This window comes from Streptomyces corchorusii (genome assembly GCF_001514055.1).
GTDB classification, from domain to species: Bacteria; Actinomycetota; Actinomycetes; order Streptomycetales; family Streptomycetaceae; genus Streptomyces; species Streptomyces olivaceoviridis.
Genome location: NZ_KQ948366.1, coordinates 170914 through 214711 on the forward strand (window position 1 = coordinate 170914; position 43798 = coordinate 214711).

Below are 43798 nucleotides of genomic sequence, written 5' to 3' on the forward strand. Positions count from 1 at the left end.
CGACGGTGACGCCGAAGCTGGTGGCGGCGGCCGTCTGGCGGATGCCGAGGATGTTCACCACGGTGGTGACCACCAGCAGCAGGCAGCCCAGCAGGACCGCGTTCCGCGCGCCGGTCGGGGAGCCGAGCGAGGGATCGGCGCCCGGCCCGCCGACGAGCTGGAAGCCGGACCAGATGCCCGGCAGCACCGCCTGCGCCGCGATCGCTGCCGCCGCGACCGTCAGGATCTGCCCGATGATCATGATCCAACCGGTGAACCAGCCCGCCGTGGTGCCGGCGAGCCGGCTCGACCACTGGTAGATCGCCCCGGATATGGGCCAGCGCGCCGCCAGTTCGGCGAAGCAGAGCGCGACCAGCAACTGGCCCGCGAAGACCAGCGGCCAGGTCCAGAAGAAGGCCGCGCCGCCGAGGCCGTAGCCGAGGCCGAAGAGCTGGAAGACGGTGGTGAGGATGGACACGAAGGAGAAGCCCGCGGCGAAGGACGCGAAGCCGCCGACTCCGCGGCGAAGTTCCTGCTGGTAGCCGACGTCGGCGGCACTGGTCGTGACGTCACCGTCAGGGCGCTGCCGAGAGACGAATTCGGGCCGGCTCATCGCCGCACCTCCGATCGGTCGCGGATACCTGTCGATTGACAGGTATGGCGATGCTCGACCGCACCGGTCTCGCGCCCGAGTCCCGGGCGTTAACTTCGTGTATCCGGTGCCGGGTGCGGTGTGACCCGGCCGGCCCGCCGCGAACGCGGCGCACATGCCACTGCGCGTGCGTGGTAGGGGCTACGGCCTTCCGACCGGCCTCGTCCTCGGGGCCAGCATCCCCCTGGTGAGTCCACGCCTCACTCCGCCGAGTGGCACGGGCAGCGCGAGCGGAGGTCGCTTGAGGCCGCAGGGTCCGTCTCAGGGGGGGGAGGCAGGGCCGTCTCAGGAGGGCAGGCAGGCCGTCTCATGGGGGGAGCCAGGGCCGTCTCGGGGGAGCGGCGTGGGCCCTCGCGGGTGCAGCGGCGGGGCGCCGCCGACCGTACCCGGCCTCCTGGCCCTCCGGTGTGACGCACCCGCGTGAGGGCAGTTGATACGGAGGTGGCGGGTCCGGCCGCGAGGCGATCAGCCTCACCAGGGTGTTCCGGCTGACCGGCACCTTGAAGGCCCCCGTCATCCGGGCGCCGGCCCGGACCGCGAGCGCAAGACCGACCGACACCGGCGTCGACCGCAGCCGCTCGGTCCATCGCCCTGACCCCGCGGGTGAGACCGGGTACTTGCTCGGCAAAGGTCATGCGCTCGCAGAATTCCTCCCCGCAGACGAACCTCCGCAGACGAACCCCCGCAGACGAACCTCCGCACCCGCAACGACACCACGACGAACGTGCCCGCTGTCGGCAGGTCACGAGGAAATCGCCGTCAGCAGCCACGTGTTCGCCCCGACCAGCGCCCGCACCCTGGACAGGCTCACGGCGAAGGGCTGTCGACCACACCGCCATCCAGCCAGGCGATTTCCGGGCGGACTTCAGTGTCGTAGGCGGTCAGTGCGCGTTTGAACCCGCCTCCACTCATCAGGCCCCTTTGGAATCGATCATCCGGGGAACCGGGAGGCGCTCTACCGGCGGACCGCCGCGATCAGTCCGCCGGGCCGCTCCTCGCGCTGCGGCGGGGTGCTGATCGGGCGGCCGTAGGCGGCAGCGAGCTCGCGCAGGGTGTGGCTGTCGGCCTCCCAGCCGTGCCCGGCAAGCCAGCCCACCGGGTCGTCGGGCATCTCCGAGATCCACATGGACGCCGCCGATCCTGGCACGGCGTCCGCGCCGAAGCGCTCGATCACGCCGCGCGAGCCCAACGTCAGCCCCATCCAACTGCCCGCCGCCGACTGCGCGCTGATCCGGGCCAGCAGCAGTTCCACCGCGTCCTCGGGCAGATAGATCAGCAGTCCTTCGGCGATCCACACGGTCGGCACCGCCGGGTCGTGCCCTGCGGCGGCCAGCGCGCCTGGCCAGTCCTCGCGCAGATCCACCGCGACGGTGATCCGCTCGCAGCGTGCGACGGCCCGCTCCTGGCGCAGCACCGAAGCCTTGAAGTCCAGTGGGGCGGCGGTGTCGACCTCGAAGAGCCGGGTGCCCTCGGGCCAGTCCATCCGGAAGGCCCGGCTGTCCATGCCGGCGCCGAGCAGCACGACTTGCCGGACCCCGGACGCGGAGGCCTGCTGCAACAGGTCGTCGAGGAACTTCGTCCGGATGACGATGGAGAACGACACGGCCAGCCGGCGGCGGCGCGCGGCCTCGTCATCGGGCAGCGGCGGCGAGGAGGGCCATAGGCCGCCGGCGGTTGCGAAGGCCTGTGCCAGCGGGTCGCGGAACAGCGCGTTCTCCCGCTCGGTCTCCAGCGCCCGCACCCTGGCCACCCCCACCGCCGTGGCCCACACTCCCGACGGCTGCACCCGCTCCTGCTCATCAGTCACCGCGCCAGCCTAGATGACCAATTCCGAGGGGAGCTGATGAGTGGAGCTCCATATCACCCAGCTCATCAATGCAGAGAAGATCGACTCGGCCATAGCGGGCGATGGTCTTGGTCAGATCTTCTCGTCCGCGGCCTCGACCAGCTCGTTGACGAGTTCGGTGGCGCGTGTGGAGAGGACCCGGTAGCCGGCCATCGCGGCTTCGGTGCCCAGCGCGATCAGCAGGTGCGACTTGCCGGTGCCGAAGTCGCCGATCAGGCAGAGCGGCAGGCCCTTCTTGACCCACTCGCAGGTCGCCAGGGTGTGGATGACCGCCGGGTCCACGCTGGGGTTCGCCTCGAAGTCTAAGGCCCGCAGTGATTTCTCGCGTGGGAGCTGGGCGGCCTTGATGCGCCGTTCGGGGCGGCGGCGGGCTCGGTCGTCGCAGGTCGGGGAACTGGGCAGACAGCCTGTACTTGCTTGACCTCAGGTGGATGAACGGCGCGCCGTTCATCCACCGCGGCGGCTATTCCAATCACCGATCGTCGCCTGACCTGGTCGAACTGTTCGAGTATGTGGCCGCGGTAGCCCCTGGTTCCTACGGGCTCCTCCACGTTCACGATGACGAGGAACCGGGACACGAGAACGATGTGCGCGTGCTAACAAGATGTCTCGATTGGCCGGGCCACGAGGAGTCGGGCACCGCGCTTGATCAGGGACCTGCTCGCGGACAGACTGCTCTCCATGAGATCAGTAGGCATGGCCACCAGGGTGCAGATCGGGAACCGGCGATGAGTGCCAGCCTGCCCTTCTTTCGCTATCACCCAGACCCCCTCGCAAGTGGGTCCATCCGGGCGGCCTCCGAGACGTGTGCCTGCTGCAAGGGCAACAGAGGCTGGATCTACACGGCCACCTTCTACACGGCCCAGGACGTCAGCGGACGACTCTGCCCATGGTGCATCGCAGACGGGAGCGCGGCTGAACGCTTCGCGGGTGAATTCACCGACGCGTACGGGCTCGACGGTGTCAGCGAGGAGGTCTTGCATGAGGTCACCCGCCGCACCCCTGGCTTTCACGCCTGGCAGGATCCGCACTGGCTTGTCCACTGCCAGGACGCGGCCGCCTTCGTGGGCGAAGTCGGGTACGCCGAGCTTGCGGCGCATCCCGAAGCCCTCGACCAGCTGCGGGCCGACATGCGCACGGCCGGTTGGCACGACGAAAGCCAGCTTGAGCACTTCCTCGTCAACCTGGGCGAGGGGGCAACCGCAATGCTCTTCCGTTGCACCGTCTGCGGCACCTATCTCGCCTATGCCGACGCCTCCTAGCTAGGAGTCGTCCGCTTGGGTGACTCGTCGATAGCAGATAAGGGTGCAGGCGATGCTGGTGGAGGCCAGGAAGTGGCTGGCCTTGCGTTCGTAGCGGCGATGGAGGCGTCGACGTCCGACGAGCCAGGCCAGGGTGCGTTCGACGGTCCAGCGGTACTGTCCCAGCAGTTGGCTGGAGTCTGTGCCCTTGCATGCGATCCGAGGCGTGAATTCACGGCTGCGTAACCATCGTCGCAAGTGGTTGCAGTCGTAGCCCTCTTGAAGGGAGGCTCCTCCGCGATGTCTGCTTCATGCAAGGGACCTGTTGAGGTCCTGAAGCATGGTGTGTATCCGGTCTAGTTCGGTGTCGTGGCGACCGGCGTCGGTGAGGATGGCGATGGCCCGTTGCCAGGCGTCCTGTGCCGCGTCGAGGGCACCGGTGGCACGGTGTAGTTAGTTCCCCCAAGTGCACGAGCGTCTCTGCCTCGTTGTAGCGATGGCCCAGTTTCCGGTTGAACTCCAGGCTGTGCCGGTAGCAGTCGATGGCGTTGCGGTAGTCGCCAATCTGTTGGTACGCGTAGCCGAGGGTGTCCCATGTGCCGGCTTGACCGCGTTCGTCCTCAAGTTCTTGTTGCAGGGCCAGCGCTTCTCGGCAGTGGGAGATAGCCTGCATGTGGTCATCGAGCTGGATGTGGTCCCAGCCGACCGCGTTGAGCGCTCTGGCGCGTCCGGACCGGTGACCGAGCGAGGTGAAGAGCTCCAAAGCATTGAGATCGTGGCGGAAAGCCGTCTGCTGGTCGCCTTGGTACTCGTGCAGCCAGCCCAACGCGATGTGGGTGTGGGCCTGCCCCAAAACATCGTTGACCTCCGTGGACAGTTCAAGTGCCCGTGCAAGTGCACTGCGGGCCTTGAGGCCACGGCCCGTCAGGGCATAGGCGTAGGCGAGCTCTCGATGGCGCTGAGCCTGTGCCGAGCGGTCACCGAGCCGCGTGGCGGCTGCCAGGGCCGTTCGCTCGACCGTCTCCACGTCGTACCACCGGCCGCCCCGGGTGAGGAAGGTGATGGTTGTCCACGCCAGATGCCAAGCGCACGCGTCGCTACCGGCTAGCGCCGCATGTTCAACAGCCGCGATCAGAGTCGCTCGTTCGCGGGTGAACCACTCCAGGGCCTGGCGATGGGTGGTGAGCCGTTCGGGAGAGACGCCGTCCGCCCCAGGTGACAGGCTGACGGGGTACCTGTGCGGTGACAGCAGTCTGTCAGCGGTGTGGGCGGTGTGAACATAGTGGTCGAGTATCCGGCCCACGGCCGCGCTTCGCTCCGTGTCGGAATCGAGGGTTTCGGCGAGTTCGGTGGCGTACGCGCGCAGCAGGTCGTGGAAGCTGTAGCGGCCGGGTGTGTGTTCCTGGAGCAGGTGTGCGGCTTGTAATTCGCGCAGGTGCGTGCGGAGGCGGGGGAGGGGAAGGGCGGTGAGGCTGGCGGCGGCGGGCAGAGCGATGTCCGGTCCCAGTGCCAGGGCGAGCTGCCGGAACACGTCGGCTGTCTGAGGGGCGAGGGCGCGGTAAGAGGCGGCGAAGACCGCGCGTAGGTTGGCAGTCGCTTCGCCGGCGTCCAGGGCATCGAGCCGGGCGAGCGTGGTCTCCTGTAGTTCCGCGGCCAGTGCTTTCAGAGTGAGGGCGGGATTCATGGTGGCGCGGGCCGCCAGGATGCTGATCGCCAGTGGCAGGCCCGCGCAGTGCTTCAAGAGGGAACTGCTGGCCTCGGGTTCGTAGGCGATCCTCTGGGGGCCGAGGTGGCGGGTGAGTAACTCGTGTGCCTCGGCGTCGGTCAGCACATCCAGGGTGAGAGGGGTCCCGCCGTGGGTGGTGATCAGGCCGACGAGTTGGTGACGGCTGGTGACCAGGACGGTGCAATGTTGACTTCCGGGGAGCAGAGGCAGCACTTGGGCGGTGTCACGGGCGTTGTCAAGAACGATGAGAAGGCGCCTGTCTGCGACCAGGCTGCGGTAGAGCGCTGCCTGGGCGTCCAAGTCTGCGGGGATCTGAGCGGGGGCTACGCCGAGGGAGTCAAGGAACATGCGCAGCGCCGCTTCTGGCGGTACCGGTTCGCCGGTGGGGGAGAAGCCGCGCAGGTCGGCGTACAACTGGCCGTCGGGATAACGCTCCTGCTGCTGGTGGGCCCAGCGCAGAGCGAGCCAGGTCTTACCGATGCCGCCAGTACCCCCGATCGCGGAAATCACCACCGTGCCGCCCCGCTCAGCCTGTGACTCCAGCAGGCGATCCAGACTGGCCAGCTCGCGGTCCCGGCCGACGAAGAACGGCGGCGGCGCAGGAAGCTGCCGGGGCACCGGAGCGGACTCCGGTCCGGTCCCGGCCGCGGACTTGGGGACAGGTGTGGTGAGCGCCGGGTCTGCTGCGAGAACCTGCTGGTGGAGCTGCCGCAGCGCCGCGCCGGGGTCGGTGCCCAGCTCTTCCGCCAATCGCCGCCGGATCTCCTGGTAATGCGCCAGGGCGTCCGCGGACCGGCCGCCGCGGTAGAGCGCCAGCATGAGCTGACCGGCCATCCGCTCATCCAGCGGATGAGCCTCAGCCCGCGCGAACAGTTCGGCCAGTACCCGGTCGTGCTGTCCCAGACGCAGCCGGATGTCGGCCAGGTCCAGCTGCGCGGCCAGCCGCTCCCGTGCGAGGAAGTCGCGCTGGGCGTTGAACCACGGGGTGTCCACCCCGGCGTACGCCTCCCCGCGCCACAGCCCCAGAGCCTCTTCCCATAACGACGCCGCCCGCTCGTCATCGCACACCGCGCGGGCCTGGCCGGCCAGGCCCCGGAATCGGTGGACATCCACCGATCCGGCCGGCACCTTCAGCCGATAGCCGCCCTGGTCCCGCACGATGTCCACCCCGACCCCGGACAGCACCTGCCGCAGCCGGGACACATACCCGTACAGCGCTTCCCGGCCCCGACCTGGTGCGTCCGCGCCCCACACCCGGTCCACCAGGACATCCGCCGGCACCACACCCTCAGCGTCGGCGATCAACGCCCCCAACACCCAACGCTGCCGCGCATGGCCCACATCCACCGGCACCCCGCCTCGCCACACCGCGATGGCGCCAAGGACCCCGAAGCGCACCGCCACCTCTACGCCCTTCATGGTCACGTCACTCTGCTTACCCGCCGCTGACCACCGGGTACAGCCCGATTCCAGACGTCCCGAAGGTTTCCCGAAGACGGCCCCGGCACGGTGAAGACACCACTCCCGCTCGATTCCCAACAGCTCCGCAACGGGCTGAGCTCGGTCAGCTGTTGGGTGAACGCCGGGGCTGGGCGTGGGCCGGCGATGCGCTCGCCGCCTGCCCGGCTGTTCGCGATGCAGGCCAGCGGCTACCGGCCCGGTACACCGGTAACCGCCTTCGACACCTGGGGAGGTGCTCCCATGCGGCCATCCGGCCGACGGCTGTTCCCGTTCGCCTTTGTGGCAGTCGGGACGACCCTGCTGGGCGTACTGCTGGCACGGCGCCGCTTCGCGGTGATCACTGTCGCCGGTGCCAGCATGGAACCGGCCTATCGAAGCGGCGACCGGGTGCTGGTCCGACGGCTCAGCCAGAGCGGGCGCACCGGCATCGAGAAGGGAGGGGTCGTCGTCGCAACGTGGCGACTGCCCTCCGGTGACCCGCCGGGAGAGCCCGCGCAGCCGCGCGGCGCGTCCGGCCAGCCGACGGGCGAGCCACTCGATGCCCGACGCTGGATGATCAAGCGCGTCGTGGCAGGCCCTGGCGACCTGATTCCCGGAGGTCTGGGACCCGCCCTTATCGCTGAGACCGGTAAGCCCGTACCGCGGGACCGGTTCGTGGTCATGGGCGACAACGCTGCTCATAGCCACGACTCTCGCCACACCGGCTACGTCGAAGGCGGCGACATCCTCGGAGTGGTGATCCACAGGCTCGAACGCCGCCGGTGAGGCAGGCAGACCGGCACGGGCAGGGACAGCGGCAGGGCCGCAGCCGGGCGAAGGCACGGCCACGGATGCGCCGGTTGGTGTCACACTCGTCGCGCTCCACCGCCCCGCGCCGGCATCTGGCAGCCACATCACAAGGTGCGCCGCCCGGGGTGCCTCGCGTACGCCCTGGCGTGACAACGGAGCGCGAGACGGCTCTCAGACTGCACCCCGCTCGGCTGCCGCCGCGCGCTCGTCGCCGGCCAGGAGGCGGCGGCGTCGCCCCCGGGTGGACCCGGCCGCGCAAAGGCGATGGAGCGGTGGACCACCGCGATGTCCCAACTCAGCCGCCGATGTCCCTGAGCTGGAACGGCGGGAACCGGCGACCGGTCGGCCGCGATCGAGCAGGCCCGCACCGAGTGCCACTGCCAGGCCGATGCTCCCCACGCCGCAGCCCAGCACAGGGCTCGGATGACCGGGACTTGGGCGCACATGCCTGCATATCGCAGAGAAAGAACACTGTCCTGTGTCATCACACTTTGACCGATTGCCACCGAAGTTCGAGTGGCTGGGGTGTCGAGGGTCATGAGCGACCGTCCTCGGTGACGAGCTGCACCAAGCCGACCCATGGGAACTCGCCGCTCTTATGGACCGCGCGCACCCTCCACTGGCCGGCTGGGAGCTGCACTGGAGCCTGGTCCGGCCGGCCCCCGTCGGGATGGTCCACTCCCAGATCGGCGCCCGCTTCGGCCGAATCCATCAATACCGCCGGGCCATCGGTGACCCACAGTCCGCCATCCTCCCAAGCGGTGTCCGGATCGGCCAGGACCGCCTCGGCTGCCGTGAACAACTCGGCCTCGGAGTCCGCAGCCAGCCACCGCACGAACAGCAGCTTCTCCGGCAGGAAGCACGTCTTTGCAGGTTCATCGGCCAGGACAAGCGCAGTGACGGCGCCCGCACCCACGGCGATCACACCGGCCCAGTCCTCCACCTCGCAGGCGCGGTCGTAGTCATCACGGCCATCGGCATCACCGAGGACGGAACCGTCCTCCGTGCATCCACCCCAGGCGCTTACCGAGGACTCCGGAACGACGACCAAGGGGCCGCCCATCGACCGCACCCACACCAGCCCAGCACGGCCACAGCGATCGGTGTCGTGAGAAGCATCCATGCGCGCAGTCTGCCGCCGACCACCGACACCGCTCGGAGGCTGGAGCCGGGTCGGTCAACGTGGTCACTTGAGGCGGCGTGGCAGGTGTCCTCGTGCATGGCCGACCGCGGCACGACTCGGCGGTGATCATGCGGGCGGTCGCGGCGGGCGGGACGATGACGTAGAGGACCGGGATGCGGTCGGCGACTTCAGGGTGCCGGGTCTGGTCCAGGAGCTCGTGGGCGCGTCCCAGCTGGGTGAGGGCGATGGTCTTGCCGGTGTCGGCGGGGCCGGAGACGATCAGACCCCGCCGAGCGCTGATCGCATGCTTGTTCAGCAGGACCAGGCGCCGACCGCAGGTGACGGTGTGCCGGTCCGTGGACGTGGCGACCACCCGTAGCCGGGCATGGTGGTCGAGCCGTTCCTCGTCGTGGAGCTCCCGCTGGAGCGGCTGGAGCTGTGCGTACTCGTCCTCGCTCAACAGCTCGGCGAGGCGGGAGGTGCGGTGGTGAAACGGCGTCATCCTTGCAGGGCCCAGCTCGAACGCGGCCAGGTCCGGATCTGCGTACGCCTCCGCGAGCTGCCCCGACCACCCGCACTCCGTAACTCATCAGACTTCGATGGCACAGGTGACCTCTCGCAGCGAAGCTTGAGCATGCTCAGCGAAGGCTGTATTCGATCTTCTTTTCCCGTATCAGCTTCTCCAGCTCTGTGCCCGACAGTGGATGCAGAGTGTCCAGGAGGAGGCGTAGCCCGGCTTCGTCCAAGGTCTGGCTGGTGACCTCGACCTCCGCGTTCTGGTGGCGGCGTATGAGGGTGACGGCGCGGCCGCTGCCGGGGAAGTCGCGGACCGTGAGCATCTCGCCGTGCGCGTCTACTGTGCAGGTCACGCCCTTCTCCGCAGGCTCTGGGCATCGGAGTGCCGGCGTGAGCGGCCCGCGCACCATGAGGTCCACATACCCCAACTCGTGATGGACGGGGCGGTATTCGACGTGGAAGTAGGCGGGGCCGACCTCGGCACGGGACAGCTGCATTCCGGGCGGCGCAGTGCCCAGGAACAGCAGCTCCGGATGCTCCCGGTACCGCGCGACCTCTGCCTCGTCCTGGCGCTGCTGTGCCTGCGCCGGGCCGACGAAGCCCCCATAGGCCACCCCGCCCGCCAGTACGGCCAGCGCCCCCAGCCGCACCCACCGGCTCGGCACGAAGAAGGCCGCTGCCACGGCATATGGCACCCCTGTCAGCGCGATGCGGGTACTGGCGCTCCCCAGGTCAACCTTTTCGGCGTAGGCGGCCACACCTGCCAGGACGCCGAGCGTGCCGAGGGCGAAGACCAGTACCGCCCAGCCGAGCCGCTTGGGCATGGAGCCGCACAGGGGCACCACGGTCCGCACCGGTATGCCTGCCGTGGCCAGCAGTCCCACCATCAGCGGCACACCCACCGCGAAGACCGGCGTCGTCGAACCCACCGCGAAGACCGGATCCGTCGCATCGGCCGCACCACCCCAGGCCGCCATCACCAGTTCGAAGCCGAACGCCGGCACCGCGGTCGCCATCGCCGCCCAGACCAGGAAGAGATGCAGGGCCGTCAACGCCCCCCTGCCACTTTTCATATCGCGGAGCCTGCCAGCCGGCGTCCTTGCGAACATGAGTACGCGTACTCAGCGCGGAGCACCGCCGTCCGGGTGCCGTGCGACGTTGTGCAGGTGTAGGACGGCTACCGCGGCCAGGGCATGCGTGCTCAACCATCAGTGAAGAAGGCGAGCGTGAACAGGTGGCACTTGACGGCCTCGCCCGCCAGCCGGACCCACACGTCAGCGAAGTCCACCTCGGTGCAGGAGAAGATACAGCGGCAGGCACGGGCTTCGTGATCATTGGGCTTCAGACACCACAATGACCACGAAGCCCGTGCCTGCCTTCTCTTCACCCCAACCGGCCACTCCCCAACCAGCCGCACAACGCTGGAACTTGCAACCGCCCCGGCGAATGCAAGCCGCCGGCCGAACACCTCACGAAAACGTGCGCACACTGAACGGCTGACCGGGCATTTCGGCTGGCCGAAACAGTACTCACCCATGGCGTTGCCCGATTTCGTCCTGTCCGTCAGAGACAGCGATGGGTACGTGTGTAAGCGTTGTCCAGAGAAGCCAGAGGGAGGATTATGGAACGGGTTTTCGACAGCGAGGACTTCCTTGGACTAGAGGCTCTGGACGCCTGGACGGAAATGGCACACAGGGACATCATGCCGAAGGCCTTCCGTGTTGTTGACGGTGAGGTGTTCCGCGGTTGGTTCGACGAAATGGCTCTGGGGCCGGTGCAGGTCTCCTCGGTGGCCTACTCGTTGATCACCACGTCACGGACGCCCAGGTCGATCCGCGTGTCCGACCCCGAGAGCCTGCAGATCGTCATGCCCCGCCGCGGCCCGCACTTCATCGAGCAGAACGGACGCAGCACTCTCGTCGAACCCGGGGAAATGGTGCTGTTGAGCAGTTCCCGGCCGTTCCAGTCGTACGCCATAGGCGAAGCGACGCTCATGCAGTTCCCGATCGCCCTGTTACCGGCGGGCGCTCGTCATATTGACCGACTGGTCGCCTGCCGCTTGCCCGGCGACAAAGGGATCGGCCAATTATTGGCCGACTATTTGGCCCGCGTGACGGTCGATCACACGTCCTACACGCCCCCGGACATGCTCCGGCTCGGCACGATCGGCCTCGACCTCGCGGCCGCCGTTCTCGCCCATCATCTGGAGCGTGAGAACGAGGTCCCGGCCGACAGCCGGCAACGCGTGCTGTACGCCCGTGTCACGTCGTTCATCGAGAAGCACCTGGGCGACCCCGCGCTCACCGTCGACCAGGTCGCGGCGGCCCACCACATCTCCACCCGCTCACTGCACCGACTCTTCCAGGCCCACGGCGCGAGCGTCCGCGCTTCGATACGCGAACAACGCCTGGAACGCTGCCGCCGCGAACTCAGCGATCCGGCGCAACGGCACGTTCCCATCAGAGCCATCGCCGCTCGCTGGGGATATCCCCGCCCCGCCGACTTCACCCGTGCCTTCCGTGCCGCCTACGGTGCCGCGCCCGCCGACTATCGGCGCCAAGCCCTCTCTCGCCCGGGTGCCGGGGCGACTTGGGGCGAATGACCCTCACGGGGCCCCACCAGCTGAGGACGCTTCCTCGTCCCCTGGCGCTCCGTGCCAACGGTCTGGCGCCTCGCGCTAACGCGAAGCGCGGCGCCCGTTCCCAGACTGGACGGGTCGGTGCCACGTCAGAAGCGCACCGGAGAACCTCTGGGAGGCAGAGAGAGCGATGAGGCACACAGCCAGGCTCACGACGAGCCGCCACCAGATCCGTCGCACCGCCCTCGTGGCGGCCGCCCTGCTCGCCATGGCCTCGGCCGCCGGGACCGCCGAGGCCGCCACCTCGGCTGCCGGACCGCACGGGACGGCCGCGACAGCGGGACCGGCCCCGGCATCCGGCAGCGCCCCCGCGCGGGCCTGCACGGTCGACGCACCGCGTTTCACCAGCTACGCGGGTACCGGGTCCAACGACCCCGCCTACTGGCCCGCCCGGGGCACCTACGCCACCACCACCAGCCGATGCGGCGACATCAACCTGAAGCTGGACACGACGCGCTCGGTGCGCACGTGCTTCAAGTCGGGGTCCAGCTGGACGTGCAACGGCTGGCGGACCCTGAGCTCCGGCAGCTGGGGCCTGGCAGCCAAGGACGTGCTGGACGGCACCAAGTTCTTCCTGCAGTTCAGCGGGACCGCTCGCGCGTCGGGCCTGATCGACTACTGACGACCGCTCCCGGCACGTCGGACCCCACCGTCCCGCCCGCCGCCCGGCGGGCGGGACGGTGTCACACACCCACGCACGGCACGGAGAACTGCGTGGCCCGTACGACGTGACCGGCCCCCGGCGCCCACCGTCGAGCCCACGCGCACACCCTCCGGTAGGGCACCTCGGCCAGGAAGTCCGCCCATGCCGTCCGGGAGAGGCCGCCGCCGGCCCGTGCGCACACCGCCGCCGCGACGGAGGCCGGCGCCAGCGCATAGGCGTGCGAGGGCACGTCCTGGTTCGCCACGTACAGGCTGTCACCCCTACCGTCGCCCCGGAACACCAGGCTCAGCACCTGGTCGGCCGACGCGGGGAGCGTCGTACCGAGCGCCTGATTCGAGCTGACGTCCCACAGCCGTACGGTGCCGTCGAGTCCGCCGACCGCCAGGACGGCTCCGTCCGCGGAGAAGGCGAGCGTGGTGACCGGGGCCGCTGCGTCCTGCTGGTGACTGGTGAACAGACCGGGGAGCGCACCGCGCCAGCGCGTCAGCGTGCCGTCCAGCAGGGTGACCCGCCCCGACCCGTCACCGACGGCCACGTAGCGGCCGTCACGGCTGAGCGCGAACTGCGAGACGTCGCCGCCGGCCCCCGGATCCGCCTGCCCGCCGTCGCCGGTCGGGCCGCCGTGCGAGTCCGGGTCCAGGGGCATCCGTCCCACCCGCCCGGTGGACAGGTCCGCGTAGCTGCCGTCGCCGGCCGCGACCCGGCGTCCGTCGGCGGTCACCGTCAGACTGCCGCCGCCGATGCCGCGGATCGTCCTGTGCCTGGCTCCCGTCCGCGCGTCCCACACCACCAGCCGTCCGTTCGCCCCGCCCGCCTTCGAGGAGGTCACCAGCCAGCGCCCCTCCGGAGTGAGCGCCAGGCCCCGGACGCCCACCAGCATGCCGGCCTCGGGTCGCTCGGTCCTTCGCCCGGTGAGGTCCGGCAACTCCGCGGTGTACGCCGACTCGGGTCACGATGTCGGCATGCCGCTGCCGCTGCCGGTGCCGTGAACGGCTTGCAGCGCGGTGACCAGCCGACCGAGGGCGGGCAGCGCTTGGTCCAGGGCCGCCCGGTCGGAGTCGGGCAATTCCTCGACGACCTGGGTGAGCGCTGCGGTACTGGCACGGTCGTAGCGCTCCAGCAGGTTCAGGGCCTCCTGAGACGCGGTGAGTACCACGGTTCGCTGGTCGTGTTCAGGGCGGACTCGTTCCACCAGCCGTGCGCCGGACATCGTTCGGACGAGGTTGCTCACGGTGGAGGGAGCCACTCGCAACCGTTCTGCCACCGCGCCGGGGCTGAGGCCCTCGGGTGACGAGGACAGGGCCCGTAGCAGCTCGATCTGTGCCTCCGGCAGGTCGGGCAGCCCCTCGGCGTTCCGGGTGGCGCGCAGCACGGCGCGTCGCAGCGGACCCAGCAGCCCGCCCAGTGCGACAGCCACCCGGGCTGATCCCGGCACCGTGGGCGCACCTTCGCCGTGCCTCCAGGCCCCTACTCCATCTGTGTCGCGCATGCCGTCATTGTGACCTGCGACCGCACAGTTTTGCATCGCATACATTTTTGTAGCAAAATAATTTCTGGGTTGTTGGGATCGGCCCAGTGCCGCATGCCGAACGCCCCCACCTGAAGCACTGCAAGGAGCACCACCCATGACCGTCGACTACGACACTCCGACCACCGTCGAGAACCCCGTCCCGCCGCAGGACCTGTCCGGCATCGTCGGGCACCGGTTCATCTACACGTACGCCAACGGCTGGCAGTACGAGATGTACGTGAAGAACGCAACGACCATCGACTACCGCATCCACTCGGGCATGGTCGGCGGCCGCTGGGTGAAGGACCAGGAGGTCGATCTGGTGCAGCTCGCCGACGACGTGTACAAGGTGTCGTGGAACGAGCCGACCGGCACCTCGGTCGTCGTCAATGTGCTGCCCCGTCGGCGGGTCCTGCACGGCACCATCTTCTTCCCCCAGTGGATCGAACAGGACGGCAGCAAGACGGTGCTCTTCCAGAACGAGCACCTGGACGACATGCGCGCCTACCGGGACGCTGGACCCACCTACCCGATCTACGTCGTCCCCGAATTCGCCCGCATCACCCTCTTCGAGCACGTGGGCGAGGATGATGAGGGTGTCGTCGCGGTGGGTCCGAAGGACCTGCCCGAGGGTTTCGCCGACCGCACCAACTGATCGGTACCCGCCCGCACGGATCGTGGCTCGCTACCCCGGCCACACGGTTCACCTGGACGTCATTTCAGCCCGTCGGAGTCCATGAAGGACCCTCCTGACACGTCCGGGTACAGCGGCTTGCCGCCCCAGAGGGATGAAGGCCGCGGCGCGCCCGGCTACGTGGGATTGCCTGCACCCGGACAAGAGCCCGAACCTCTGACCCCCTGATGCCGCAGGCCTGACGACTCGCCGGTCCGGATCCGGCGGTCCGGATCCGCCGGGGCGGCGGATCCGGTGGGGCGGCGGATCCGGTGGGGGGCGACCGTAACGCGCGGCCCATGCCCACGCCCTCACCGACCGGGGCGCCCTCCACCGACACGACCACCGCGCCGGCCTCGAAGCCCCCCTACGACCAGCTCACGAACACCGTGCGCCGGTCCAGAAAGGGGGCGGCGACGTGGGTCGACGTCCCTCCCCCCAGCAGTCGGCACCGACCTGAAGCCGGGGTCCTCGCACCCGTAGTCGCTGTCGTTCTGCCGGGCGTGGGGCGGGTGGGCGCAGACGATGAACCGGTTGCCGTCCGCTGACACCAGCATCCCCTCCCCGACCGTCCCGTCCTGCGGCCCGACCACGCCGACGGGGGGCCGACGGCACGGCCGGTACGGGCGTCCATGGCCCGGAAGACGCCGGGGGAGACGCGGCTCAGCACCCGGTCGTCGCCGAGCCGGCCGACGACGCCGACGCATCCGCTGAGCAGCGCCGCGCCGAAGCCCTGGTGAGCGGTCCTGAGGAGTCCCGGGTGTCGAAGACGGTTCCGAAGTCCTCGGGCGCGGTGGCCGTGAGCCGACGGCCGTTCGGCGCGCGGTGGACCAGGTACGCCCGGACGGCGCAGGCCGGCTTGTCGGTGACGGTCAGCGGCAGACTGTGACCGGCGGACACGCCCTCGTCCGTCAGGTGGTGATCACCATCGGCGGACCGGGAACCGATGCGCTGCCCGCCGTCGGGGCGGTGTACGTGAATGGCAAGCCGCCGCTGCCCCCCGGCCGCGAGCCGGCGCCAAGCTGCTCAGCGTCTCTTCTCGTACCTGGTCAGGACCACGCCGCCGGGAAACGTCCGCGTCTCCACCAGGTGCAGGTTCGCCCAGCTGTCCAGAGCGGTGAAGAAGGGCGTGCCGCCGCCCACCAGGACCGGATGTGCGGCGATCACGTACTCGTCGATCAGCCCGGCGCGCATGGCCGCCCCGGCGAGCGTCGCGCCGCCGATGTTCATCGGGCCGCCGTCCTCGGCCTTGAGCCGACTGATCTCGGCGATCGCGTCATCCGTGACCAGGCGGGTGTTCCAGTCGACCTTGGCGATCGTCGAGGAGAACACCACCTTCGGCGTGTCCCGCCAGTTCCGCGCGAACTCGATCTGCGCCGGGGTGGCGTCGGGCTTCTGATCGCCGGTCGGCCAGTAGGAACTCATCGTCTCCCACAGCTTGCGCCCGTACAGCGACAGGCCGCTCGCCCGCTCGTGGTCGAGCCACCACTGGAACAGCTCGTCGCTCGGTGGTCCGCCCCAGCTGATGTCGTCGCCGGCCGCGGCGATGTAGCCGTCCAGGGTCAGGTTCATGCCGTAGATCAGTTTCCGCACGGCCCAGCCTTTCCGTCTATCGGTGTCCGGTGTATGGACCAGCGCGGCGCAGGAAACTCATCGGTGCGCGATCTGATTGCGGGACCTGGTCAGCGCGCTGGTCGCCGCGGAACGCGGCGCCGGCTACGTGCCGCGCGCCGCAAGGCCGGAACCGCAGATGCTGTTCGCCGGGTTCACCGGTGGCCCGCCTCGCCCGCCCCGCCCGTTGCGCGAGCCGACGTGCATGCCGGCCGTGGTGCCCTGGTGACGCCGCCTGCTGCGTCAGGCGCTGTCGTGCCGCAGCGGTGCCCGGTCGTGTTGCTGGTACGACGGCGGCGACTGGCACCGGGTCAACGCGATGGCGATCGAGGCCCTCGGACGGGCCCGGACGCAAGACGTGGACCCCGACGGCCTGGAGGAGTTCGCCACCGCCCACGCGACTACGGCCGAGGCCACCGCTTGGGAGACCGGGGCGCCGGCCGCCCCGTTCAACGTCGCGAATCGCCCTCCCGCGGCACCGGCTACACCAACGGCCGGCACCGCGCGCAGGCCACACCGGAGTGCGGCGCACGCCACACCGTCGTCCTGCACCGCGCTGACGAGACGCAGCCCGCGACGCCCATGCCAGGTGATGCGGTTGGCCATGACGCCTCACGTCCTCGATCGGCCAGTGCCCCACACGCGCAGGCCGTCTGGGAAGGGAGGGCATGACGAAGTCGCTCGCGCGAGTCGCGGACTTCTGCGGTCCCCTCCGGCGGTGTGGGCGTCGGGGTTGTGGACCGGGCGCGGCGCGGTTGCCCGATGGTGCTCCTGGCATCGTAGCGGCCGCCTCGGACAACCGCGGGGCCGTACCGGTCCGGGTTGAAGGCGTCCAGCGCGCGCCATCTGGTGGGGTCTGTTCACGGACCTGCGCCCCGTCTGCCGGTTGGCAGACGGGGTGGTGTGGTGAGCGGTGCGGGTGTTGGGGGGGATGGGGGTCGCACCGACGCTGCGTCGGCGGTGCAGTGGCTGGAGCCCGCCCGGCGCCGGGCGGCATCAGGGGCTGTTCGGTGGCCGCGGCCCGGGCGCACGAGGTGGGCGTCCTGCGCTCGGCCCGCAGGGTCCTGTCGGCCGCAGTGCTGAGGCGGCGTCGGCCTGGGTGCCGGACGAGGAGGAAGGAGACGGGGTATGGGGTGACGCGGTTCCGGCGGCGGTGTGGGCGGCCCCGGCGCCGCGGTCGTCCGCCGGTGACGTCGCTGCGGCGCGCCGGCCGTCTACCCGGCTACCAAGCGGCGGGCCCGCTACGGGAGTTGGTGTGCAGCGCTCATCCCGCGGCGGGAAGCAGTTTTGCTGGGACCGGCCGGTTCGGCTCGCCCTGGCGGGTCTGGTCCGCCGCGACGTGGAGGAGACCGCACCCGACGCGCGGCGCCTGGTCCTTGGCGTCGACCTGGACGACATCCGCTTAACGCGATCATGCCTCCTTGCCTCAGACCGTCGGGTCCCACAGTCCGCCGGCCTCGCCGCGGGCCAGGTGTTCGGCGTAGACGCCGACCTTCCAGGCGATGACCGAGCGACACTCCTCCAGCGCCTGGATCTGTGCCTCGACACGCTGCTGATGCGCGTCGAGGAGCTGTAGTCGTTCTGCCTCGTTGCCCGGGCCATGCCGTACCAGCTCGGCGAACCGCTTGAGGTCGGCCAGCGGCATGCCGGACTCGCGTAGTTTCACGCAGATCAGCAGCCAGTCGACATCGGCGGTGGTGTACCGCCGCCGACCGCCCGCACTGCGCTGGACCGGCCCGACCAGCAGGCCCTCGCGCTCGTAGAAGCGCAGGGCATGCACACTGAGTCCGGTCCGCTCGGCCACCTCGCCGATACTCAGTTGCTCCGCACGGGTCTCGACACTCGCCATGCCGCCCAGCCTAGGACTTGATCTAGACCTCGCTCTAGTTTCTAGCGTCGTCGGCATGACCATCACTGATCAGCAGCCGCTCGGCTCGCCCTTCTCCGCCACCAGCACCACCGAGGACGTCATCGCAGGCACCGACCTCTCCGGCGCAACCGCCATCGTGACCGGGGGCTACTCGGGACTCGGTCTGGAAACCACCCGGGGCCTGGTGGCCGCCGGGGCCCGCGTCATCGTTCCCGCACGCCGGCCCGCTATCGCCCGCGCCGCTCTCGCAGACGTGGAAGGCTGTGACGTCATCCCCATGGACCTGGCCGACCTCGACAGCGTGCGCGCCGCCACCGCACACATCAACGACTCCCTCGGCAGGCTCGAACTCCTCATGGCCGTCGCCGGCGTCATGGCCACCCCGGAGCGCCGCGTCGGACCCGGCTGGGAAAGCCAGCTCGCCGTCAACCACTTCGGACACTTCACCCTCGCCTGCGAGCTCTACCCGCTCCTGGCCGCCGCCGGCGGTGCGCGCGTCGTCGTCAACAGCTCCGCCGGGCACACCTTGACCGACATCCGCTGGCACGACCCGCACTTCCGCACCGGCTACGACAAGTGGCTGGCCTACGGCCAGGCCAAGACCGCCAACGCCCTGTTCGCCGTGCACCTCGACGCCCTCGGGCGCGACGACGGCGTCCGGACGTTCGCTCTGCACCCGGGCAAGATCATCACCGGCCTCCAGCGAGAGATGACTCTCCAGGAGCAGATCGACCGCGGCTGGGTGGACGAGCACGGCACCGTGATCGGCGCCGACTTCAAGACACCCTCCCAAGGCGCCGCCACCGGCCTGTGGGCCGCCACCTCCCCGCTCCTCGACGACCGCGGCGGGCTCTACCTTGAGGACTGCGACGTCGCACGCGTCTCCGCCCCCACCGCGCCCATGGACGACGGTGGCGTCCGTGCCTACGCCATCGACCCCGACGCGGCTGCACGGCTGTGGGACCTGTCCGTCGCGGCGACCGGCGCCACCCCTCTCCCGCGATGAGCCCCGATGCTCTGCTCCTGGCCGGGCAGGAGCTGTTCACCGACGTGATGAACCAGTTCGGCCTCGATCCGCGGCTCTGCGATCGCCGCGTGCGCGGAGGCACGCAGTGCCGGCAGCGCGGCTCGGGTGACGCGCACCATCCCTACGACGTTCATGTCCAGCACCCGGTGCCACTCTTCGTCGGAGTTGTCCTCGACATCGTCCTGGGCGCCGATCCCGGCGTTGTCGACCAGGACGTCCAGACCGCCGAGAGCCCTGACCGCGTCGCGGACGGCTGCCACGACCGATGCGTCATCGCTGATGCCGCCGTTGAGGTGGGCGGCGAACTCCCCCGGTGCTTGCGCCGCGACGTCGAGCACGGCCACGCGTGCGCCCTCGTCGGTGAGCAGCCGGGCGGTGGCCGGACCGATGCCGGAGGCGCCGCCGGTGACCAGGGCGGCGAGCGACTGCGAACGCACCCATGTCAGACCTCCTGGAACGTCTGTTGCCGACGGCCGAGACCGTCGATCTCCACGTCCACGACGTCTCCCGCGCGCAGATAGGGGGTGCCGGGCAGACCGAGAGCGACGCCTGCGGGGTCCCGGTATGGATCACGTCTCCGGAGCGTCGGCACCATGAAGTGACTGAGGTCGCGGACCAGTTCGAAGAAGCAGAAGATCATGTCGGAGGTGCTGCCGTCCTGGCGGACTTCGACCGTTGACACTCAGCCGTAGGGCGCGTGCCTGAGGGTCGGGCACCTCGTCCGCTGTGAGCAGCCACGGTCTCAGCGGGTTGAACGTCTCGCGGTTCTTGCCCTTGTCCCACTGGCCACCGCGCTCCAGTTGGAACTCCCGCTCGGACACGTCGTTGCTGATCGCGCAACCGGCGACGCATGCGGCCGCGGCGGCTTCGTCGGTCAGGTAGCGGGCCTCGCGGCACCAGGGGTCAGGCCGTCGACGACGCGACGCAGGTCCCTCCCTACGCCGTCGGCTGCGGACAGCAACGGGGTCTCGGCTCCCGGCGCGCCGTGCCGGGCCAGTCTCATCGCGGTCCCACGCGTGTGTATGGGACAAGGCTGCCGCATGGCGCTGACGGTGCCCCGTGCGGGCCCGAGTTGCAGTTGCGGCTCACGTAGCCGACCCGTGGCGGGCGCAGAGCCGTTGCCGCGGCACTCCGCCCAACTCCCCTTCAAAGGATCTGCTTCATTTGATGGGCAGGACCCTAGGGATGCGATCTATCGTACGCAACAGGCATGACGAGATGCCCCATTTATTCCTACACGGGGCGCCTCAACTCGTCCAAGAATTCGGTTCTGTTCGACACCTTCCCCACCACGTAACGCGGGTGCCATAGTGACCACCTCCGATGAACCTGATTAATCTGAACGGGTAAGAAGGGGGTACACAGTGGCGGATCCGTCACGCGTCTCCGACGCCGGAGATGACGAGGCGTCGCGTCCCTACCGGCCCGGCTACGAGCTGGTGGCCGAGCAGTTGCTGGACTACATCGCCGAGCAGAAACTGCGTCCCGGCGACCGGCTGCCCACCGAGCAGGGCCTGGCCCAGATCCTGGGCGCCTCGCGCAACGTCACCCGCGAGGCCGTGAAGGTCCTGGCAGCCATCGGTCGGCTGAGCGTACGGCGCGGCGCCGGCATTTTCGTCGCCGAGACGTCCAACGGACTGGTCGAGGACTCGCTGTCGCACTTCCGGCCGACGAGCATGGAAGACGTCCTGATGCTCCTCGACTACCGCACGGTGATCGAGTCGGAGACGGCCCGCCGGGCCGCCACTCTCGCCACACCCATCGAGGTGCGGGACATCCGGGAGGCCGCGCAGGCCTCGCTGGCAGCGGCGGAACGGAACGACGGCCACGAGTTCGCCCGAGGCGACAAGGCCTTCCACGACGCGGTGGGCGCCGCCTCGCACAATCTCTTCCTGCGGTCCAGCGTCGCCGGCGTACGCCGCCTGGCGTCCCAGTCCGACGTGCTGCTCTTCCACGGCGACGCACCGGGTTCGCTGGAGGTCGCCGCACGTCAGCATCTCGCCATAGCCGAGGCGGTCGCCGCGGGGGAGGCCGATCTCGCGCAGAAGCTGATGGTGGAGCACATCGCCACCACGCGGAGCCAGTTCGAACGCAAGATCCGTGACCGGCTGTTCAACCTCGGCGACCGTGCCACCGCCACCGAGGCGCCCACACGGCCGTCGACAGGCACCCGCCCCGACGACCGGCAGCCGCCCCCGCGGACGTCGGCCTCGTAAGCCGGCACCGCACCGCACCGGCGCGGTGCCGCCCCGACGGCCCGGGAGGCCGGTGGACGACCGGCCTCCCGAGCCACCACCCCCAGGCGATTGGATACCCGTGTCTCTTCCGTCTGTTCGCAGAGGCAGAACAGTGCCACTGCGAAGAAGTCTCATAGCCGCCTTGTCACTGGCAGCGGCGTCAGCCCCGCTGACAGCCGTGCCGTCCCACGCGGCCGCCAAGCCGGCCGACCTGTACATCTACGTCTCACCGACCGGCAAGGACACCGGCCGCGGCACTGCCAGGCATCCCTTCAAGACGCTGGAACACGCGCGGGACCACGTGCGTGACGTCAAGGACAAGGCCGGCGGTGACGTCCATGTCCGGCTGGAGTCCGGCACGTACCGGCTCAGCCGTACCTTCGCCCTGACCGCCGAGGACTCCGGCGCGGACGGACGGACCGTCGTCTACGAAGCCGCTCCCGGCGCCCACCCTGTGATCAGCGGCGGCCGGCGTGTCACCGGCTGGACGCCCGTCGACGCCGACCAGAAGGTCTACAAGGCGAAGCTGAGCAACCTGGACACCCGGCAGCTGTACGTGAACGGCGAGCTGAAGACACGTGCCCGCAGCCAGAAGAACCCGTCCGGTTTCAGTAAGACGTCCACCGGCTACACGTTCACGGACAAGAGCCTGGACGACTACAAACGCCCTTCGGACCTGGAAGTCGTCAGCGCTTGGGGCTGGAAGCTGATGCGCTGCCCCGTGGCGTCGATCTCCGGCAACGCCATGACGGTCCAGCAGCCCTGCTGGCACAACGCCAACCTGCAGCAGGGACAGGAGATCCAGAACCCGACCTGGCTGGAGAACGCCCGCGAGCTGCTCGACAGCCCGGGGGAGTGGTACCTGGACAAGGGCGTGGGCGAGGTCTACTACATGCCCGAGAAGGGCGAGGACATGTCGGCCGCGGACGTGACGGTCCCCGCGGTGCAGGACCTGGTCGACCTGAACGGCACCCGCGGCGCCCCCGTCAGCGACGTGGCGTTCAAGGGCATAACCTTCGCCTACTCCACCTGGCTGGAACCGAGTTCGCCCGACGGGCACATTGAGGGCCAGGCCGGCTTCCGCATGGTCGGCGACGACAACCCCGACTTCGACTCCACACGCCTGCACTGGAAGAAGACGCCCGGTGCCGTCAACGTCAGCCACGGACAGCACATCACGTTCGAGGGCGACACCTTCACCCACCTCGGTGCCGTGGGCCTGAACCTCAACACCGGGACGCAGCACACCACCATCACCGGCAACGTCTTCCGCCAGATCGCCGCCACCGGCATCCAGGTCGGCGGTGTCGAATGGAGGGACGCCCACCCCGACGACCCCCGCGACATCACCAAGGACACCGTGGTCGACAACAACGTTGTCACCCAGGCCGCCGACCAGTACAACGGCTCCCTCGGCATCCTCGCCGGCTATACCGACTCCACCACCATCACCCACAACAAGGTCTACGACCTGCCCTACAGCGGCATCTCCGTCGGCTGGGGCTGGGGACTGACCGACCAGGGAGGCAACTCCGCCTACCCGAACAACGCCGGCGTACCGGTCTCCGACTCCCCGACCATCAGCCGTGACACCGTTGTCACTCACAACGAGATCAGCGACATCATGAAGTCGCAGGCCGACGGCGGAGCGGTCTACACCCTCAGCAGCAACCCCGGCGGCACCGTCTCCGGCAACTACATCCACGGCGTCCCCGAGTACGCCTACGGCGCCGTCTACCACGACGAGGGCAGTCGGCACTGGAAGAACACCGGCAACGCCTTCTGCGACGTCGCCTACCAGTGGCTGCTGATGAACCACGCCGAGGACAACAAGGCGCAGGGCAACTTCACCACCAAGCCGAACTTCAGCGTCCAGTACCTGAGCAAGAACAACGAGGTCAACGGCAACGTCACCGTCGGCGCCTGCGACCAGCTGCCCGCCTCGATCGTGGACGACGCCGGTCTGGAGCCCGGCTACCGGCACCTCGACCCGGGACCCGCGGTCACCGACCACCAGGCGCCCACCGCGCCGGGCACCCCGGCCGCAGCCACCGACTTCCCGACCGTCGCCGACCTCGGCTGGCCCGCCGCCACCGACGACACCGGCGTCACCGGCTACTCGGTGTTCCAGGACGGCAAGCTCGTCAGCGCCACCGGCACAATGTCCGTCCGCATCCCCCACCTCACGGCGGGGCAGACGTACACCTTCACGGTCACCGCACGGGACGCCGCGGGCAACGAGTCCGAGCCCAGCCACTCCCTGACGGTCACCATGCCCCGAGGCCGGGACCTGGCGCTGGACAAGCCGGCCACCGCCTCCTCGGACTCGGAGGGCAACGTCCCGGCGAAGGCCGTCGACGGTGACCTGTCGACGCGCTGGGCGCAGGGCCTCGGGCTACCCGACCCGTCCTGGATCCAGGTCGACCTCGGAGCCTCGTACGACGTGACCGGAACGATCACCACCTTCGAGAAGAGCGATGGGTACAAGTACCGCGTCCAGGTGTCGCCGGACGAAGTGCACTGGTCGACGCTCGCCGACCGCACCGCCGACAACACCACTGCCCAGACCGACTACGCCCACAGCGACACCCCGGTCGCCGGCCGCTTCGTACGGCTGACCGTCACCGGCTCCAGCGGCAACGGCGGCAGCATCTACGACTTCCAGGTCTACGGCACCCCCCGGCCGCCCAGCACCGACCACACCGCGCCCGCCACGCCCGGACAGCCCACGGTCAAGGCACTGCTGCCCAGCCTGGTACAGGTCAGCTGGCCGGCCGCGACCGACGACACCGGCGTCACCAGTTACGTGGTGTACCAGGACGGCAAGCGGATCGGCGTCACCGACGACACCGCCTTCAGGGTCGCCAACCTGAGCCCGGACAAGCAGTACTCCTTCACCGTCGTCGCCCGCGACGCCGCACTCAACGGCTCGGACCCCAGCCCGGCGGCCGAGGTGACCACCCCGCCCGACGACGACCTGACCCTGGACAAGACCGCCACCGCTTCCTCCGACTCCGAAGGCAACGTCCCGGCGAAGGCCGTCGACGGCGACCTGTCCACGCGCTGGGCCCAAGGGCTGGGACTGCCCGACCCGTCCTGGCTCCAGGTGGACCTCGGCAAGGCCACCGGCGTCTCGGCCGTGGTCACGACCTTCGAGAAGTCCAGCGGTTACCAGTACCGGCTGGAGTATTCGACCGACGGTCAGTCATGGTCGGTCCTCGACGACCACACCGGCGAGAACACCGTCACGGCCACCACCTACTCCTTCGCCGCCGAGCCGGTCACCGCGCGCTACCTGCGCCTGACCATCACCGGCTCCAGCTGGAACGGCGGCAGCGTCTACGAACTCCAGGCGTACGGCGGCTTCTAGACCCCCGGCTTCCCGGTCGGCCCCTCCCCAGGAAGAAACGAAAGCCAGGATGAAGATCACCCATGTCGAAGTACACCGGATCGACGTTCCGGCAGCCGACCCGCCCTTCCGCTGGCGGGACGGCCTGAGCGGCAGCGCCCCGGCCGGCGACGGCGCGGTCCTGCGCATCGGCACCGATGAAGGAGCCGAGGGGGTGGCCCTCTTCGCCCGCCCCGGAGCCTTCGCCACGCTGAACGAGCTGGTGGACCGGGTCTTCCGCGAGGAACTGGTAGGAGCGGACCCGTTCCGGCGGGAGTGGCTGTGGCACAGGGTGTGGGAGCTGGACCGTATCCACGAACTCCCGCTCCCCACCCTGGGCCTGATCGACGTCGCCCTGTGGGACCTGGCCGGCCGCTACCACGGCCAGCCGGTCTGGCGCCTGCTGGGCGGCTTCCGGGAAGCCATCCCGGCCTACGCCTCCACCTCCACCTTCGCCGGCATCCAGGAGTTCCTCGATGTCGCGGACCAGTGCCTCGCACTGGGATACCGGGGGATCAAACTGCACGCCTGGGGCGACGCCCGACGTGACGCCGAGCTGTGCCTGGCCCTGCGCGACCACGTCGGACCCGACGTGCCCCTGATGTACGACGGGTCGGCGGGCTTCGACCTGCCCGACGCCATCCGCCTCGGGCGGGCCCTGTCCGAGGCGGACTACCTGTGGTACGAGGAGCCGATGCGCGAGTTCAGCGTCTCCGCGTACAAGCAGCTCGCCCAGGCCGTGGACATCCCGCTGCTGGTGGCCGAGACCTCCGACGGGGCCCACATGAACTCCGCTGACTTCATCCGGGCCGGCGCTGCCACCTTCGGCGTACGGGCCGGCACCACCCTGCGCGGTGGCATCACCGGCGCCATGCGCACCGCCCACCTCGCCGACGCCTACCGGCTGCGGGCCGAGGTGCACGGTTCGGACATCCCGAACCACCACCTGTGCATGGCCATCTCCAACACCACCTACTACGAGTCCCTGGTGACCGCGACGAAGGTCGTACGCGAACGTCACGTGGACGACCAGGGCCTGGTGCACGCCCCCACGGGGCCCGGCATAGCCCTTCCCCTCGACTTCGACTACGGCAAGGCACTCGCGCCGTTCGTCGAACAGCCGCGCTGACCGGGCGGTGGCCGTCTCCGACGGGCGGCCACCGCAGCCGGCGCCCCCACCCGGCGCGCCACCTGTCCCACGCAAGAACAGAAAGGCAAGACGATGAGGTCTTCCGGATCTCCGAGAGCCGGCCGGCGCCGCACCGCGCTGCGCACGACAGCCGCCGCTCTCTCCCTGGCCACGGCCGCCCTCCTGGCCGGCTGCGCAAGCGCCGAGACCAGCCCGCGGTCCTCCGCCAAGCCGCAGGCGTTCGAACCGGCCGCGCAGAAGGACGGCTCGCGGATCACGGTGTGGACGGACTCCACGCGGCTGCCGTCGGTGCAGGCGTACCAGAAGTCCCACCAGGACGTGAAGATGAAGATCGTCGGGTACGACGGCGGCGCCGACGGCTCCACCTACCTGCAGTCCAAGGTGCAGCTGTTCGACCGGACGGGCAACGGCTGGCCGGACGTCGTCTTCGGCTCACCCACCGACGTGACCTGGGCGTCGCAGCCCACCAAGCCCGGTGCGCTCCCCTTCGCCGCGCCCCTGGACGACAAGCTCGTGCCGCAGAGCACACTGGACGGCTTCGCCAAGGGATCCCTGACGCCCTGCCAGTTCAACGGCCACACCTACTGCATGCGCAACGACATCGCACAGGTCGTCCTCTGGTACAACAAGTCCCTCATGGACACGTGGGGCTACAAGGTGCCCACCACCTGGGAGCAGTACGAGTCGCTCGGGAAGCGGGTGGCCAAGGAACACCCCGGCTATCTCGTCGGTTCGGTCGGCGACACCAACTCACACGAGTCGTACTTCTGGTCCAGCCGCTGCCCGGCGTTCGACCTGGTGAAGCCGGACACACTGCGCACCGACCTGCAAGATCCGCACTGCACCCGCACCGCCAAGCTGCTCGACGGCCTGATCTCCGCCAAGGCGGTCACCACGAAGGGCTTCTTCAGCCAGGGCTTCGCCAAGGACAGCGGCAGCAAGGTCATGATGGCCTACGGTCCGTCGTGGTACGGCCAGTACCTGTTCAAGGCTGCCTTCCACACCCCCGCCCGGCAGATCGCCGCGGCACCGCCCCTGACCTGGGAAGGCGACCCCACCGTCGCCACCGGCAATGTCGGCGGCGGTGTGTGGATGGTGTCCTCGCACAGCGCCAACCTCAAGGCGTCCACGGACCTCGTGACCTGGCTTACCACCTCGGACGAGAACCAGGCGTCCGCGCCCACCTACCCGGCCTACTCCAAGGCCGCCAAGGCGTGGCTGGCCAATCCCGCCAACAGCGACTACTTCGCGGGCGACGTGAGCGACGCGTTCCGGCGGGCCGCCGGCGCGGTGTGGACCGGCTGGTCGAACACGAGGTTCTCGGACGCCACCGCCTGGTCCAGCGTCGTGCTGCCGGCCCTCACCTCGGGCAAGAGCCTGACCTCCACCCTGCCGGCCTGGCAGAAGGAGATCAGCAACGAGGCCGAGGCGCACGGCTACAAGGCGGTCACTCGATGACCCTGCTGGAGACCGAGCGCGTCGCCGTCTCCACCCGCCGCCCCGGCACCGTGCCGAGGCGGCGGGGCCGCAGCGCCGCGGGCTGCCTCTTCGTCGCCGGATACGCCCTGTTGCTGCTCGCCTTCGGCGTCTTCCCCACGGCCTACTCGCTCTACCTGGCCATGACCAACGACCGCGGTCAGTTCACCGGGCTCAACCAATTCGTACGGGTGGCCCAGGACTACCGGTTCGTGCCCGCGTTCACCCACATGCTGGTCTATCTGGTCCTGTGGCTGGTCACCCTGGTCGTCCTGGTCGTGCTCGTGGCCGTGGTGCTGCGCAGCAGGGTACGGCCGGGTACGTCCGCGCTCTTCCGCTTCCTGTACTACATCCCCGGCGCCCTCGCCGGCGTGGCCAGCGTGCTGGTCTGGCTGTTCATGCTGGACCCGGACCTCAGCCCGGTGTCCTGGCTGCTGGACGCCCTCGGGATGCACACGTTCGCCGCCGTGCTCGCCCCCGGCAACCTGCCCCTCGTCCTGATGCTCATCGCCTTCTGGACGGGGGCCGGCGGCTGGATCGTCGTCATGTACGGGGCGCTGAACAACATCCCCGACGAGGTGCTGGAAGCCGCCCGGATGGACGGGGCGGGACCGTGGCGCACCGCCTGGCACATCCAGATCCCCATGATCCGGCAGTGGATCGTCTACATGACGATCATGGCGTTCGCGACGGGCACACAGCTCTTCGTCGAACCGCAACTGCTGCAGACCGCCAGCCTGGGCCGGGTCAGTCCCACCTGGTCGCCCAACCAACTGGCCTACGTGTACGCCTTCCAGCAGGGCGACTTCAACGGCGCCGCCGCCATCTCCTTCTGCTTGCTGGTCGTGGGACTCCTGGCCGCCGGGCTCCTGGTCGCCCGATCGAACCTGTTCACGTTGGATGAGAAATGACGCTCACCGCCCCCTCTTCGAAGGCCACCGGCCGGATCGCGCGGCCCGGCCGCATGCTGTCCTTCCTGATCGTGGGTCTGCTGCTGGCCGTACTGCTGGTCTTCTTCGTCCTCCCGGTGGTCTGGCTGCTGCTCGCACCGTCCAAGACGGCCGGCGAAGTGGTCCGGGACAACCCGCTGTCCTTCGGTTCCTTCCACCAGATCGGCGCGGCCTGGCGGCACCTGTTCGCCTTCCAGGACGGGGCCATGCTCACCTGGCTGCGCAACTCGGCGATCTACAGCGGTGGCTCGCTGGTCCTCACCCTGCTCGTCAGCGTGCCGGCCGGCTACGCCCTGGCCCTGACGAACTTCCGCGGCCGCAAGACGCTGCTGGTGATCACGCTGGTCACGATGATCATGCCGCAGGCGACCCTGGTGCTGCCGGTGTTCCTGGAACTCAACCGGTTCCACCTCATCGGTACCGTCTGGTCGGTGATCCTGCCCTTCTCCTTCTACCCGTTCGGTGTGTATCTGGTCTACATCTACTTCGGCAGCAGCCTGCCGAGAGACCTGTTGGCCGCCGCGCGCATCGACGGGTGCACGGAATGGCAGCTGTTCACCCGGATCGCGCTGCCGCTGGCGAAGCCGGTCGTCGGACTGGTGGCGTTCTTCAGCTTCGTCGGAAACTGGAACAACTTCTACCTGCCCTATCTCGTTCTGCCGAACAGCGACCAGTTCCCCGTTCAAGTCGGCCTCAACCAGCTGTTGACCTCCACTCCGTCGTTCAACCCCGTGGCCGGTGCCGGCCTGAACATCACCATCCCCGAGCTGGCGCTGGCGATCATCGTGGCCATCCTGCCCGTGCTGGCCCTCTTCCTGGTATCGCAGCGCACCCTGGTCGCCGGAATGCTCGCCGGCGCCACCAAGGAGTGAGCCCCATGCGCGTCACCGGCCGCGATGGCCACCATCGCCGGGTGGGGTGTTGAGGGCTGGGCCCGTGTGGATGGAGACGTTCACCGGGTTGCGGATGGTGCGGCAACGGCCCAGGTGGTGGTCGGCCGGGGTGTCTTCCGCTGGCTGAGCAGGTGCTGTTAGTGGCCGTGTATCACCGCACGAACCTCACCATGCGGCAGCTCGCGCCGCTCTTCGGCTGCTCACCTGCCACCCTGCCGGGTCATCCAGCGTCTGCGACCGCTGCTCGCGTTGGAGCCGGCGCCCAGGCCGGTGCCGGGGTCGACCGGTTGTGGATCGTGGACGGCACCCTGATCCCGGTCCGTGACCGTAAGGTGGCGGCCTCCTCGCGTACCTACCGGTTCTCGGCGAGTGTGCAGGTCATCGTCGATGCCGAGACCCGCTTGGTGGTGGCATCCGCCCGGCCGGCACCCGGCGACAAGGCAGACGCACATGTCTGGCGCGAGTCGGACCTGCCGGCCGTGGCGGCGGGCACCACGATGATCGCGGACGGCGCCTACCTGGGTACCGGCCTGATCGTCCCGCACCGCAGACGAGCCGGACGACCCCTCCTGCGCGGCCAGGAGGAAGACAACGCCGAACACCGGCTTGTCCGCGCCGGCATCGAGCACGCCTTCGCCCGCATGAAGACATGGAAGATCCTGCGCGACTGTGGCTTCAAAGGCGACGGCATCCACCATGCCATGCTCGGCATCGCCCGCCTACACGACCTCGCCTCCGTCGGATAGACAGGCCCCGACGAGCAATCCGCGCAGAGCTGAGATGGCCCTCAAAGATCATTACGGGACATCCCATGGGCCCGGACCGTGGGCCAGGTCCCGTCCGCGCAGGCGGCGCGGGATGCGGGCACGCCGCCGTCCCGCCCGCCGCCCGGCCTGCTACCCCCGGCTCGGCCCCGGACCCGGCCCCGGGACCGTCGGCGTCTGGGCGCGCGACCGGCCCGTCCGCCCCGGCGGCCTCGCCGCCGGGCTCGGCTTGTGTACTCCGGCGCCGTGTGCCGGCCTGACCACCCGGCCGCTGCCCGGTTCGTTCCGCCTGCCGGTCCTCGCCGTCCGGTCCTCGCCGTCCGGTCCTCGCCGTCCGGCCCTCGGGCCGTGCCGGTCCCGTGTGGTCTTTGTTGCGCGCCGATGTCGCGGTCCCGGCGGAGCGCCGGTTTCCTCCCGCTCCCGGCTCGCCGCCGTCCGCGTCCCGCCCGGTCCCGAGTGCCGGTTCGGCGGGCAGCGGCATCGGCACGGGGGCGGTCGCGTCGTCGGAGAATTCGTCCGAGAACCCAGTGACGCACGGCCGCCTCCCGCGCGCGCCGCATCTCGGAACGGACACCGGCATCGCTGCTCACGGCGATCTCGGCGTCCACCACCGCCTCGACGCCGAGTGAGGCGGCTGCCCGGGCGATTTCCGGGAACACCCCGCTCAGCGGTGCGCCCCGCCGTAACTACAGGTACGGGGCTGGCCCGGCGAAGACGACGACCCGGTAACCGTCCTTCTCCAGAGTTCGCCGTGTCTCGTGTGACACGGGCTCGGCGAAACGACTGAGGCCGTGCGTTGCGGTGGGGGTGGATACGTCAGGGCCTCGTGTGATCAGACGGCGGGAATCCCGGGGCGGATGCGGGGGCCGATTCATCTCCGTGTAGGTGCAGCTTGACCACCGACCGTGATGGTGCGGATTGACGCCTGCTGTGACGGTTCCCAAGCTTGAGAAGGGGATGGTGGAAGGGGTCTTCGTCATGAGCGGTGGGCAGAGTGGACTTCCCCGGCTGCTGACCGCAGCGGAGAGGGCGGCGCCGGTGGACGCCGTCGCGGTGGTCGCTGAGGATCTGCGGCGGCGTTTCGGGGCCACCAAGGTGTCCTTTCTCATCGTGGACCTGACGGGGAAGGCGGTGGCGCGGCTGGCCTCTGCCGTCGGTGTGGAGGGTGGCCGGGAAGCGGAGCGGATCCCGATGTTCGGCAGCGTCTACGAGCAGGTGATCCGTACCCAGCGGCTCCATCAGGAGGCGACCGGCCAGGGGCAGCGGGTGATCGCGCCGGTCACCAACCGCGGGGACGCCATCGGACTGCTCGAACTGCTCCTGCCCGCCGAACCCGGCGACGAAGTCCTTGACGAAGTCGGTGAAGCCGCTCATATCCTGGCCTACGTCGTGATCGCCAACGGACGCTTCACCGACCTCTACACCTGGGGCCAACGCTCCAGGCCCCCCACATTGGCCGCTGAAATCCAGTACCAGTTGCTGCCCCCGTCACTGTCCTGCGAGGCCGCGCAGTTCACTCTGTGCGGAAACTTGGAGCCCTCGGAAGACCTCAGCGGCGACACCTTCGACTACGCGCTGGACCGCGACACCCTGCACGTGTCGGTGACCGACCCCATGGGCCACGACATCGATTCCGCCCTGGCCGCCACGGTGCTGGTGGGCGCCCTGCGCGGCGCCCGCCGTGCAGGCGCCGGCCTGGCCGAGCAGGCCCACCAGGCCGACCAGGCCCTGGCCGATCATGGCCACGGTCACGCCACCGGCCAACTGCTGCGCATCAACCTCCACACCGGTCACACCCAGCTCGTCAATGCCGGCCACCCCCGGCCACTGCGCATGCGCGAGGGAGCTGTGGAAGCGATCACCTGCAAAGTGGACCATCCCTTCGGGCTGCCCGTGTCCATGCCCCACCCCTACCGTGTGCAGGAGCTCGATCTGCGCCCCGGTGACCGTCTGCTCATGATGACCGATGGCATGCTCGAACGTCATGGGGAAGCCGTCGACCTGCTCGCCCTGCTTGCGCGCACCCGGGATCTACACCCGCGGGAGGCGGCGCTGACGCTGACGTCCGCGGTCCGCGACGCCGCGGAGGGCCGGCTCGCAGACGATGCCACCGTGATGTGCCTGGACTGGCACGGCCCCCAGGAGACCCTGCGGCACGTCAGCTCCGGCGCGGACACCGAGCAGGCTTCAGCCGGCCGCACGAAGCAGTAGACGCCGAGCAGGCGTCCGGCGGAGCTCACCGTCACCTAGCAACCTGATGGCCGCAGTGCGGTAGTCGTGGTGCGGATAGGTGACGTTCCATGTCTCGCCAGCACCGTCGTCGGCATGCTCCACCACCGCCCGCTCCGCGTCGGCGGTGGGGTGGTGCACGGCCACGTACCGGCTGGCGGGCGGCTTTCCGTGTGCGATCCCAGGTATTTCGAATGCCGGGAGGGGTACGGGCCGGCGGTCGCGGTCGTCAGTGCGGCTTGACCTCGTCGGCGTCCAGGCCGCGGTCGATACCGTGCGGGACGACGTTCTGGCCGGGCTCGGGATGCAGGCGCGTGCCGTCGAGATGGACCTCGACCTTGTCGGCTTCGAAGGACACCAGGTCGCTGATTCGGTCGACCTCCCGGTAGGCGTTGCGGTACGACCATGCGGCGCGGCGCGCATCGCCGATGTCGTAGTAGTCGCACAGGCCCTTGTAGGGGCAGAAGGTCTGGCTTTCCACCGGGCGCAGCCGGGCTTCGTCGATGTCGGCGCGCGGGACGTACCAGCGCGGAGCGAAGCCGGACTCGTAAAGGACGACGGGGTGTTCGGAGCGGGCGATCACGGTGTCGCCGAGGCGGACTTCCAGGGCGCGGGAGGTGCTGCGGATGTCGATGCGGTGGTAGGGGTCCGCGGCGTGTCCGAGGATGCGTTCGTCCTCCTCGTAGAAGGCGTCCATGGCGCGCCAGGCGAAGGCGATACGGCCCTGGAGTTCGGCGACGTGAGCGGGGAGCGCGGTGAACTCCCAGGCGGCGCGTTCGGTGGTGCGCTCCCCAGCGTGCACCGCGTACCAGGCGGTGTCGCCGAGGTCCTGGTGATGGGTGACCTTGTCGCCGGCGACCAGGGCCTGTTCATTCACGTCTTCGCGAGGGAAGTAGGCGACGGGGTAGCGGCCTGGCTCGTGGAGCAGGATCACGTTCTCGCTGTCGGCGATCCAGGCGCTGTTGAACTGCACGCGCATGCGACGGCGCAGTCGCTCGGCGAACAGGAGGCGTTCGGGGAGGGGGTCGGGGGTGAGGAAGCGTCCGATGGCACCCGCGGAGAGGGGGCCTTGCTGCCAGGACAGTCCCATGACGGGTTCCTTCCGGGTGCGGGGTGCGGGGTGCGGGGTGCGCCAGTGGCCGCACCCCGGATGAGGTGGTGATTGTCGGCGGTCAGGGCGTGCAGGAACGGCGTGAGGTGGGGGCCTCGGGCCGGCGGAAGCAGGTCCGGACGGCCTTGCCCCCGGTGAGGGTCTGCATTCCCCAGTCGTCGCACAGCTCCTGGATGATGCGCATGCCGCGCCCGGTCTCCGCGCTCGGTGAGGCGGGCGGGATGTGGACGCGGGAGTGGTGCGTGGTGTCGTGGACTTCGACGTGGAGGCAGTACGGGGGTCGGATGAGGCGGACCAGGTACGTCCGGCCGTCCGGACTTCCATGCTGGACGGCGTTGCCGGCCAGTTCCGAGACGCAGAGCCGGATGTCGTCACCGCGTCGGCAGCCGCCCCAGCTGTCGAAGGCCCGCATCGCGAAGTCGCGGGCGTCGCGCACGGTCTGCGGGTCGGCGCCGACGGTCTGTTGAGCGAGGTGTCGCATGGCAGGTCCTTCCTCGGCTGCTGCGGGAGGGGGACGGCCGGCGACCGCCGCAGCCTTTCCGACGGCCTGTGCGTCAGGCGAGGACGCGGGCGAGGAAGTCGCGGATGTGCTCGGTGATGATCGGAAGGTGGCTCTCCAGGGCGAAGTGCCCGGACTCGAACAGATGGATCTCGGCATCGGGCAGGTCCTGGCGGAACGCCTCCGCGCCCGCGGGGCCGAAGATCTCGTCGTTCGCTCCCCAGACCGCCAGCAGCGGGACCCGGGAGTCGCGGAAGTACTGGTGGACCTGCGGGTAGAGGTCCACGTTGGTGGGGTAGTCGCGGAACAGCCTGAGCTGGATCTCGTCGTTACCGGGACGGTCCAACAGTGCTTGGTCGTGTACCCAGTTGTCGGGGCTGACCAGGGTCGGGTCGGTGACACCGTTGACGTACTGCCAGCGGGTGGCCTCCAGGGTCAGGGCGCCCCGCACGGGTGCGTCGGTGGCCGGTCCCGGGGCCTGGGCGTAGGCGAAGACGCCGTCCCAGAAAGGCTTGACGAAGCCCTCCTCGTAGGCGTTGCCGTTCTGGGTGATGATCGCGGTGATGCGGTCCGGGGCCTGGAGCGCGAGCCGCCAGCCGATGGGGGCGCCGTAGTCCTGCACATACATGGCGAACCGGTCGACGCCCAGCTGCTGGAGCAGGCCGGAGGTGACGTCGGTGAGGGCGTCGAAGGTGTAGGGGAAGGCCCGCAAGGTGGGCATCGCGGACTGGCCGAACCCGATGTGGTCGGGGGCGATGACGTGATATCGGTCGGCGAGGGCCGGGATCAGGTGGCGGAACATGTGCGAGCTGGTCGGGAAGCCGTGGAGGAGAACCACGGCAGGTGCCTGCGGGTCGCCGGCCTCCCGGTAGAAGACCTCAAGACCATTGACGGTGGCTGTGCGGTGGTGAACTGCGGGGATCATGTACCTAACCCCTCCGGTGAGCTTTAGTGGTTACAGCTCCAGTGGAGCACGCTCAATCTAACCCGTCAATAAGATTTAACTGGTTAGGTTACGAGTGGCCGGGGCGTCGCTGCGCCCGGACGGCATGACTGGCTCCAGCCTCCACCTGGGGAAGGTCATCAGCCACCGCAGGCGCCCACCCAGGCCCACTCAGGCGGTCGACGCCCGCCTGTCCGCCTGTGTACTGCATCAGGGGGCGTCGGCTCGGCTCCGTGGACCCTCCTGGCCGACCGGCCTGAGACGCCCGGACGCCGGCCTGCCGCTCGCGCGGTCCGTGGTCGGCGGCCCGCGCGGCCCGGCCGGATCGGCCCGCGCTGCGCCCGGGTCCGGTACCGGCGCACGGCCAGGCGCAGGAGGCAGAGCTGCTCTTTGGGCTCCGGCTTCAAACAGGCGTGCTCGGCGCCTTCGTGCGCCGCGTCGAGGGCCTGCGTGAGTGTGCCGGGGTCGTGAGTGCCGTTATGGCGCTGACCGTTGAAGAAGAAGGTGGGTGTCCCGGAGACCCCGCTGCGGTCGGCCGAGGCGACGTCGCGCCCGATCCGGCCGCCGTGTATCCGGCGGCGCAGGTCCTCACGGAACGTGTGTACGTCCAGGCCGAGTTCGGCGGCGTAGCCGAGCAGGTCGCTCATCTCCAGCCGGCCTCCGACAGTGTCGGCACCAGGCCCGCCGTGGCCGAACGGGCGCGACGGGGACTGGGGTGCTCGCGGAACAGCCGCACCAGGCCGGTGGCCTGCTCCAGATCGGTGCGGATAGGTGTGTACGCCGAGGTGACCAGGCCGATCGCCAGGCCCGCGACGACCGGATCGACACCGCTGCCCAACGAGGATGGCCGCGAATGCCGCCGCCGCGAAAGCCGGCGGGAGCGGCCGGATGTCATGACTGTAGAAGGTGGCGATCACGAAGAGCGCAACCAGGTCGTCGACGACGAACAGCGTGAGCAGGAACGTACGGATGCGGCCGGGCGGGTGGCGGGACATGACGCTGAAGACGCCGAGGGTCAGGGCGCTGTCGGTGGACATGGCCACCCCCGGCCGTGGGCGGTGGGACCGGTGTGGCGTTCGCGCAGCTCCTCCAGGTCGAGTTCCCTACGAGCCTCCAGGCCGACCAGGAGGAAGAAGGAAGTCATCAGCCCGCTGTCGATCCCGGTGCGCAGGTCCAGGCCCAGCTGGCCGCTCCCCAGTCCGAAGCTCAGCCCGCGGACATCGTGCGAGTCCCAGGGGCGAGCCAGCCCGCGGCGGCCGTCTGGCCGGTGGTCGCCGCCGGACGCAGCCGTTCGCGCCGCTGCATCTCAGGGGCGTCGGCGATGTTCCGGCACGCGATCGCGGTTCCTGTCCTTCCTGTCGCCGCTGCCCGTCCGGCTGGCGCAGTCCCTGAGGGAAGCTAACTGATCAACTTTATTTCTCTAGTTAGAATCACTATGTTCGTGTAACCTGTCAAGTGAATCAAGCTGGTTAGGGGGGCGCGATGATGACCGGTACGGAACAGCAGGACGCACTGCTGGAGCTCCTCAACACCACGCCGGTGGTCAACGGGGAAGTCCGGGACCAGCTGGCAGACGCCGAAGCGGCCAGCTCCTGGCAGCAAGCCCACGGCGGCAGCGGCAACGCAGAGGAGCGTCGGCACCTCCTGCGGGCGCGTGATGCCCTCCAGGACGTAGTACGTGGCAGTCGGCCGGCCGCGTCGCTGACCCCACTACTCAAGGACGTCACCTCCCGCCCGCACCTCTCGTCCGCAGGGGTGTCGTGGGAGCTGGACGCCCCCGCGGAGCGCCGGATCGCGGTGGAGGCCGTCCTGGCCTGGAGCGCGCTGCAGGAGACGATGCCCGGCCGGTTGCGGCCATGCGCCAACCCGGAGTGCCGGCTGTTCCTGATCGACCGCAGCAAGACGAACAAGGCCCGATGGTGTTCGATGGCCGTCTGCGGCAACCGCATGAAGGCACGGCGCCACTACCAGCGCACTCGCGACGGCGCAGCCGGGTGACACCTCCAGTGGTCAGCTGTGATCCCCGTGGCCGCGCCGAGGCCTCGCCTTGGCGATCTCGCCCGCGATGGGCAGCCAGTAATAGAGGATGAAAGCGCCGATCACGGCCACGCCGAGTACGGGGAGCAGAGCACCGAGCAGGGTTCCGGTACCGAGCCAGATAAGTGCGAGCTGGAAACGCCGACCGATGGCTGTCACGCCGGCGGAATCGATGGTTGCGGCGAGTAGCCGACGATCATGACATGCATACCGCCAGATGACGTTGAACAGAACGGCCGCGAATTCGAACGCAATGCCGTGCAGGACGACGGCGGTGCGCTGCCCGTGCCCGTCGCGGAACGAGTCGGCCAGCACGGAGGCGGCGAACGGCAGGAACGCGATGTCCATCAGCAGCACGGTGTTGAGGAACAGCACCACCCGGTCGGCGCTACGGATGTGGTCGAACATGATGTGATGGTTGGCCCACACCTGCCCGATGAGCATGAAGGTGACAGCGTAGGCCAGGTAGGACGGCCAGAGCGTGGCGAGGCCGTGCAACAGGTGGCGGGTGTCGTGCGGCGGGCGGATCTCCAGGACGAGCAGCGTGATGGCGATGGCGATGACAGCGTCGCTGAACGCGACCACCCGGGCCGGATCGCGCTCCACGCCGAACGGCGTCGACCCTCCTGATTCCTGAACAGGCTCCATCATCGCCCCAGCCTCTGGCACCGGACGCCACTTAGCGAGCAACCGTGCGGCATGTCTCGTGTGGTGCAGGAACGAACACCAGCACTGTAGGTGTGACAGCCGGGCAGGCCGACACGCTCCGGTTCACAGTCGGCGGGCGCGTGGATCAGCTCCCGGACACTCACCGGTGGCGAGGCTCACTGCTCCGCGGCCGGACCACCCCCGGCCGGTCCCGCGCCTCGGTGCTCACCCTGGGCAGCCCCCGCCGCCGCAGGTCGGCGATGAACCTGCGCACCAGCGCGTCGGAGGGAACCATCGTGATGGCGAGGACATCGCGGTGCACCCGAGGCTCCAGACGGCGCACCACGGCCGAGGGCCGTCCCGCCAGAGCGGACACCGGCACGATGGTCACTCCCAGCGTCCCAGCACCTCGACGTGCGCGGAGGTGCTCGCAGGCCGTCATCGTCTCCGCGAGGCGCCCGCCAGGGCCACGCGGGCTTCCTCGGCAACAGCCCGGCCCGCAGCGGTGACCCGGATGCCCCGGGACAGCCGCTCCACCACCGGGGTACCCAGCTCCTTCTCCAGTGCTGCGATCTGATGGGACAGGGCCGGCTGAGACATGTGCAGCACACCCGCGGCCTTGGTCACCGAGCCCTCGTCGACCCACGCCACCAGACACTCCAGCGCCCGCGAAGTGGCCATGCATGATTCCTGATGATCGGCTGCGAACGCACCCGTCCGTACGGCCGGATCGCTGAGCGGGAATGAGCGGAACGTGAGCGAAGCCAGGAGACCAGAGGAGGCCGCTCCGACCTCACGAGGGACGAAAACCGCGCTCCTGCGGCGTCCACATGTTGCCGTCAGGTCGCTGAACTCGGCGAAACTCGCGTAGTCGCGGCGTTCCGGGTCGACGCCGGGCTCGAAGCAGCCCTGCCATGTGTCGAGAGGTGCCTTGTGCCTGATCTCCCCGACATGAACACCGTGCTCCGCCGGCTCGGCCCGCGCAGCTTCAAGATCACGAACGACCAGGTACAGGCCCTGCACGGACCCAGGCTCGGCGTCGGTGAGACCCACTCCGATCTCTACCGAACACGCGGAACCGGGAGGCGTCAGCTGCACGACACGGAAATCGGGACTGGGCCCGTAGTCCGGTCTTCCGCACCGGTTCCTCCATTCCGGAGAATCCCAGCGGAAGCACCGACGGATTCATGATCACGGAATCGCGGCGGCACCGGCACGGAACTAGGATCGGCCCCAAGGCGCAGATCACAGCGCCATGAGGGGCTGCCCCGGCCGGCCACCCCGCAGGAGGTCCGCAATGGCGACGCTGCTGTCCGTCAACGTAGGCATGCCCAAGGATGTCTCCTGGCAGGGAAGGACCGTCCGCACCGGAGCCTGGAAGGCCCCCGTCCAGGGCCCCCGCATGGTCCGCCGACTGAACGTCGAAGGAGACGGCCAAGGAGATCTGGCCGGACACGGTGGCGAAATCCGTGCCGTCCTCGTCTACCAGATGGAGTCCTACCAGTACTGGCAGAAGCAACTCGGCCGCGACGACCTGACCTTCGGCATGTTCGGGGAGAACTTCACCGTCGACGGACTGCCCGACGCCGACGTGTGCATCGGCGACCGGTACCGCATCGGGGAAGCCGAATTCGAGGTCACCCAGCCACGCGTCACCTGCTACCGCGTCGGCATGCGCCTGGGCGAACCCGCCATGGCCTCCCTGCTCGTCGCCCACCACCGCCCCGGCTTCTACCTGCGCGTCATCACCGAGGGACACGTCCAGGCCGGCGACGAGATCACCCTCACCCGCAAGGGCCCGGAAGAACTCAGCGTCGCCGACACCGACGCACTGCTCTACCTCCCCGACCGCGACCCCGCGAAGCTGCGCAAAGCCCTGAACATCCCCGCCCTCAGCCCCGGATGGCAGCAGTCCTTCCGCGAACTCGCCGCCGCCCAGCAACCCAGACAGGAACCGGGATGGCCCGGCGAACGCGCCACCACCCAACAGCCCAGAGAAGCGCCAGGATGGCCCGGGTTCAAAACGATGCGCGTCGCCCGCATCGTCCCCGAGACCCCCGCCGTCTCGTCGATCTACCTCAAGACCACCGACGGCACACCCCTACCCGAGGCCCGCCCGGGCCAGTACCTCTCCCTCCGCCTGCCCATCGCCGATGACGCCCCCGAGGTGCGCACCTACTCACTCTCGTCCACTCCCGAAGAAGGCACCTACCGCATCAGCGTCAAGCACGAGCCCCACGGGAAAGTCAGCAGCTACATCCATACCAGGCTTCGTCCAGGGGACCTATTGGGCGTCGCCAGCCCTCGCGGAACGTTCGTACTCCAAGAAGGTACCCGCCCGATCGCTCTCATCTCCGCGGGGATCGGTGCCACTCCGGTGCTCGCCATGCTTCACCGCCTAGCCGCCGTAGGAGATCCACGTCCTGTCTGGTGGATCCACACCGCACACGACCGCACCCACCACGCCTTCGCGGACGAGACCCACACACTTCTCGGGCAACTCCCCAACGCCCACGAGCACATCTATTACACCAGCGAAATCGCACGCCCCGAAAGGTCCTACATCACCCAGGGCCGCCCTACTGCCTCGTCCCTCGCGGTCCTGGGCATCCCCGCCGACGCCGACGCCTACCTCTGCGGACCACCCGCCTTCATGGACGACGTTGCCGGCTTCTTGCGCGATCGCGGCCTGAGCCCCGAGAGGATCCACGCGGAACAATTCAGCGCCCTCCCAGCCATCACCCCTGGCATCGCGCCCACAGTCGCCGTCCGGCCGCACCAACCAGCCGGTCCCAGGGGCACCGGCCCCCTCATCACCTTCGCTCGCAGCGGCATCACCACCCCCTGGTCACCCGCACATGCTTCACTCCTCGATCTCGCCGAAGCCTGCGACATCCCCACCCGCTGGTCCTGCCGCACCGGCGTCTGCCACACCTGCGTCACCCACCTCGTGGCAGGTGACATCACCTACACCACCCCACCCCTCGAACTGCCCGAAGCCGGCACCATCCTCGTCTGCTGCAGTGCACCGACCACCGAGGTCGTCCTCGATCTCTGATGAGCCGGCAGCCCATCGAGTTCTCTTCAGCGCTCCGTACCGCGACGCCGAACGCCCGCGAGACACAGGAGGGCGGCCCTCACCTGACTATGAGCCGCATCTCAACGATGTGTTGCGCAGCGGGTCTACGTCATCAAGGCCAGGTTTTTACGCAGCGCGATGCCAACCTGAGCGACCGGTTACTGTCCACTGGACGGACGTCGTCGGCAGCACCATCCTCGGGTGCTCGGCTCCGGTTGTGCCGTGTCGGCGTCGGTAGGCTCAGCCGAGTTCGATGATGACCTTGCCGAACAGCCCGCCGGCGGTCTGGGCCGTGCACGCGGCTGGAGCGTCGAGGAAGTGGATCCGGCGGTCGATCACCGGGTGGATGTCATGGGTCTCGACGTAGCGCACAAGATCGCGGTGCATGGCCTCGCTGCCGACCGCGACGCCGCGGATGCGAGCCTGTTTGCCGAGCAGGGCGTACCCGTCCAGCGGCCCGCCAGCCGCATCGAACAGGCCGAGGGTGGCGATCTCACCGCCCGGTGCGAGGGCGGCCAGGGCTTGGGCCAGGATGGACACGCCGACGCTGTCGACCACCTTGTCCACGCCTCCGGACAGCGCGTAGATCGCATCGCCCCAGTCATGTTCGGTCGTGCTGTTGACGTAGCCCGCAGCGCCGCGGCGGACGAGGGCCTCACCTGCGGCGTTGTTGCGCACGGTCGCGTAGACCCGGGCGCCGGCTGCCCGAGCGAACTGCAGGGCGGAGAGCGCGACGCCGCCGCTGCCGATGATCAGGACGGTGCTGTCAGCGGTGATCGGGTGGTCCCCGTAGAGGGCGTTCCAGGCGGTCAGGGCTGCCACGGGCAGGGTCGCTGCCTCGGAGTGGTCGAGGTTGGCGGGGGCACGCATGATGCGCCGGGCCGGGAGGACGACGTACTCGGCGAGCACTCCGTCCTCGTGCAGGGCGCCCAGTCCCAGGCCCATGGCGGCCGGCGGGCGGCCGTCGCTCCAGTCGAGCACGTGCAGATTGGTGACGCGGTCGCCTACGCTCCAGCCCTTGACCCGCGGACCGACGGCATCTATTTCCCCTGCGACATCCGACAGCGGGACGAGGTCCTGCTCCGGCAGCCGGCCGAAGGGGCCTTTGAGGATCAGTTGGTCGCGGTAGTTCATCGAAATCGCCCGGACGCGAATGCGGACCTCGCCGGGGCCCGGTACGGGTACGGATGCCTCGTCCAGGACGAGCCTGGCGGCGTCGGTCGCGTCTGCGGGCAGTATCCAGCGCTTCATCAGTCGCGTGGGGGGAGTGCTGTCGTTGGTGCGAAGGGAAGTCATGGATACCTGTCTACGTGGGCCGCGGGTACCGGGCCAGGTCAGGACGAACCTGGTCATGGCAGGACCAGTCAGTGGTGCCCGGGGGCGCCTACGCTGGAGAAATGCCACGCGACCGCGCCGCGCTCGGAGCGTTCCTGCGCTCCCGCCGAGACCGCCTCACCCCGTCCCAGGCCGGCATCGAGCCCTTCCCCGGAGCCCGGCGGGTGCCGGGACTGCGCCGGGACGAGCTGGCCGTCGCGGCGGGCGTGAGCCCGGACTACTACAGTCGGCTCGAACAGGGGCGCCAGGCCAACATCTCTGCCGCCGTACTCGACGCGCTGGCCCGGGCCCTGCGTCTGGACGAGGTCGAACGCACCCACCTCCACGACCAGGCCGCGCCCACCACCCCGCACCGGCCGACGGCACCGCGCACGGTCCAGCGCCCCGATCCTGGGCTGCTGCGCCTGATGCACACCCTCCAGCACGTCCCGGTGCTGCTGCTCGGCCATCGCGGCGAGGTCCTGGCCCGCAACGCCCTGCTGACGGAAGTCCTGGGCAGCCCACTGGAGCCAGGCACATCATTCGTCCGTTACATGTTCCAAGACGCCACCGCTCGCGAGCGGATCGTCAACTGGTGCGACTTCGCCTCAGCCACCGTCGCCACCATGCGCCGCGAAACCGCCCGCCGCCCCCACGACCACCGCCTCACCGCACTCATGGACGAGCTGCGCACCACCGACCGTGACGTCGCGCAATGGTGGGACGATCACACAGTCCGCGACTACGCATCGGTGAACAAACGCATCCAGCACCCCACCGCCGGTCCGATGTCCTTCGACATCGAGATCGTCTGCGCGCCCCACGAACCGGACCAGCGTCTTGTCGTCTACACCACCGAGCCCGACTCTCCCACCGCCCGCGTCCTGCCGATCCTGGCCAGCTGGAACGCCGTGCCCCGCCGCTGACCGGCCCGGCCAACCACCACCCCCTGGCGAAAGCCGCCGACCAGGAGCGTTTGGACCATCACGCATGACGTCCTTGCTGACCGGGGGAGATCGCCGCAAGTGGTGGACCGGCGTCTCCGTTGCCGGGAGACACGGGGGCGGAGCCGACGTTTGAGAACGTTCCAGCGGTGCCGGGCGCCTTGCCGCGAGACCTGCCATGCACGTCCGAGGCCGCGAGGCGGGAGGCGCGGCCCACGACGGCCGCGCCGCTTGATTCGGGGAATGTCCCGCCCGCCGCGTTGAGCATGACCTGCCCTGTCTGTGCAGCGTTGCGGGGTTCAGCGGCGCGGGGACGGCAGCTCGCCGGGCTTCACGTCGACCTTCTCGATGTCGGTGGCCCCGGCCTTCGCCAGTTCGCCCCGCCGCCGGCCGACGGAGACCTCGCCGTAGGCGACGGCGGAGGCGCGGGGGGCCGCGCATGCTGACGGCGATCATCCGGTCCAGCATCTCGGTCGAGTAGTCCGTAGTGAGCTGGAACTCGCCTCGTAGCCTGCGTTGTTCACGGCGAAGTCCAGTCGGCCCGTGTCGCCGATGGCCGCTTCGACCGCGGCTTCCACCATGGACTCGTCGGACACATCGGCCACAACGTAGCGGGCGGAACCGCCGGCGGCTTACAACGGCTAACAAAATGAGTTCAGTTGTCGGTGGGTGATCAGGCAGCAGGCGAGTTTGAGGAACGCTTCGTGGATGTCTGCTCGTCGTTCCCAGCGCACGCGCAGTCGGCGGAAGCCGTGCAGCCAGGCAAAGGTCCGCTCGACCACCCACCGGTAGACGCCGAGGCCAGAGCCA

At 69.3% G+C, this 43798-nt stretch carries 39 protein-coding genes and 6 pseudogenes (1 of these 45 cut by a window edge); 17 read left to right on the forward strand and 28 right to left on the reverse strand.

Going from position 1 to position 43798, the window contains the following annotated elements; translation table 11 throughout:
* The 3 genes and pseudogenes from AQJ11_RS34410 to AQJ11_RS34420 form a co-directional block, all read right to left on the reverse strand.
* Window positions 1-592: the beginning of an amino acid permease gene (locus tag AQJ11_RS34410; protein ID WP_059265835.1), read on the reverse strand. It extends 1013 nt beyond the left edge of the window; 592 of the gene's 1605 nt are visible here — the first part of the coding sequence; it begins with the start codon at window positions 590-592; its stop codon lies off the left edge, out of view.
* Between the two features lie 994 nt (window positions 593-1586).
* On the reverse strand, window positions 1587-2402 hold the full coding sequence (locus tag AQJ11_RS34415) for a class I SAM-dependent methyltransferase (RefSeq protein ID WP_059265836.1): 816 nt from the start codon (window positions 2400-2402) through the stop codon (window positions 1587-1589).
* 79 nt (window positions 2403-2481) lie between these two features.
* A pseudogene (locus tag AQJ11_RS34420) lies at window positions 2482-2861 on the reverse strand (ATP-binding protein); the annotation flags it as partial.
* A 29-nt stretch (window positions 2862-2890) separates the two neighbouring features.
* Here AQJ11_RS34420 and AQJ11_RS52510 point away from each other — a divergent pair.
* The gene (locus AQJ11_RS52510) at window positions 2891-3739 is read left to right on the forward strand and encodes a CbrC family protein (RefSeq protein ID WP_341846309.1); all 849 of its coding nucleotides are present in this window, start codon (window positions 2891-2893) and stop codon (window positions 3737-3739) included.
* Here AQJ11_RS52510 and AQJ11_RS46970 read toward each other — a convergent pair.
* Window positions 3740-3997: pseudogene (locus tag AQJ11_RS46970) on the reverse strand (transposase); the annotation flags it as partial.
* Entirely contained in the window at window positions 3951-6863 is a 2913-nt protein-coding gene (locus AQJ11_RS34430) for an AfsR/SARP family transcriptional regulator (RefSeq protein WP_244218495.1), read from the reverse strand. The pseudogene AQJ11_RS46970 and the gene AQJ11_RS34430, both read right to left, overlap by 47 nt.
* A 282-nt stretch (window positions 6864-7145) precedes the next feature.
* Between AQJ11_RS34430 and AQJ11_RS34435 the strand changes: the two genes are divergently transcribed.
* The gene (locus AQJ11_RS34435; protein ID WP_059265838.1) at window positions 7146-7670 is read left to right on the forward strand and encodes a S26 family signal peptidase; all 525 of its coding nucleotides are present in this window, start codon (window positions 7146-7148) and stop codon (window positions 7668-7670) included.
* Between the two features lie 559 nt (window positions 7671-8229).
* Here AQJ11_RS34435 and AQJ11_RS34440 read toward each other — a convergent pair.
* Both AQJ11_RS34440 and AQJ11_RS34445 read right to left on the reverse strand, forming a co-directional pair.
* Window positions 8230-8817 carry an Imm21 family immunity protein gene (locus AQJ11_RS34440; protein WP_059265839.1) on the reverse strand — a complete coding sequence of 196 codons (588 nt, stop codon included), beginning with the start codon at window positions 8815-8817 and terminating at the stop codon, window positions 8230-8232.
* A gap of 638 nt (window positions 8818-9455) precedes the next feature.
* Window positions 9456-10406 carry a hypothetical protein gene (locus AQJ11_RS34445; protein ID WP_059265872.1) on the reverse strand — a complete coding sequence of 317 codons (951 nt, stop codon included), beginning with the start codon at window positions 10404-10406 and terminating at the stop codon, window positions 9456-9458.
* A 548-nt stretch (window positions 10407-10954) separates the two neighbouring features.
* Here AQJ11_RS34445 and AQJ11_RS46975 point away from each other — a divergent pair.
* Window positions 10955-11935: a helix-turn-helix domain-containing protein gene (locus tag AQJ11_RS46975; RefSeq protein ID WP_159061732.1), complete on the forward strand. Its 981-nt coding sequence runs from the start codon at window positions 10955-10957 to the stop codon at window positions 11933-11935.
* Between the two features lie 166 nt (window positions 11936-12101).
* Window positions 12102-12593, forward strand: a complete 492-nt coding sequence (locus tag AQJ11_RS34455; protein WP_244218488.1) for a hypothetical protein — start codon at window positions 12102-12104, stop codon at window positions 12591-12593.
* A 61-nt stretch (window positions 12594-12654) separates the two neighbouring features.
* On the opposite strand, the gene AQJ11_RS46980 is transcribed toward AQJ11_RS34455, so the two are convergent.
* Window positions 12655-13560, reverse strand: coding sequence for a WD40 repeat domain-containing protein (locus tag AQJ11_RS46980; RefSeq protein WP_159061733.1), 906 nt, complete (start codon window positions 13558-13560; stop codon window positions 12655-12657).
* A 24-nt stretch (window positions 13561-13584) separates the two neighbouring features.
* Window positions 13585-14052, reverse strand: coding sequence for a MarR family winged helix-turn-helix transcriptional regulator (locus AQJ11_RS46985; RefSeq protein WP_167360893.1), 468 nt, complete (start codon window positions 14050-14052; stop codon window positions 13585-13587).
* Window positions 14053-14260: 208 nt separating this feature from the next.
* Between AQJ11_RS46985 and AQJ11_RS34475 the strand changes: the two genes are divergently transcribed.
* Window positions 14261-14800 (forward strand): phenolic acid decarboxylase, encoded by a 540-nt coding sequence (locus AQJ11_RS34475; RefSeq protein ID WP_059265840.1) that lies wholly within the window; start codon window positions 14261-14263, stop codon window positions 14798-14800.
* A 681-nt stretch (window positions 14801-15481) separates the two neighbouring features.
* Here the strand turns inward: AQJ11_RS34475 and AQJ11_RS34480 are convergent.
* The 3 genes from AQJ11_RS34480 to AQJ11_RS34490 all read right to left on the reverse strand — a co-directional run bounded on the left by AQJ11_RS34480 (window position 15482) and on the right by AQJ11_RS34490 (window position 18278).
* A complete protein-coding gene (locus AQJ11_RS34480) occupies window positions 15482-15718 on the reverse strand; it encodes a hypothetical protein (protein WP_059265841.1) in 237 nt (78 codons plus the stop codon).
* 126 nt (window positions 15719-15844) lie between these two features.
* Window positions 15845-16411: a dihydrofolate reductase family protein gene (locus AQJ11_RS34485; RefSeq protein ID WP_059265842.1), complete on the reverse strand. Its 567-nt coding sequence runs from the start codon at window positions 16409-16411 to the stop codon at window positions 15845-15847.
* A gap of 1444 nt (window positions 16412-17855) precedes the next feature.
* Window positions 17856-18278, reverse strand: a complete 423-nt coding sequence (locus AQJ11_RS34490; protein ID WP_107120915.1) for a MerR family transcriptional regulator — start codon at window positions 18276-18278, stop codon at window positions 17856-17858.
* 55 nt (window positions 18279-18333) lie between these two features.
* On the opposite strand from AQJ11_RS34490, the gene AQJ11_RS34495 reads away from it, so the two are divergent.
* Window positions 18334-19305 (forward strand): SDR family NAD(P)-dependent oxidoreductase, encoded by a 972-nt coding sequence (locus AQJ11_RS34495; protein ID WP_059265843.1) that lies wholly within the window; start codon window positions 18334-18336, stop codon window positions 19303-19305.
* Between the two features lie 80 nt (window positions 19306-19385).
* On the opposite strand, the pseudogene AQJ11_RS34500 reads toward AQJ11_RS34495, so the two are convergent.
* From AQJ11_RS34500 to AQJ11_RS52855, 3 genes and pseudogenes are all read right to left on the reverse strand, one after another.
* A pseudogene (locus tag AQJ11_RS34500) lies at window positions 19386-19763 on the reverse strand (SDR family oxidoreductase); the annotation flags it as partial.
* Window positions 19764-19768: 5 nt separating this feature from the next.
* Window positions 19769-20008, reverse strand: a complete 240-nt coding sequence (locus AQJ11_RS52850; RefSeq protein WP_398781076.1) for a fumarylacetoacetate hydrolase family protein — start codon at window positions 20006-20008, stop codon at window positions 19769-19771.
* Window positions 19896-20147 (reverse strand): fumarylacetoacetate hydrolase family protein, encoded by a 252-nt coding sequence (locus AQJ11_RS52855; RefSeq protein WP_398781078.1) that lies wholly within the window; start codon window positions 20145-20147, stop codon window positions 19896-19898. Before AQJ11_RS52855 ends, AQJ11_RS52850 begins: the two co-directional genes overlap by 113 nt.
* A 543-nt stretch (window positions 20148-20690) precedes the next feature.
* On the opposite strand from AQJ11_RS52855, the gene AQJ11_RS34510 reads away from it, so the two are divergent.
* The 8 genes and pseudogenes from AQJ11_RS34510 to AQJ11_RS34545 all read left to right on the forward strand — a co-directional run bounded on the left by AQJ11_RS34510 (window position 20691) and on the right by AQJ11_RS34545 (window position 32395).
* On the forward strand, window positions 20691-21542 hold the full coding sequence (locus tag AQJ11_RS34510; protein ID WP_059265845.1) for a FadR/GntR family transcriptional regulator: 852 nt from the start codon (window positions 20691-20693) through the stop codon (window positions 21540-21542).
* A gap of 163 nt (window positions 21543-21705) precedes the next feature.
* Window positions 21706-24933: a discoidin domain-containing protein gene (locus AQJ11_RS34515; RefSeq protein ID WP_244218489.1), complete on the forward strand. Its 3228-nt coding sequence runs from the start codon at window positions 21706-21708 to the stop codon at window positions 24931-24933.
* A 49-nt stretch (window positions 24934-24982) separates the two neighbouring features.
* Entirely contained in the window at window positions 24983-26080 is a 1098-nt protein-coding gene (locus AQJ11_RS34520; protein WP_059265846.1) for an enolase C-terminal domain-like protein, read from the forward strand.
* 93 nt (window positions 26081-26173) lie between these two features.
* Entirely contained in the window at window positions 26174-27559 is a 1386-nt protein-coding gene (locus AQJ11_RS34525) for an ABC transporter substrate-binding protein (protein ID WP_059265847.1), read from the forward strand.
* On the forward strand, window positions 27556-28488 hold the full coding sequence (locus AQJ11_RS34530; protein ID WP_059265848.1) for a carbohydrate ABC transporter permease: 933 nt from the start codon (window positions 27556-27558) through the stop codon (window positions 28486-28488). Before AQJ11_RS34525 ends, AQJ11_RS34530 begins: the two co-directional genes overlap by 4 nt.
* Window positions 28485-29399 carry a carbohydrate ABC transporter permease gene (locus AQJ11_RS34535; RefSeq protein ID WP_058085247.1) on the forward strand — a complete coding sequence of 305 codons (915 nt, stop codon included), beginning with the start codon at window positions 28485-28487 and terminating at the stop codon, window positions 29397-29399. The genes AQJ11_RS34530 and AQJ11_RS34535 overlap by 4 nt, the downstream gene beginning before the upstream one ends.
* 70 nt (window positions 29400-29469) lie before the next feature.
* Window positions 29470-30166 (forward strand): annotated as a pseudogene (locus AQJ11_RS34540) (transposase).
* A 996-nt stretch (window positions 30167-31162) separates the two neighbouring features.
* A complete protein-coding gene (locus AQJ11_RS34545; RefSeq protein WP_059265877.1) occupies window positions 31163-32395 on the forward strand; it encodes a PP2C family protein-serine/threonine phosphatase in 1233 nt (410 codons plus the stop codon).
* A 247-nt stretch (window positions 32396-32642) separates the two neighbouring features.
* Here AQJ11_RS34545 and AQJ11_RS34550 read toward each other — a convergent pair whose 3' ends face one another.
* From AQJ11_RS34550 to AQJ11_RS52205, 7 genes and pseudogenes are all read right to left on the reverse strand, one after another.
* Complete coding sequence (locus AQJ11_RS34550) at window positions 32643-33503, reverse strand: DUF427 domain-containing protein (protein ID WP_059265849.1); 861 nt, start codon at window positions 33501-33503, stop codon at window positions 32643-32645.
* An 82-nt stretch (window positions 33504-33585) separates the two neighbouring features.
* Window positions 33586-34005 (reverse strand): ATP-binding protein, encoded by a 420-nt coding sequence (locus AQJ11_RS34555; RefSeq protein ID WP_059265850.1) that lies wholly within the window; start codon window positions 34003-34005, stop codon window positions 33586-33588.
* Window positions 34006-34078: 73 nt separating this feature from the next.
* A complete protein-coding gene (locus AQJ11_RS34560) occupies window positions 34079-34948 on the reverse strand; it encodes an alpha/beta fold hydrolase (RefSeq protein ID WP_059265851.1) in 870 nt (289 codons plus the stop codon).
* A gap of 158 nt (window positions 34949-35106) precedes the next feature.
* Window positions 35107-35613 (reverse strand): DsbA family protein, encoded by a 507-nt coding sequence (locus AQJ11_RS47000; protein ID WP_244218490.1) that lies wholly within the window; start codon window positions 35611-35613, stop codon window positions 35107-35109.
* Entirely contained in the window at window positions 35610-35804 is a 195-nt protein-coding gene (locus AQJ11_RS50080) for a hypothetical protein (protein ID WP_059265852.1), read from the reverse strand. The genes AQJ11_RS47000 and AQJ11_RS50080 overlap by 4 nt, the downstream gene beginning before the upstream one ends.
* A 43-nt stretch (window positions 35805-35847) precedes the next feature.
* Window positions 35848-36003: pseudogene (locus AQJ11_RS52860) on the reverse strand (Na+/H+ antiporter NhaA); the annotation flags it as partial.
* Window positions 35982-36212, reverse strand: a complete 231-nt coding sequence (locus AQJ11_RS52205) for a Na+/H+ antiporter NhaA (RefSeq protein ID WP_208616692.1) — start codon at window positions 36210-36212, stop codon at window positions 35982-35984. The gene AQJ11_RS52205 and the pseudogene AQJ11_RS52860, both read right to left, overlap by 22 nt.
* Window positions 36213-36448: 236 nt before the next feature.
* Between AQJ11_RS52205 and AQJ11_RS34575 the strand changes: the two genes are divergently transcribed.
* Window positions 36449-36964, forward strand: coding sequence for a CGNR zinc finger domain-containing protein (locus AQJ11_RS34575; protein ID WP_059265854.1), 516 nt, complete (start codon window positions 36449-36451; stop codon window positions 36962-36964).
* A 12-nt stretch (window positions 36965-36976) separates the two neighbouring features.
* On the opposite strand, the gene AQJ11_RS51635 is transcribed toward AQJ11_RS34575, so the two are convergent.
* The 3 genes from AQJ11_RS51635 to AQJ11_RS51640 all read right to left on the reverse strand — a co-directional run bounded on the left by AQJ11_RS51635 (window position 36977) and on the right by AQJ11_RS51640 (window position 38674).
* The gene (locus AQJ11_RS51635) at window positions 36977-37654 is read right to left on the reverse strand and encodes a TMEM175 family protein (RefSeq protein ID WP_244218491.1); all 678 of its coding nucleotides are present in this window, start codon (window positions 37652-37654) and stop codon (window positions 36977-36979) included.
* 157 nt (window positions 37655-37811) lie between these two features.
* The gene (locus AQJ11_RS34585; protein WP_244218492.1) at window positions 37812-38027 is read right to left on the reverse strand and encodes a hypothetical protein; all 216 of its coding nucleotides are present in this window, start codon (window positions 38025-38027) and stop codon (window positions 37812-37814) included.
* A 62-nt stretch (window positions 38028-38089) separates the two neighbouring features.
* A complete protein-coding gene (locus AQJ11_RS51640) occupies window positions 38090-38674 on the reverse strand; it encodes a LysR family transcriptional regulator (protein WP_244218493.1) in 585 nt (194 codons plus the stop codon).
* 274 nt (window positions 38675-38948) lie between these two features.
* Between AQJ11_RS51640 and AQJ11_RS34595 the strand changes: the two genes are divergently transcribed.
* Complete coding sequence (locus AQJ11_RS34595) at window positions 38949-40709, forward strand: MOSC and FAD-binding oxidoreductase domain-containing protein (RefSeq protein ID WP_059265856.1); 1761 nt, start codon at window positions 38949-38951, stop codon at window positions 40707-40709.
* Window positions 40710-40970: 261 nt separating this feature from the next.
* On the opposite strand, the gene AQJ11_RS34600 is transcribed toward AQJ11_RS34595, so the two are convergent.
* On the reverse strand, window positions 40971-42026 hold the full coding sequence (locus AQJ11_RS34600) for a zinc-dependent alcohol dehydrogenase family protein (RefSeq protein WP_244218494.1): 1056 nt from the start codon (window positions 42024-42026) through the stop codon (window positions 40971-40973).
* 101 nt (window positions 42027-42127) lie between these two features.
* Here AQJ11_RS34600 and AQJ11_RS34605 point away from each other — a divergent pair, with 101 nt between their 5' ends.
* Complete coding sequence (locus AQJ11_RS34605) at window positions 42128-42970, forward strand: helix-turn-helix transcriptional regulator (RefSeq protein WP_059265858.1); 843 nt, start codon at window positions 42128-42130, stop codon at window positions 42968-42970.
* A gap of 470 nt (window positions 42971-43440) precedes the next feature.
* Here the strand turns inward: AQJ11_RS34605 and AQJ11_RS47025 are convergent.
* Window positions 43441-43602, reverse strand: a pseudogene (locus tag AQJ11_RS47025) (SDR family oxidoreductase); the annotation flags it as partial.
* A gap of 27 nt (window positions 43603-43629) precedes the next feature.
* The coding region (locus AQJ11_RS47030; protein WP_159061734.1) for a transposase at window positions 43630-43798 on the reverse strand (169 nt) is incomplete at its 5' end.

Excerpts from the sequence above, each read along its gene's own strand:
- AQJ11_RS34490 (WP_107120915.1), bottom strand. The coding sequence starts at position 18,278 with ATGGCGAGTGTCGAGACCCGTGCGGAGCAACTGAGTATCGGCGAGGTG.
- AQJ11_RS34560 (WP_059265851.1), bottom strand. The coding sequence starts at position 34,948 with ATGATCCCCGCAGTTCACCACCGCACAGCCACCGTCAATGGTCTTGAG.
- AQJ11_RS34555 (WP_059265850.1), bottom strand. The coding sequence starts at position 34,005 with ATGCGACACCTCGCTCAACAGACCGTCGGCGCCGACCCGCAGACCGTG.
- AQJ11_RS34440 (WP_059265839.1), bottom strand. The coding sequence starts at position 8,817 with ATGGATGCTTCTCACGACACCGATCGCTGTGGCCGTGCTGGGCTGGTG.
- AQJ11_RS34545 (WP_059265877.1), top strand. The coding sequence starts at position 31,163 with ATGAGCGGTGGGCAGAGTGGACTTCCCCGGCTGCTGACCGCAGCGGAG.
- AQJ11_RS34550 (WP_059265849.1), bottom strand. The coding sequence starts at position 33,503 with ATGGGACTGTCCTGGCAGCAAGGCCCCCTCTCCGCGGGTGCCATCGGA.
- AQJ11_RS34600 (WP_244218494.1), bottom strand. The coding sequence starts at position 42,026 with ATGACTTCCCTTCGCACCAACGACAGCACTCCCCCCACGCGACTGATG.
- AQJ11_RS34575 (WP_059265854.1), top strand. The coding sequence starts at position 36,449 with ATGATGACCGGTACGGAACAGCAGGACGCACTGCTGGAGCTCCTCAAC.
- AQJ11_RS34605 (WP_059265858.1), top strand. The coding sequence starts at position 42,128 with ATGCCACGCGACCGCGCCGCGCTCGGAGCGTTCCTGCGCTCCCGCCGA.
- AQJ11_RS34435 (WP_059265838.1), top strand. The coding sequence starts at position 7,146 with ATGCGGCCATCCGGCCGACGGCTGTTCCCGTTCGCCTTTGTGGCAGTC.
- AQJ11_RS34475 (WP_059265840.1), top strand. The coding sequence starts at position 14,261 with ATGACCGTCGACTACGACACTCCGACCACCGTCGAGAACCCCGTCCCG.
- AQJ11_RS34595 (WP_059265856.1), top strand. The coding sequence starts at position 38,949 with ATGGCGACGCTGCTGTCCGTCAACGTAGGCATGCCCAAGGATGTCTCC.
- AQJ11_RS51635 (WP_244218491.1), bottom strand. The coding sequence starts at position 37,654 with ATGATGGAGCCTGTTCAGGAATCAGGAGGGTCGACGCCGTTCGGCGTG.
- AQJ11_RS34530 (WP_059265848.1), top strand. The coding sequence starts at position 27,556 with ATGACCCTGCTGGAGACCGAGCGCGTCGCCGTCTCCACCCGCCGCCCC.
- AQJ11_RS34535 (WP_058085247.1), top strand. The coding sequence starts at position 28,485 with ATGACGCTCACCGCCCCCTCTTCGAAGGCCACCGGCCGGATCGCGCGG.
- AQJ11_RS34445 (WP_059265872.1), bottom strand. The coding sequence starts at position 10,406 with ATGAAAAGTGGCAGGGGGGCGTTGACGGCCCTGCATCTCTTCCTGGTC.
- AQJ11_RS34495 (WP_059265843.1), top strand. The coding sequence starts at position 18,334 with ATGACCATCACTGATCAGCAGCCGCTCGGCTCGCCCTTCTCCGCCACC.
- AQJ11_RS47000 (WP_244218490.1), bottom strand. The coding sequence starts at position 35,613 with ATGAGCGACCTGCTCGGCTACGCCGCCGAACTCGGCCTGGACGTACAC.
- AQJ11_RS34525 (WP_059265847.1), top strand. The coding sequence starts at position 26,174 with ATGAGGTCTTCCGGATCTCCGAGAGCCGGCCGGCGCCGCACCGCGCTG.
- AQJ11_RS46975 (WP_159061732.1), top strand. The coding sequence starts at position 10,955 with ATGGAACGGGTTTTCGACAGCGAGGACTTCCTTGGACTAGAGGCTCTG.
- AQJ11_RS34455 (WP_244218488.1), top strand. The coding sequence starts at position 12,102 with ATGAGGCACACAGCCAGGCTCACGACGAGCCGCCACCAGATCCGTCGC.
- AQJ11_RS34520 (WP_059265846.1), top strand. The coding sequence starts at position 24,983 with ATGAAGATCACCCATGTCGAAGTACACCGGATCGACGTTCCGGCAGCC.
- AQJ11_RS34430 (WP_244218495.1), bottom strand. The coding sequence starts at position 6,863 with ATGAAGGGCGTAGAGGTGGCGGTGCGCTTCGGGGTCCTTGGCGCCATC.